Annotated in this window: 45 protein-coding genes, 3 tRNA genes, 3 rRNA genes and 1 riboswitch (1 of these 52 only partly in view); of the genes, 12 read left to right on the forward strand and 39 right to left on the reverse strand. The window is 64.0% G+C overall.

The features are described from left to right. The 4 genes from AzCIB_RS16755 to AzCIB_RS16770 all read right to left on the reverse strand — a co-directional run. Positions 1-559 carry the start of a PEP-CTERM sorting domain-containing protein gene (locus AzCIB_RS16755; protein WP_050416927.1) on the reverse strand. It extends 566 nt beyond the left edge of the window, so 559 of the gene's 1,125 nt are visible here — the first part of the coding sequence; it begins with the start codon at positions 557-559; its stop codon lies beyond the left edge, outside the window. 230 nt (positions 560-789) lie between these two features. Next, positions 790-1,446: a DapH/DapD/GlmU-related protein gene (locus AzCIB_RS16760; protein ID WP_050416928.1), complete on the reverse strand. Its 657-nt coding sequence runs from the start codon at positions 1,444-1,446 to the stop codon at positions 790-792. Positions 1,447-1,568: 122 nt separating this feature from the next. After that, positions 1,569-2,645, reverse strand: coding sequence for a nitroreductase family protein (locus AzCIB_RS16765; RefSeq protein ID WP_050416929.1), 1,077 nt, complete (start codon positions 2,643-2,645; stop codon positions 1,569-1,571). Beyond that, a complete protein-coding gene (locus tag AzCIB_RS16770) occupies positions 2,638-3,528 on the reverse strand; it encodes a ThiF family adenylyltransferase (protein WP_050416930.1) in 891 nt (296 codons plus the stop codon). The genes AzCIB_RS16765 and AzCIB_RS16770 overlap by 8 nt, the downstream gene beginning before the upstream one ends. A gap of 237 nt (positions 3,529-3,765) precedes the next feature. Between AzCIB_RS16770 and AzCIB_RS16775 the strand changes: the two genes are divergently transcribed. After that, positions 3,766-4,533 (forward strand): PEP-CTERM/exosortase system-associated acyltransferase, encoded by a 768-nt coding sequence (locus tag AzCIB_RS16775; protein WP_050418419.1) that lies wholly within the window; start codon positions 3,766-3,768, stop codon positions 4,531-4,533. A 104-nt stretch (positions 4,534-4,637) separates the two neighbouring features. Here AzCIB_RS16775 and AzCIB_RS16780 read toward each other — a convergent pair whose 3' ends face one another. The 3 genes from AzCIB_RS16780 to AzCIB_RS16790 all read right to left on the reverse strand — a co-directional run bounded on the left by AzCIB_RS16780 (position 4,638) and on the right by AzCIB_RS16790 (position 8,869). Then, positions 4,638-6,530: a propionate--CoA ligase gene (locus AzCIB_RS16780; protein WP_050416931.1), complete on the reverse strand. Its 1,893-nt coding sequence runs from the start codon at positions 6,528-6,530 to the stop codon at positions 4,638-4,640. A 135-nt stretch (positions 6,531-6,665) separates the two neighbouring features. Beyond that, positions 6,666-7,847, reverse strand: a complete 1,182-nt coding sequence (locus tag AzCIB_RS16785; protein ID WP_050416932.1) for a GGDEF domain-containing response regulator — start codon at positions 7,845-7,847, stop codon at positions 6,666-6,668. A 23-nt stretch (positions 7,848-7,870) separates the two neighbouring features. Continuing rightward, positions 7,871-8,869, reverse strand: a complete 999-nt coding sequence (locus AzCIB_RS16790) for an oxidoreductase (RefSeq protein WP_083447045.1) — start codon at positions 8,867-8,869, stop codon at positions 7,871-7,873. A 159-nt stretch (positions 8,870-9,028) separates the two neighbouring features. Here AzCIB_RS16790 and AzCIB_RS16795 point away from each other — a divergent pair, with 159 nt between their 5' ends. From AzCIB_RS16795 to AzCIB_RS16805, 3 genes are all read left to right on the forward strand, one after another. Continuing rightward, positions 9,029-9,883 (forward strand): HDOD domain-containing protein, encoded by an 855-nt coding sequence (locus AzCIB_RS16795; protein WP_050416933.1) that lies wholly within the window; start codon positions 9,029-9,031, stop codon positions 9,881-9,883. 79 nt (positions 9,884-9,962) lie between these two features. Then, on the forward strand, positions 9,963-10,538 hold the full coding sequence (locus AzCIB_RS16800; RefSeq protein WP_050416934.1) for a LemA family protein: 576 nt from the start codon (positions 9,963-9,965) through the stop codon (positions 10,536-10,538). Positions 10,539-10,557: 19 nt separating this feature from the next. Beyond that, complete coding sequence (locus AzCIB_RS16805; RefSeq protein ID WP_050416935.1) at positions 10,558-11,469, forward strand: hypothetical protein; 912 nt, start codon at positions 10,558-10,560, stop codon at positions 11,467-11,469. Between the two features lie 3 nt (positions 11,470-11,472). Here AzCIB_RS16805 and AzCIB_RS16810 read toward each other — a convergent pair whose 3' ends face one another. Next, a complete protein-coding gene (locus tag AzCIB_RS16810) occupies positions 11,473-13,380 on the reverse strand; it encodes an ATP-binding cassette domain-containing protein (protein WP_050416936.1) in 1,908 nt (635 codons plus the stop codon). 115 nt (positions 13,381-13,495) lie between these two features. Between AzCIB_RS16810 and AzCIB_RS16815 the strand changes: the two genes are divergently transcribed. Both AzCIB_RS16815 and AzCIB_RS16820 read left to right on the forward strand, forming a co-directional pair. After that, positions 13,496-15,550 (forward strand): site-specific recombinase, encoded by a 2,055-nt coding sequence (locus AzCIB_RS16815; RefSeq protein WP_050416937.1) that lies wholly within the window; start codon positions 13,496-13,498, stop codon positions 15,548-15,550. A gap of 64 nt (positions 15,551-15,614) precedes the next feature. After that, positions 15,615-15,689 (forward strand) — tRNA-Arg (locus AzCIB_RS16820). 3 nt (positions 15,690-15,692) lie between these two features. On the opposite strand, the gene AzCIB_RS16825 is transcribed toward AzCIB_RS16820, so the two are convergent. From AzCIB_RS16825 to AzCIB_RS16910, 18 genes are all read right to left on the reverse strand, one after another. Continuing rightward, positions 15,693-16,442 (reverse strand): S1 family peptidase, encoded by a 750-nt coding sequence (locus AzCIB_RS16825; RefSeq protein WP_050416938.1) that lies wholly within the window; start codon positions 16,440-16,442, stop codon positions 15,693-15,695. Positions 16,443-16,477: 35 nt separating this feature from the next. Beyond that, a complete protein-coding gene (locus tag AzCIB_RS16830; RefSeq protein ID WP_232299248.1) occupies positions 16,478-17,452 on the reverse strand; it encodes a lytic transglycosylase domain-containing protein in 975 nt (324 codons plus the stop codon). A 32-nt stretch (positions 17,453-17,484) separates the two neighbouring features. Beyond that, complete coding sequence (locus AzCIB_RS16835; protein ID WP_050416940.1) at positions 17,485-18,765, reverse strand: nucleotide sugar dehydrogenase; 1,281 nt, start codon at positions 18,763-18,765, stop codon at positions 17,485-17,487. 52 nt (positions 18,766-18,817) lie between these two features. Continuing rightward, positions 18,818-21,613 (reverse strand): XrtA/PEP-CTERM system TPR-repeat protein PrsT, encoded by a 2,796-nt coding sequence (prsT, locus tag AzCIB_RS16840; protein WP_050416941.1) that lies wholly within the window; start codon positions 21,611-21,613, stop codon positions 18,818-18,820. A gap of 1 nt (position 21,614) precedes the next feature. Further along, positions 21,615-22,973, reverse strand: coding sequence for a PEP-CTERM-box response regulator transcription factor (gene prsR / locus AzCIB_RS16845; protein WP_050416942.1), 1,359 nt, complete (start codon positions 22,971-22,973; stop codon positions 21,615-21,617). Next, on the reverse strand, positions 22,970-25,051 hold the full coding sequence (gene prsK, locus AzCIB_RS16850) for an XrtA/PEP-CTERM system histidine kinase PrsK (protein WP_050416943.1): 2,082 nt from the start codon (positions 25,049-25,051) through the stop codon (positions 22,970-22,972). Before prsK ends, prsR begins: the two co-directional genes overlap by 4 nt. A gap of 91 nt (positions 25,052-25,142) precedes the next feature. Then, on the reverse strand, positions 25,143-26,528 hold the full coding sequence (locus AzCIB_RS16855; RefSeq protein ID WP_050416944.1) for a TIGR03013 family XrtA/PEP-CTERM system glycosyltransferase: 1,386 nt from the start codon (positions 26,526-26,528) through the stop codon (positions 25,143-25,145). 185 nt (positions 26,529-26,713) lie between these two features. Next, the gene (locus AzCIB_RS16860) at positions 26,714-27,673 is read right to left on the reverse strand and encodes an alpha/beta hydrolase (protein WP_083447165.1); all 960 of its coding nucleotides are present in this window, start codon (positions 27,671-27,673) and stop codon (positions 26,714-26,716) included. 157 nt (positions 27,674-27,830) lie between these two features. Further along, a 5S ribosomal RNA gene (gene rrf, locus AzCIB_RS16865) occupies positions 27,831-27,944 on the reverse strand. Positions 27,945-28,028: 84 nt separating this feature from the next. After that, positions 28,029-30,912 (reverse strand): 23S ribosomal RNA (locus tag AzCIB_RS16870). 269 nt (positions 30,913-31,181) lie between these two features. Further along, positions 31,182-31,257, reverse strand: a tRNA-Ala gene (locus tag AzCIB_RS16875). Between the two features lie 8 nt (positions 31,258-31,265). Then, a tRNA-Ile gene (locus tag AzCIB_RS16880) sits at positions 31,266-31,342 on the reverse strand. 72 nt (positions 31,343-31,414) lie between these two features. Beyond that, positions 31,415-32,950: ribosomal RNA gene (locus tag AzCIB_RS16885) — 16S ribosomal RNA — on the reverse strand. The 16S, 23S and 5S rRNA genes sit together here with 2 tRNA genes alongside, the layout of an rRNA operon. 406 nt (positions 32,951-33,356) lie before the next feature. Next, positions 33,357-33,851 (reverse strand): hypothetical protein, encoded by a 495-nt coding sequence (locus tag AzCIB_RS16890; RefSeq protein ID WP_050416945.1) that lies wholly within the window; start codon positions 33,849-33,851, stop codon positions 33,357-33,359. Next, positions 33,848-34,348 carry an SRPBCC family protein gene (locus AzCIB_RS16895; protein WP_050416946.1) on the reverse strand — a complete coding sequence of 167 codons (501 nt, stop codon included), beginning with the start codon at positions 34,346-34,348 and terminating at the stop codon, positions 33,848-33,850. Before AzCIB_RS16895 ends, AzCIB_RS16890 begins: the two co-directional genes overlap by 4 nt. A 12-nt stretch (positions 34,349-34,360) precedes the next feature. Continuing rightward, positions 34,361-34,981 (reverse strand): LolA-like protein, encoded by a 621-nt coding sequence (locus AzCIB_RS16900; RefSeq protein WP_050416947.1) that lies wholly within the window; start codon positions 34,979-34,981, stop codon positions 34,361-34,363. Between the two features lie 109 nt (positions 34,982-35,090). Continuing rightward, positions 35,091-35,363, reverse strand: a complete 273-nt coding sequence (locus AzCIB_RS16905; protein WP_050416948.1) for a hypothetical protein — start codon at positions 35,361-35,363, stop codon at positions 35,091-35,093. A gap of 129 nt (positions 35,364-35,492) precedes the next feature. Then, complete coding sequence (locus AzCIB_RS16910) at positions 35,493-35,942, reverse strand: cupredoxin domain-containing protein (protein ID WP_232299250.1); 450 nt, start codon at positions 35,940-35,942, stop codon at positions 35,493-35,495. Positions 35,943-36,307: 365 nt separating this feature from the next. On the opposite strand from AzCIB_RS16910, the gene AzCIB_RS16915 reads away from it, so the two are divergent. The 5 genes from AzCIB_RS16915 to AzCIB_RS16935 all read left to right on the forward strand — a co-directional run bounded on the left by AzCIB_RS16915 (position 36,308) and on the right by AzCIB_RS16935 (position 42,156). Continuing rightward, positions 36,308-36,895, forward strand: coding sequence for a chromate transporter (locus AzCIB_RS16915; RefSeq protein ID WP_050416949.1), 588 nt, complete (start codon positions 36,308-36,310; stop codon positions 36,893-36,895). Beyond that, a complete protein-coding gene (locus AzCIB_RS16920; RefSeq protein WP_050418423.1) occupies positions 36,895-37,443 on the forward strand; it encodes a chromate transporter in 549 nt (182 codons plus the stop codon). The genes AzCIB_RS16915 and AzCIB_RS16920 overlap by 1 nt, the downstream gene beginning before the upstream one ends. Before the next feature lie 167 nt (positions 37,444-37,610). Next, positions 37,611-37,699, forward strand: a riboswitch (cyclic di-GMP riboswitch). A 376-nt stretch (positions 37,700-38,075) separates the two neighbouring features. Next, positions 38,076-40,571: a bifunctional diguanylate cyclase/phosphodiesterase gene (locus AzCIB_RS16925; RefSeq protein ID WP_232299252.1), complete on the forward strand. Its 2,496-nt coding sequence runs from the start codon at positions 38,076-38,078 to the stop codon at positions 40,569-40,571. A 1-nt stretch (position 40,572) separates the two neighbouring features. Beyond that, on the forward strand, positions 40,573-41,445 hold the full coding sequence (locus tag AzCIB_RS16930) for a hypothetical protein (RefSeq protein WP_050416950.1): 873 nt from the start codon (positions 40,573-40,575) through the stop codon (positions 41,443-41,445). 6 nt (positions 41,446-41,451) lie between these two features. Then, the gene (locus tag AzCIB_RS16935; protein WP_050416951.1) at positions 41,452-42,156 is read left to right on the forward strand and encodes a methylamine utilization protein; all 705 of its coding nucleotides are present in this window, start codon (positions 41,452-41,454) and stop codon (positions 42,154-42,156) included. 28 nt (positions 42,157-42,184) lie between these two features. Here AzCIB_RS16935 and AzCIB_RS16940 read toward each other — a convergent pair whose 3' ends face one another. From AzCIB_RS16940 to AzCIB_RS16980, 9 genes are all read right to left on the reverse strand, one after another. Continuing rightward, positions 42,185-43,615 (reverse strand): aldehyde dehydrogenase family protein, encoded by a 1,431-nt coding sequence (locus AzCIB_RS16940; RefSeq protein WP_050416952.1) that lies wholly within the window; start codon positions 43,613-43,615, stop codon positions 42,185-42,187. Positions 43,616-43,728: 113 nt separating this feature from the next. Continuing rightward, positions 43,729-45,084, reverse strand: coding sequence for a sigma-54-dependent transcriptional regulator (locus AzCIB_RS16945; protein WP_050416953.1), 1,356 nt, complete (start codon positions 45,082-45,084; stop codon positions 43,729-43,731). Then, positions 45,081-46,964, reverse strand: coding sequence for a sensor histidine kinase (locus tag AzCIB_RS16950; RefSeq protein ID WP_232299253.1), 1,884 nt, complete (start codon positions 46,962-46,964; stop codon positions 45,081-45,083). Before AzCIB_RS16950 ends, AzCIB_RS16945 begins: the two co-directional genes overlap by 4 nt. Positions 46,965-47,071: 107 nt before the next feature. Further along, positions 47,072-48,355, reverse strand: coding sequence for a Glu/Leu/Phe/Val family dehydrogenase (locus tag AzCIB_RS16955; protein ID WP_050416954.1), 1,284 nt, complete (start codon positions 48,353-48,355; stop codon positions 47,072-47,074). A gap of 45 nt (positions 48,356-48,400) precedes the next feature. Further along, positions 48,401-49,129, reverse strand: coding sequence for an amino acid ABC transporter ATP-binding protein (locus AzCIB_RS16960; RefSeq protein WP_050416955.1), 729 nt, complete (start codon positions 49,127-49,129; stop codon positions 48,401-48,403). 50 nt (positions 49,130-49,179) lie between these two features. Then, positions 49,180-49,869: a glutamate/aspartate ABC transporter permease GltK gene (gltK, locus tag AzCIB_RS16965; protein WP_050416956.1), complete on the reverse strand. Its 690-nt coding sequence runs from the start codon at positions 49,867-49,869 to the stop codon at positions 49,180-49,182. Between the two features lies 1 nt (position 49,870). After that, complete coding sequence (locus tag AzCIB_RS16970) at positions 49,871-50,608, reverse strand: amino acid ABC transporter permease (protein ID WP_050416957.1); 738 nt, start codon at positions 50,606-50,608, stop codon at positions 49,871-49,873. 152 nt (positions 50,609-50,760) lie between these two features. Continuing rightward, entirely contained in the window at positions 50,761-51,846 is a 1,086-nt protein-coding gene (locus tag AzCIB_RS16975; RefSeq protein ID WP_050416958.1) for a type II asparaginase, read from the reverse strand. A 70-nt stretch (positions 51,847-51,916) separates the two neighbouring features. Continuing rightward, positions 51,917-52,825 carry a glutamate/aspartate ABC transporter substrate-binding protein gene (locus AzCIB_RS16980; RefSeq protein ID WP_083447047.1) on the reverse strand — a complete coding sequence of 303 codons (909 nt, stop codon included), beginning with the start codon at positions 52,823-52,825 and terminating at the stop codon, positions 51,917-51,919. Positions 52,826-53,170: 345 nt separating this feature from the next. Here AzCIB_RS16980 and AzCIB_RS16985 point away from each other — a divergent pair, with 345 nt between their 5' ends. Beyond that, a complete protein-coding gene (locus tag AzCIB_RS16985) occupies positions 53,171-54,076 on the forward strand; it encodes an alpha/beta hydrolase (protein ID WP_502685639.1) in 906 nt (301 codons plus the stop codon). Positions 54,077-54,344: 268 nt separating this feature from the next. On the opposite strand, the gene AzCIB_RS16990 is transcribed toward AzCIB_RS16985, so the two are convergent. From AzCIB_RS16990 to AzCIB_RS17005, 4 genes are read right to left on the reverse strand one after another with little or no spacing between them, the layout of a single operon-like run. Continuing rightward, entirely contained in the window at positions 54,345-54,953 is a 609-nt protein-coding gene (locus tag AzCIB_RS16990; protein ID WP_050416960.1) for a hypothetical protein, read from the reverse strand. Then, a complete protein-coding gene (locus tag AzCIB_RS16995) occupies positions 54,950-55,564 on the reverse strand; it encodes an SCO family protein (RefSeq protein ID WP_050416961.1) in 615 nt (204 codons plus the stop codon). Before AzCIB_RS16995 ends, AzCIB_RS16990 begins: the two co-directional genes overlap by 4 nt. A 10-nt stretch (positions 55,565-55,574) precedes the next feature. Further along, positions 55,575-57,068: a cbb3-type cytochrome c oxidase subunit I gene (locus AzCIB_RS17000; protein WP_050416962.1), complete on the reverse strand. Its 1,494-nt coding sequence runs from the start codon at positions 57,066-57,068 to the stop codon at positions 55,575-55,577. Positions 57,069-57,076: 8 nt separating this feature from the next. Next, positions 57,077-57,607 carry a cupredoxin domain-containing protein gene (locus tag AzCIB_RS17005; RefSeq protein ID WP_198149551.1) on the reverse strand — a complete coding sequence of 177 codons (531 nt, stop codon included), beginning with the start codon at positions 57,605-57,607 and terminating at the stop codon, positions 57,077-57,079. Between the last annotated feature and the right edge of the window lie 64 nt (positions 57,608-57,671).

Below are 57,671 nucleotides of genomic sequence, written 5' to 3' on the forward strand. Positions count from 1 at the left end.
TCAGCGTGCCGTCATCGAAGCCGAGACCGGTGAGCGAGCTGGCCTTCGTCCCGTCGCCGATCACGTCGTCGTAATAGACCGCGAAGAAGTTCGTGGTGCCAGTCGTATCCAGGTTCAGGTTGATCGTGCTCGTGAACTGGTAGACGTCATCGGTGGCATCAGCCGGCGTTCCGCCGTCGCTGACCAGAGCGATCGTCGGCGCTCCCGCAAGCGTCGCAGTTTCCGCAAAGCCCGCGATCGCGGTGATCTCCCAGGTCGTGTTCATGTTCGCCGGATCGCCGACCGGGTCACCACCCACGTCTGTAAAACCATCCAGCACCGCATGGGTATACAGATTGAATGACGTACCAGTGGTGGGAATGCCCTGATCGATCAACGCGGACGATACTGCCCAGTCGAACGAGCCATAGGTCTGCGTGTTCGTGTTGGCGTCGGTCCCATCGGCGTCGAACAGGACGGGATCCGACTGAGCGAAGGCGGGCATCCCCCACCCCAGAGCCAGGGCAAGGCCTGCCGCAATCGCGCTGGAACGGATGCGGCGCGGAAGTTTTTTGGTCATGGCGAGACTCCTTTTTTGAGGGGTTGCCGATTCGGCACAGGGGCGATTCAACGCCCGACGCCCAAATAGGAGCAAATTCCACGCCAGATCTTTTTTTTCTTTTACATCAACGCCTTATAAATCACGCTCACGAACACGCCGATCCACTGTAAAAGAATCCGACAGGAAAATCAGGAGCGTGCGCGAACCTTCGGGCAATACGGTCGCAGCCGACGAACGCCACCGATCCTTCACCGGAGGCGACGCGCCGGGTTACCCCCCCAAACCTCGCCGGCATGGACATGGATGCCCTTTGTGAGGACGGAACCGGCAGCAATGATTGCGCCGTCCTCGATGGTCACACCCGACATCACAATCGACTTCGCTCCGACGGTAACCTTGGAGCCGATGCGAATTTTTGCGTGAGCCAGGCGCTCCCCTTCCATGGCATGAGAGAAGAGCACCGCATCGTGTCCGATGATCGTATTCGAGCCGACCTCGGTCAGGATCGGATCGAGGATCACCCCCGCACTGTACGTGTCCTTGCCCAACCGAGCGCCTAGAGCCAGATAGATGACACGCATGAGCGGCACCGGAAGAACATGGTTGCGGGTGATCGGATAGAACAGCAGCAGAAAGAACAGCACATATACGTTGTAGGTGAACTCGTCGCGCGACCCCGGTGTGATGTCCCCCTCGCGCAGCGGCATCACGGAGAGGAAAAGCCGATACACGACAATCGCGAACGCATAGAACGTGATCACGAAAATGCCGCACAGCACGACACCACGAAAATCGCCCAGCGGCAGCTTGCCGGCCAGCGTCGATGTGGTGAGGGCGGCACCGGCGGCGGCAACGGCGACAAGAATCAGAAAGATGAGGATCTCCGACACTCCGATCTTGCGCATTCAGGATGCCTCCTAGAGAGAAAGCCCGCAGGCTCCGGTTTCCCACTTGCTCGCGCAAGAATCGGACGCCGTTCGCATTCCCGAGCATTACAGGGGAAGCGGCGAGGTCCTGCCGGTCGCAGTCACGGCTTCGTCATCAGCTCGTCGAGGCTCCGCCGAATCGAGCGCGAGACAGGTTGGCTCGCGCTCCCCACTCGACAGAAAAAGGCGAACGGATCCGTCGCTCCACTGCCACTCAGCGCATCGAAGCGGCCGGCAAGCAGGCGCACGGCGTCATCAATTCCAGGCTTGGCGGATAGCGGACGAGCCGCTTGGGCATACCAGCGAAAAATCACCGGTGTCATCTGTGGCTGAAGGTACAAGCCGAGCGCCGCAACGGTCAGCCAGAGCCTCTGCATCGCAACCCCGGCTGCAACGTAGTCGCCGTGCGTAGTCAACGGCCTCCGCGGACGAAGAAGCACGTGGGCCGCACATGCCATTGCCGGAATGAAATCGAGCTGGATGCGAGGGGCAACCGTTCCCAAAAGGTAGCGATTGAAGAACTCTACACGCGCCCAGCTCTGCATCACCCATCGCATCAGCCTCGCCGTCATCGGATCGACGCCGACAGCCTCCTCAGGGATACGATCCGTGCTGAAGCGGGCTCCCCACTCGATGATCTCTTTGTGCACGGCGTAAGCTTCCGGGCAGGTCAAGCGGACTTGAGCGCTTCCCCAAAGCAGCCTGGCCACTTCGAACCGTTCGGCCAACGACTCGAAGAACTGCACCTGAAAGCCGGGACCGGTTGCAGCAACCAGGCGCTCGCGCTGCGCCGCGCTGAGTGGCGTGGTATGCATCGGTCGGCGCTGGACCACTCGCGTCTCGATGTGTGACAGCAACGGATCGGCTGCCAATCCGGGGGCCTCGTGCAATTTGACGTCGTAGACCGGCGCCGTGGCGGCGCAGCCGGCACGAATGGTCCAGCGCGCATCGAGGCCGAAACCCGTTGCAGCGATGCGTAAAGTCTCAAGCAACGCGCCGTGTGCCATGTGGCTAGGCCGACCGTCGAAGTCATACAGGCACCAATCGCGCGTATCAAAGCCGCGAACCACGATGTGGTCGCCCGAGACGACTTCGAAGCGCCACGGTTGCGTGTTGTCCCCGCTCGGAGCCCAGCGCGCGAGGTCAAGGATATTGAACAAGATGTCCCGTTCAGCCACGTTGCGCCCCCTGCTCGCGCATTCGCCGCAACTGCCTGCGTCCAATCCACAGCCCCAGGCGTTGAAGAGGGTTCCGATTGCCACCCGGGCGCCATGTGCGGACCATCCGGTTCCGGTACGCGTCGAACTGGTAGCCCCACGGCGCAGCGCGCACCTTGCCCCGGTCTAGAAGAATCTTCAGCGACTCGGCCGCCGTCACTCCCGCGCAAAGCTGGCAAGCAATGATCGTCGAGGGGCCCCGCCGCTCGCGCAGATTGACGCGCGACGGGTCCGCAAGATACGAACGCTGGAGCATGCCCGGCGACAAACCCAGCAGAAAGCGGATCGACATTTCCTCCTCATCGCAGCCTTCGAGACAGAAATACTCCTCGAAACTCATTTGCCCCGGGAGGAAGACAAGCACGGCCGTTCCCATCCCGAGTGGCGCCGCGGTCACAGCCGGAATGCCGAGGCGGTGGCAGGCAGCGAAAGTTGCGCGGCGGATGCCGAACGAGAAGAAATCGAGGCCGTCCACGTAAAGATCGACATCCTTCAGGAATTCGTCGAGGTTCGCATCCGAAAGGCCTGTTGGGAAGCGATGCAAAGCGATTTCCGGGTTGATGTCGAGCGCCATCTCACCCAGGACGTCCACCTTGGGCCGCCCAACCGAAGACATCATCGCCCCCGCTTGGCGATTGAAATTGACAAGATCAAAGGTGTCGAAATCGGCGATGTTGAAGGCACCGATCCCAAGGCGCGCGAGGGTCAGCAGATGCACGCCACCAACGCCCCCCATCCCCGCAATGGCGATGCGCTTTCCGCGCAGTGCTGCCTGCTCCTCCGCGGTCACCCAACCTAGGTTGCGGGCAAACGCAGCGTCGTAATCGAATAATGTATCCACCATACCCCCTGATCGCTCCCCGAATCCATCATAGAGAATTCGGCCCGCGAGAGAAACCACGACGCAACTTGCGTACGGAGTCTTCCAGCGCGGAATTTGGCACACACCGGGAAACGTGAAGATGGACTATGATTAGGCACGAAGAATAGCTGCACCGAAGGCCCCCCGGGCGGATTGAACAAGCGAATCCCTGCTGGCCTGGCGGCCCGACTCATCACCTTCCCCGACAAGGAGATCGCGTTGCTCCTGTTCGACCGATTCAATCTCGGCCACGGATTCAGGAAGTACTTCGAGATCCATCCGGCAACCGACGACGCGCTGCGCGACTCCGTGTACCGCATTCGGCACGAGGTGTATTGCGAGGAACTCGGCTTCGAGCCGGTACGTCCGGATCGACGTGAAACCGACGAATACGACGCACACAGCGTGCATTGCCTGTTGCGCACGAGTTCGGAGCCCGCTAGACCGGTCGGGTGCACGCGCGTCGTGCTGACAAGGACTGACGATCCGGACTCCCCCCTGCCCTTCGAGCGTACCTGCGCCGCAACGCTCGACCGCTCGATCATCGACCCGTCCCGCCTGCCTCGCGAGCGGATCGCCGAGGTCTCCCGACTGGCCGTGCGCTCGACCTATAGGCGCCGACGCGGCGAGTCTTCGGCCGACGCGCCGATCCACGCCGAGGACTTCGGCACGACAGTCCACCCCCGCTTCCCGTACATTCCGATCGGCCTGTATCTGGGCGCAATCGCGCTTGCCGAGCGCGCCGGAATCGAAACGCTCTTCATCCTGACCGAGCCTCGTCTGGCCTCGCATTTTGCGAAGCTGGGGGTCGATGTCCGGCAGATCGGCGGGCCTGTCGAACATCGAGGCACCCGTATTCCGTCGATGATGGACGTTCAAGGCATCATCAAGGGCATGCGTTTTCTGCTGAAACCGATGTGGCGGACGATTCACGAAGAGATCGAAACCGCTTACGAACGCGTAGCCCAGGCGGGACGCCCCACCTGAGGTTAGTTGAAGGGGCGGCACCAGCCGTCACGGAAGAATCCTTCCCCTTGCTGCGTGCAAAAAAAACGCGCCTCGCGGCGCGTTTTTTCTCCCGAAGCCAAGACTCAACCCGCGAGAGCGACCTTGATCTGATCCAGCATGCTCGGATCGTCGATCGTGGTCAGGTCGCCGGCATCACGGCCTTCTGCCAGCGCCTGGATGGAGCGGCGCAGCATCTTGCCGGAACGCGTCTTCGGCAGACCGGAGATGAAATGCACGCGGGCCGGACGGGCGATGGCACCGAGGAGGTTGTCGACGGTCTTCATGACCTCCTTCTCGAGCACGGCACGCTTCTCGGCACTGTCGACACGCGAGGCGTCCTTGACCACCGCAAAGGCCATCGGCATCTGCCCCTTGAGCTGGTCGGCCACACCGACGACCGCGACCTCGGCGATCGCCGAATGGGCCTGGATGGCTTCCTCGATCTCGCGGGTGCCGAGACGATGACCCGCGACGTTGATCACGTCGTCCATGCGCCCGAGGATGGTGTGATAGCCGTCGGCGTCCTTGATGCCCCAGTCGGACGACGAGAAGATCACCGGATCCTTGAACAAGGTGAAGTAGGTGCTGACGAAACGGTCATCCTGCCCCCACACGGTCGACAGGCAACCTGGCGGCAGCGGCGGCACGACACCGACGATGCCCTTCTCATCGGCCCCACACTCGGTCCCGTCTTCACGGAAGATGCGCAGGTCGTAGCCATAGACCGGGAAGCTCGGCGAGCCGTACTTGATCGGCGTCTTCTCGATGCCACGGATCGCCGAGAGCATCGGCCAGCCGGTCTCGGTCTGCCAGTAGTTGTCGATGACCGGAATGCCCAGCTCGTCCATGATCCACTTGTGCGTGGTTTCGTCGAGCGGCTCGCCGGCCAGGAACAGATGCTTGAGCGAGGACAGGTCGTACTTCTTGAGGAAGGCCGGATCCTGCTTCTTCAGCACGCGCACGGCGGTCGGCGCCGAGAACATCACCGTGACCTTGTACTTTTCGACGATCTGCCACCAGATGCCGGCATCCGGGCGCAGCGGCGTGCCTTCGTACATGATCGTGGCCATGCCGGCGAGCAGCGGGCCGTAGATGATGTAGCTGTGGCCGACGACCCAACCGATGTCGGAGGTCGAGAACATCGTCTCGCCCGCATCGCCGGTGAAGATGTGCTTCATTGACGCGGCGAGAGCGACGGCGTAGCCGCCGGTGTCACGCTGCACGCCCTTCGGCTTGCCGGTCGTACCCGACGTGTAGAGGATGTAGCTCGGCTCGGACGATTCGAGCCAGGTCACCGGAACCTTGGCGTCCATGTGCTTCGCGCGCAGTTCGCCGTAGTCGACATCACGACCGGCAACCTTCGGAAAGCCCTTGTCCAGGCCGCGATCGACGATCAGGACCTTCTGCGGCGGGAACTCGGCCAGTTTGCAGGCCTCGTCGACGAGGTGCTTGTACGGCACCGGCTTACCGTTGCGCATGCCGGCGTCGGAGCTCACCATCAGTACGGGCTTGGCGTCGTCGATGCGGGTCGCCAGCGAACCGGCGGCAAAACCGCCGAACACCACCGAGTGGATCGCGCCGATGCGCGCGCAGGCGAGCATCGCGAAGGCCGCCTCGGCGATCATCGGCATGTAGATCAGGACGCGATCGCCTTTCTTGACGCCGAGGTCCTGGTAGATCGCCGCCATGCGCTCGACTTCGCGCTGCAGTTCGGCGAACGAATAGACCTTCTCTTCGTCGGTTTCGGTCGAAATGTAGACCAGCGCGCGGTCATTCGGGCGCTTTGCGGCGTGACGGTCCACGGCATTGAAGCAAAGGTTGGTTTCCCCCCCCTTGTACCACTTCACGAAAGGCGGATTGGAAAAGTCGCAGATCTGCGCTGCGGGCTTGTTCCAGTCGATGAGTCCGGCCTGCTCGGCCCAGAACTCGTCGCGCTTTTCGATGGAACGGCGGTGGAACTCCTTGTACGTAGTCATAAGCTTCCTCTCCCTACTTTGATCCCTGCACTTCTTGCTTTAGATATGCTTTCCGGCGCCGCCGGCCCCTTTCCTCCAAGGGACAGCGGCGCCACCTTTCACAGCTTTATTGTTATTGTTTCCGGGGGCAGCGGCTCAGGCCTTCTGCGTGCCTTGCGCGCCGGCCCCAGAGCCGGAATTGTAGTTACTAAGGCGGTCCAGCGGAATCCCGCAGCCGAGGCGGGCCTCGATCAGTTGCAGCAGCGGCATCAGCGCGGCGACCGCCGCCGGCAGCTGCGCGTCGATCTCCGCAGCGTCGCCGGCGCGGATCTGGCCGAGCAGCTGGTCGATGCTCACGACCTGCCTGAGCAGTCGATCGACCGCGTCCTGGGTGACCTCGCCCTGGTCGCCCACCACGCGGTTTCCGCCCGCCTGCCGTCCCGCCTGGGCACGCTTCACGGCCATGCCGATCAGCTCGCTGACACTTTGCGCTTCGTCCACCGACGAGCTTGCAACGCCTATCGTCACGCTGATGCGGATACGATCCTCGCGGTAGGTCATCACCAGCTTTTCCACCGCCTGCTGCATGCGCAGCGCGAAGGCGCAGATGCCCGCGAGATCGGTGCTGGGTGACAGCACGACGAACTGCGAGGGCGCGATCTGGGTGACGGTATCCTCCTTGCGCACCCGCGTTGCCAGGATGCCCGACAGCTTACGCCCGACGAGCTGGGCGACGTGGGCGCCGTAGGTCGTGATCAGCTGGTCGTAGCGATCGATCTCCACGAGCATCGCGCTGAGGTCGGCCTGATGCCGGCGGGCCAGCGCCAGCTCCTGTTCGCCGCGCCAGGTCATGTAGGACTCGGTGACGAGTCCCGACACGGGGTCGACCGGGCTCTGCTTAGCCAATGCGGCCCTGCTCTCCTCCAGTTCGCGCCGTGTCTGGGCAAGACGCGTCAGCGAATCGAGGCGCGCCAGAAGCTCCGTCGCTCCGATGCCCTTGGTGATGAAATCGTTGGCCCCCAGCTGGCGGGCGCGTTCGCGCACGGCATCGTCTTCCTCACCGGAAATGACGATCACCGGGAGCTCCTGGATACGCGACACCTTGGAGGCCCGGATGCGCTGGAGCAGCCCATAACCGTCGAGCTGGGGCATCCCGATGTCGCTGAGGACGAGCTGGATGGACGGGTCGACGAGCAATGCCTGCCAGCCGGCTTCGCCGTCGGCCTCCTCGCGGAATTCGAACCGCCCGCGGATGAGTTTGACGATGGAGGCCCGCACCATGCGCGAGTCGTCGACGATCAGCACCTTGGGTAGCGGCTGATTTTCCTGTTCGCTCATGGCCGGAATCTCCCCTTGCCGCTTCAGACGCCGATCCGCACGACCGTACGCCCCTTGATCGCACCCTTGATATACGCGTCGAAGGCGTCCGGCAGCTCGTCGAGCGTGATGGTGCGCGTCACGGCCGCAAGATGGCGCGGCTTGAGGTCGGTCGCGAGACGATCCCACACGCGCTGACGGATCGGGAAGCCGATGTAGCCCGAATCGATGCCGAGCAGGCTCACGCCGCGCAGGATGAAGGGGAACACCGTGGTGTTCAGGTTGAAGCTCGCCGCATTGCCGATGCTCGCTACGGTGCCGGCTTGCTTCATCGTCGCCAGCACCCAGTGCAGGATCTGGCCGCCGACATTATCGACCGCGCCGGCCCACTGGGCGGCCTCGAGCGGACGCACCTTGTCGAGGTCGATCGTGCTGCGCAGCTTCACCTCCGCCGCGCCGAGCATCTTCAGATAGTCGCTTTCGACTTCCTTCCCGGTGAGCGCGACGACGTGGTAGCCGAGCCGCGCAAGCATGTCGATGGCAAGGCCGCCGACGCCGCCGGTGGCGCCGGTCACGATGACCGGCCCGTTAGCCGGCGCGAGACCGTTGTCCTCCATGCGCACGACGCCCAGCGCCGCCGTGAACCCGGCGGTGCCCAGCGCCATCGCCTCGAACAGGTCCAGCCCCTGCGGCAGGGGCACGACCCAGCCCGCCGGTACGCGGGCGTACTCGGCATAGCCGCCGTGATGCGCTACGCCGATATCGAAACTGGTAGCGATGACCTTGTCGCCTGCCTTGAAGCGCGCGTCGGCACTCTCGACGACCTCGCCGCTCATGTCGATGCCGCCGACGCACGGAAAGCGGCGGATGATCTTGCCGGCACCGGTCGCGGCGAGGGCATCCTTGTAGTTGATGCTGGAGTAATGGACCCGGATCAGGACTTCGCCTGCATCCAGATTCGCCGCGTCGAGAGTCGCCATACCGCTGACGATCTTCTTGTTTTCGTCCTGATCGATCAGAAAAGCCTTGAAGGGTGTATTCACTTGCGCTCTACTCCTCTCTCGTCGGGACGCGACACCGTGCCGCGCTTTTTGCGCCGATTATAGCCAAATAGCCGCACGCCACCCCGGCAAATGGCATCCGCTCTTCATTTCGTCCGATCCGCTGCCGATAATTCCGACATCAGCCTGGTCCCGACCCTCATGGCCTTCATCGACACCCCGCTCGCATCGGTCGACGCCTATGTCGAATTCGTATCGGCACAGGATGTGCCCGTGCTGCGCCGGACCGTCCGGGAATTCGAAGCCCTCGCGGCGCACGACTCGACCGGCGCCAGGCACGTGGCGGCCGCCGTGCTCGCGGATCCGTTGATGACGATGAAGCTGCTGACGACGCTGCAAGCCCGACGCGGCGCGAGGCAGAATCACGACATCACGACCGTCGAGCGGGCGATCATGATGATGGGGCTGACGCCGTTCTTCGAAACCTTTTCCGGCATGAGCACGGTGGAGGAGCGCCTGGCAGCGCATCCGCAGGCACTGGTCGGCGTGCTCAAGTCCATCGGCCGCGCACGCCGCGCGGCGCACTTCGCGCGCGACTGGGCCATTCTCCGCCACGACCTCGATGTCGACGAGATCATGGTAGCGGCGCTGCTGACCGACGCCGTCGAGATCATGTGCTGGACCTTCGCGCCGGCGATGACCCTGCGGGTATTCGAAATGCAGCGCGCAAACCGCTGGTTGCGGCGGAGCGAGGCGCAACGCACCGTCTTCGGCGCCACCGCGCTGGAGATACAGGAAGCGCTGGTGCGCGCCTGGAATCTGCCCGAACTGCTCATCACCCTGATGGATGCGGACCAGGCGGACAATCCGCGCGTGCGCAACGTGCGGCTGGCGGCGGACCTTGCACGGCACCTGCAGACGGGCTGGGACAACGACGCCCTGCCCGACGACATCGCGGAAGTGGGCAAGCTCGTCCACATGAGCCCGGAACAGCTGCTCACGCGCCTTGGGACCCCGGCCGAAGAACTCCACCGCTTTTTCCCGCCGGCGACCTGAGCCGCCCGCGTGCCGTCACCACAGCCGGCTTGCCGCAAATTGCGTATATCATGCTGCGGCAACAAGGGGAGATATAACTATGAGCATATCCGCTGCCGTCGCGCTGGGCGCATTGGTCATCGCCCTGCTGTATGCGATCGTCGTCTATAACGGCCTCGTCCGGCTCAAGCACAATATTGCCAAGGCATGGGCCAACATCGACGTGCTGCTGAAGCAACGGCACGACGAATTGCCCAAACTCGTCGAGGTCTGCAAGCAATACAAGCAGTTCGAGCAGGAAACGCTGCAGCGGGTCACCGAAGCGCGCGCGCGCGTCGCCAGCGCGCGCGAACATCAGGACGTCGCAGCGCTCGGCAAGGCGGAAGGGATGCTGCGAGCCGGACTGGGGCAGATCTTCGCCGTCGCCGAAGCCTACCCCGAGCTGCGCGCCAATGAGCACTTCATGCAATTGCAGACGCGCATCACCGCCCTCGAGAACGGCATCGCCGACCGCCGCGAGTGGTACAACGAGGCGGTCAATCTGCTCAATGTACGCATCGAGCAATTCCCCGACGTCTTCGTCGCCCGCATGTTCCAGTTCGAACCCAGGCCTCTGCTCGAATTCGCGAGCGCCGAAAAGTCGGACGTCGACCTGAAGACCCTGTTCAGCACCTGACCGGACGGCCAACCGCCGTATGCTGACCCGCCTGCGCCGCGACATCGCGAACGTCACGCTGCCGACGCTGCATTTCCTCACCGTCGTGATCATGCTCAAGACCGCACCCGGCAAAGGTTGGGGTCTCGGCATCGGCGTTCTCGTCGCAAGCGGACTCGTCGGCTGGCTGCGCTCGCTCAGGGCGGCACGCATGATCTCCGACACGCCGACATCGCGCATTGCATCCGCCGCCCAAGGCTACGTCGAGCTGACCGGCCGCGGCCGCCCCTTTGACGGAACACCGCTGCTGTCGCCGGTAAACGGACTCCCCGTGCTCTGGTATCGCGTGGAAACCGAGCGCCGGCAGAGCGACGGCAAATGGCGCCATGTCTCCACCGACGAGAGCGACGCGTCCTTCCTGCTCGATGACGGCAGCGGCGTATGTGCCGTCGATCCCGAAGGCGCCGACATGATGGTCAGCCGGAAGGAAACCTACACGCAGGGCGATACGCGGCACACGCAATGGTGCCTGATCGACCGGGACCGCATCTATGTGCTCGGAGAATTCGCCACGCTCGGCAGCGTCGCGCCCGATTTCGACATCGGGTGCCAGACGCGCGAGCTACTGGATCACTGGAAATCGGACCGCAAGCGCCTGCTCGAACGTTTCGACCTCGACGGCGACGGCGAAATCGATCTCCGCGAATGGGAGCTGGCGCGAAGCCAGGCTCGCCGCGAAGTGACTAAACTGCGCGACGAGACCCTCTCCGCCCCGGAAGCGCACGTCGTACGAAAACCCGCATCGAAGTCGCTGTTCCTCGTTTCCGACCTCGACCCGAACCGGCTCGCCACGCGCTATCGCTGGTGGTCGGTGTATCACATCGCCGTATTCTTCGCGTCCGCTGCCGCTGCGGCGGCCTGGTTCAACAATGTCGGCGGCCTTGCGCGGTAGACTTCAGCCGGCGCGGCCCTCAAGCGCCTCCCAGCGCACCAGCGCATTCTCGATCTCCGCCTCGAGCTCGTCCAGACGCCCCTTGATGCGCGCCACCTCCTGCGGCGCCTGCTGATACAGCGCCGGGTCGGCCATCCTTGCATGCAATGCTGTTTGCTCCGCCTCCAGCGCGGCAATGCGGTCGGGCAAGGTGTCAAGTTCGCGCTTTTCGTTGAACGACAACTTCCCGCCCTTCGCAGCCGGCGCCTTCGGCGCGGACGGCGCTGCAGGTTTCGGGGTCGCAGCCCTCGTCTCCTCGGCCTCGCGCTCCGCCGCGGCCTGCTTCACCCGCTGCCAGTCTGCATACCCGCCGGCGTACTCGCCCCAGCGCCCGTCGCCCTCGGCAGCGATCACCTGGGTCACGACGTTGTCCAGGAACGCCCGATCGTGGCTGACGAGGAAAAGCGTGCCGTCGTAGTCCGCGAGCAGTTCCTCGAGCAGGTCGAGCGTCTCGATATCGAGGTCGTTGGTCGGCTCGTCCAGCACCAGCACGTTCGCGGGCCGTGCGAACAACCGCGCGAGGAGCAGCCGGTTGCGTTCGCCGCCCGACAGCGATTTCACCGGCGAGCGCGCGCGCTGCGGCGCGAACAGGAAATCGCCGAGGTAACCGATCACATGCTTGCGCTCGCCCCCGATCTCAACGAAGTCCGATCCCGGGCTGATCACCTCGGTCAGTGGCAGTTCCGGGTCGAGCTGGGCGCGCAGCTGGTCGAAATAAGCGACCGTCTGGCGCGTTCCGCGGCGCACAGTCCCCGAATCCGGACCAATCTCGCCGAGGATGAGTTTGAGCAGCGTGGTTTTCCCCGCTCCGTTCGGACCGATCAGGCCGACGCGGTCGCCGCGCATGATGCGCGTCGAAAAGTCGCGCACCACCACGCGATCGCCGAAACGCTTGGTGACGTCGGTCAGTTCCGCAACCATCTGGCCGCTCTGCTCGCCCTTGTCCACCGCGAGCTTGACGTTCCCCAGACCGTCGCGCCGGGCAGCGCGGTCGCGCCGCAAGGCCTCGAGCCGTCGCACGCGCCCTTCATTGCGAGTGCGACGGGCCTCGACACCCTTGCGTATCCACACCTCCTCCTGCGCCAAGACCTTGTCGAAGCGAGCGCTGGCTTTCGCCTCAGCCTCCAGCTCCTCGACCTTGCGCCGTTGGTAGTCGCCGAACTTGCCCGGGTAGCTGCTCAGCTTTCCGCGATCGAGCTCGACGATGCGCGTTGCAACGTTGTCGAGGAACACCCGGTCGTGGGTGATCACGACAACCGCGCCGCGGAACTCCCGGATCAGCGATTCGAGCCAGACGATGCCGTCGAGGTCAAGATGGTTGGTCGGTTCGTCGAGCAACAACAGATCCGGCTCCAAAACCAACGCCCGGGCCAAGGCCACGCGCTTGACTCCGCCCCCCGAAAGGCTGGACACCAGCGCATCGCCCGGAAGCGCGAGACGGACGATGATCTCGTCGACACGCTGGTTCAGCCGCCACGCGTCGGCCGCATCCACTTCGTGCTGCAGGGCATCGAGTCGCGCCAGGGCCTCTGCGCTCGCGAACTCAGCGACGGCATGCATCGCATCGTGATACTCGACGAGCAGGCGCGCTGCGTCGCCCAGTCCGTCCGCGATCGTCGCAAACACGTCGCGATCGAGGGCGAATTCCGCCTCCTGCGGCACATAGGCGACCTTGAGGCCGGACTGGCGCCACACCGTGCCGTCATCCAGCATTGCCTGGCCGGCCAGGGCCTTCAGCAGACTGGACTTGCCCGAACCGTTGCGGCCGATCAGCGCAACCCTTTCCCCCGCATCGAGCTGAAACTCGGCGCGGTCGAGTAGATCGACGTGACCATAGGCAAGGCAAGCGTTGTCGACGGAAAGAAGCGGCATGGGATGTTACTCGCGGTAAAGGATTCGCATTTTAGCGGTCTGTTAAGATGCAAGGCTCGCCCGATTTTTGCGCACTGCAACATCACATGACCGCGACCACACGAATGGAGACCGGATGGATCGACTGCTGGAACGCCTGGATACCCCCGAATGCGACGAACTCGCACAGTGGAAGGACCTGATCGGCCAGCTGCGCCCACCCAGTGCCGGCGATGCCGCGGGTGCGGAATCCAGGCTACGGCAGCTCATCGATACGCTCAAGGCGCGTCCGGAGCTGCGCCGGCGCCTGAACGCGGCGTTCCGCCGGCTGTTCCGCGAGCACAAGCAGGTGTCGCTCTACGCTTCGTCCGGACTGCTTCCGTCGACCGGTTTCTTCTCCGAAACGGCACGCCGCCTCTCCGGGCGGCTGCTTCCCGACTACCTCGACACTGCCTACATGAAGGACGTGCTCGCCCTGCTGTTCTGGCGCGGCGACGACGAAGTGTGGGTCAACGCCGTCGCCGACCAACTGTGGTGCGAGCTGATCTGCACCGTCCTCGGGGACGAGGCGCCCGCATCGGAAACCGACAGCCGCACCCTGCCCGAAGGAATCGCCGAAATTCTCGAGGCGCTTCGTGTGCTGTCCTATCACGTCAGCGCGATCGGCCTGGACCCCGAGTTCATCCGTATCGATCCTGAACTCGAAGAACACGAATCGGCCTTTCTCGCGCAGAACGCCGAGCTGATCGCCTACATCCGCAATTACGCGCAGTGGTGGGAAACACCGGCGACACTCGTGGAGGACGAGAGGCACGTCCAGGTCATGCTCGACCAGTGCGAGGAAGCCCTGCTGCGCATTCGCCGGCGCGCCACCAAGCTCGGCACCAGCCTCACCCTGACCTTCAAGCTCGAACGCCTGCGCCAGCACCTCCGACGCATAGCACGCCTGCTGCGCCTGCTTGCAGGACTGCGACAACGCCGCATGCTCGCGGACGTGGCGCCCGAGATCGTCGATCTCTTCAAGGAGCTTGTCCGCTCCGAATGCCGCAAACACCGCCTCTCCGACTATCTCGGCAAGAACATCGAATTGCTTTCGCTACGCATGACCGAGAGCGCGGGCAAGACTGGCGAACGCTACATCACGACCTCCCGCCGCGAATACTTCGGCATGCTGCAGTCCGCCGCATTGGGCGGACTGATCATCGCCTGCATGGCCGCCTTCAAGCTCGTGCTCGCAAAGCTCGGCCACGCGCCGCTCACGTCCGCCCTGAGTTTCTGCCTCAATTACGGCATCGGCTTCGTCATCATCCACATCATCGGCGGCACCGTTGCCACCAAACAGCCGGCCATGACGGCCAACGCGATCGCCGCGTCGATCGGCGAGACCCAAGGGAAGGGTCGGGATCTTGACAACCTGGTCGACCTGATTGCCCGGACGGTGCGCAGCCAGCTCGCTGCAATCATCGGCAACGTCGGTGTGGCAATCCCCGCCGCGATGGTGATCGCACTTGTCGTTCACGCCACTACCGGCGCCAATTTCGTGTCGCCGGAAAAAGCGCTTACGCTGCTGGACGAGATCGATCCAGCCGGGGGCGCTGTGTTCTTTGCCGCAATCGCCGGCGTCTGTCTCTTCCTCTCCGGTCTCATCGCCGGCTATTACGACAACCTGTGCGCCTATGCACGCATTCCGGAGCGTCTCCTGCAGCTGCGCTGGCCGCGTCGCCTCCTCGGCGCACACCGCATGGAGCGCATCGCCCGCTACGTCGAGAACAACCTCGGGGCGCTCGCTGGCAACTTCTTTTTCGGCTTCCTGCTCGGTGGCGTCACCGCAGTGGGCGTGCTGTTCGGTCTCCCCCTCGACATCCGCCACATCGCCTTCTCCTCCGCCTATGTCGGGTACGCCAGCGCAGGCCTCGATTTCGCCCTGGGTTGGCAAGCCGCCGCCCTCGCCGCCTGCGGCATTGTGCTGATCGGCCTCACCAATCTGGGCGTCAGCTTCTCCCTGACGCTATACGTGGCGATGCGTGCGCGCCGGATCACCTTCGCCCAGGGCCGCACCCTGGTCTGGATGACCCTTAGGCGCTTCCTCTCGCGCCCTCGGGACTTTCTGTTTCCACCGCGCAACGAGCGTACCGAGATGACGCCCGAACGCGACGCCGAACCGAAGCCGCACGCTGCGATCGACCCCTGAGCGCCCATACCGGTTACGCGCCGCACTTGGTGCGCGGCGCGCAACCGGATAGAATTGCGCGCCCCTCCCTGTAGTTCAATGGATAGAACGAGCGCCTCCTAAGCGCTAGATGTGAGTTCGATTCTCGCCGGGGGGACCAGGATCACTGGACATCCGTCAGCAAAGCACGAAGGTGCGAGACGGGAATCGCGTAGGTGATTCCAGACGGCGCACTCAACGCGTTCTCCTTCGTACCTTTCACAAAAACCATATTCACGATGCCGAGCACCTCACCAGTGTCCGGGTCGAACACCGGGCTGCCGCTATTGCCCGGATATGCCGTTGCATCGAGCTGATAGACACGGAACGTGTCCCCTGCGAGTCGCCGGATCAACGCCGGATTGAGTTGGCGGGAATTCGCCTGCGGAATGCCGATCGGCGTCACTGCGGCGATGATGCCCCGGTGCGTGACCGGAGTGAGTCCCAGTGCGCTGCCGATCGGGAACCCCATGAATGCAATCGGCTGGCCTTCGGCAACGAAACTTGCATCGGCGAGCGGCAAGGCGGGCAGGGGCTGGCCGTCGAGCCGCAGGACAGCAAGATCGGTATTCGGGTCGACCGCCGCCTTCGCAACCTTGCGGATGGCGCTTTGTGAGGCACCCGGCACGACGACGACCAGGGACTCCAACTGATCATCTGAAACCGGCAACGACACGACATGTGCATTGGTCGCGACAAGGCGACCACTTCCGACTGCGAATCCCGTGCCCAGGAATCGGAATTGCGGGGAACGCGTCCGCTGAAACGTTCCCACGGCAACCACCGAGGGCTTCAGTCGCGGCAGCACTTCGACGAGACCTGCGACCGCCAGGCGCGGAACGGGGATGGCAGTACAAAGCACGACAAGCGACATCCACGCACCACACAACGCGGGATACCAGGCTCTTTTCACGAACCTCCCCCGCGGTCGCTGACGAGTTGCAAAGCAGGCGCGGCCGGGCTCGGCTCCGTGATACGGCTGTCGTATGCATGCTTGCGCCGCTGCATGAAGGCCAGGATACGCGCAACGTAGGCCTGCGTTTCGGCGTACGGCGGCACCCCCCGATAGCGATCGACGGCACGCTCGCCGGCGTTGTATCCGGCCGCAGCCATGGCAATGTCCCCGCGGAAATAGGCAAGGAGCCAACGCAGATACGCTAGACCGCCCCGGATATTCTCCTCGGGGTCGAAGGGTTTTCGCACGTTGAAGCGCGCCGCGGTATCCGGGATCAGCTGCATCACCCCCATCGCATTCTTCGGCGAAACTGCTTCCGCGTTGAGGTTCGACTCGGTCAGTGCAATCGCGAGCGCGAGTCTCGGGCTGATCGCGTATTCGGCGGAGAGATCGACCACGAGTCGCGCCAGTTGCTTGCGCTGCGCCGACAGTGCGGCGATGTGCGCTTCGGCACTCCAGCCCGGATCCAGCGACTCATCGGGGGGAGGCTGCAGACAGTCAGGCACGGCCCCAACATATTCGCCGGTGAATCGGCGCATCTGATCGGCCTGCGGATGCCCGAAAAATGCGGCCATCGCAAACAGCGTTCCCGCATAGGCGTCATTGCGGTCCAAGCCCCGCCCGTTGGCGTACATCCAGCCGAGCGAATACATCGCCTCGACATTGCCCAGACGCGCAGACTCGCAATACAGCGCGGCAGCCCTTGCAGGTTCGCGTTCCACCCCCTCACCGTGCTCATGGGCCACCGCAAGCTCCGCCAGGTAGCGCGCGTGATCTACGAAAACTGCCTCAACGGCGGGCCCCGCCAACTCGACAGGATCGCCCTTCGCAGCAATCGACGCGTGCGATCCGGCGGCAAGCAATGCGGCCCCCAGCAAATGAAGGCTTCGGCTTACATACAATCCACGCCTCATCATGGCCTCCCGCATGGCACACCGCTAGCGAAATGCGACCGCTCCCGCTACAGCCGCCAGACAGATACCCCGGACGCCGCCATCGCGTCGCGGTCATACGCCGACTTCACATCGACGAAAATACCGTTCGGCAACAATCTTTCGGTGATCTTCGTGAGCGGCATTTCCAGGTACGCCTTGTGCGAGACCGCTGCAACCACGGCCGTCGCGCGCGGCAGCTCCTCCCAGGACACAAGGGCCTCGCCATACTCATGCTCGGCCTCCGACGATGTGGCAACGGCATCATGGACATGCACCCTGCAGCCGAAACTGCGCAGCTCCCGGATCACGTCGATGACCTTGCTGTTGCGCAGATCGGGACAATTTTCCTTGAAGGTGAGCCCCAGTACGATGACGTCGCAGCCTCGAACCGGATGCCCCGCCTGAATCATCTGCTTGACGGTCTGTTCGGCAACGTACTTGCCCATCCCGTCATTGATACGCCGTCCAGCCAGGATCACGTCCGAGTGGTAACCCAGCATTTCCGCCTTGTGCGTCAGGTAGTAGGGATCGACGCCGATGCAGTGTCCCCCGACGAGGCCCGGACGGAACGGCAGGAAGTTCCACTTCGTCCCTGCGGCTTCGAGCACCTCGAGCGTGTCGATTCCAATCTTGTGAAAGATCACCGCCAGTTCGTTCATCAATGCGATGTTGAGGTCCCGCTGCGTGTTCTCGATGACCTTCGCCGCCTCTGCGACCTTGATCGAGCTTGCAGCATAGACCCCTGCGGTAATGATCGCCCCGTAGACCTCGCGAACCTTCGCCAGTGTCGCGGGCGTATCCCCCGATACCACTTTCGCGATCTTCGTGACCGTGCGCTCCTTATCGCCCGGATTGATGCGCTCCGGAGAGTAGCCGACGAAAAAGCCGTCCTTCCACTTCAGGCCGGATTCACGCTCGATGATCGGGATGCAGACTTCCTCGGTTGCACCGGGATACACCGTCGACTCGAATACGACGATCGCCCCTCGCTTCAGGTTCTGTCCGACAGTCCGCGATGCCCCGACCAGTGGCGAAAAATCGGGCTGGTGTGCCTCACCCACCGGTGTCGGTACTGCGACGACGACGAAATCCGCTTCGGCGATCACACCCGCATCCGCATGGCACGAGAGCATCGTCGCAGCGCGCAAATCCTCGCCTGAAACCTCACCGGTCGGATCGTAATACTCGCGATATGCTGCTACCTTGCTGGCCGAAAGATCAAACCCCAAGGTCTTGAACTTCTTCCCGAATTCAACGGCAAGCGGCAGGCCGACATAGCCCAGACCGATAACGGCGACCGTAGTCATGATTTGCACCCCAGACATAACCCAAAAAACATAATTCGGACAACTGACGCAATCATAGCTTCTCCTTCAGCGCCATGATCTCTGCACGCAGGGGACTGTTCTGCGGTAGCGACTGCAAAAGAGAATCCGCCTCTTTCGCCGCATCCTGCTTGCGACCAGCTTTCACATATGCTTTCGCGAGATTGAGACGCAGAGCCGGTGCAGTAGGCGCCAGAGTCACCGCCTTTCGGAGGTTCTCAATCCCGTTTTCCGGCTGGCCGCTATCGATTTGCAGTACACCTAAGGTCCCGAGGATATTGGGATCTTCCGGAGCCAACTTTACCGCCCGCTCAGCCAGCCCCATCGCTTTCGGATCCCTACGTTGGCCGGCGATCCACGCCAGATTGTTGAGGACTCGGGGCGTGTCCGGTTTAAGCTCATCGAGCTTTCTATAAAACTGTTCGGCCTCATCGAATCGCCGGGCAGCAAAAGCCCGCTCGGCAAGATAAGAACGCACCCGTACATCCTTCGGCTCCTGCCGCAACCATTCGGAAACCGATTTCTCAGCCTCTTTTTGCTTACCGGATTGAATCTGAACGGCATAGAGTTTGATCACCGTCTCTGCCGTCGGCCTGACACTGAACGATTTCCTGTAAGCGACGATCGCAGATGGGTAGTCCTTTGCGACAAGGTACAGATCGCCTTCCAGATTCCAACCAACGGGTGTCTTAGGCCTTTGCTTCTGTACCGTATGGGCAACCGCAATCGCCTCCTTGAGTCGCTGCGTTCCTGCAAGCAATGCGGCGAGTCGCTGCTGCGCATCGATCAAATCCGGCTTCAACCCGAGCGCCCGTCGCAAGGATTGCTCCGCGGCAGCGGAATCCTTGGCCAGTTGTTGTGCATCCGCGAGCCGGATCAACGGTGCCGGCAGTTTCGGCTGCAGACTCACCTGCTTGTTGAACGCAGTGATCGCCTGCTGGAGGTCACCCGCCAGCAACTGGCCTCGGCCCATCATCTCGTGCGCACGCGGATCATCCGGATGGGCGGCGATGACTTCCTGAGCGATCGAAATCGCCTTCTTCGCATCCCTCTGCCCCAAAGCCTCCGCGGCCAAGGCAAGTTTCGGCGTCGCTTCCGTGGGGTTCGCACGGCTGACGCGCTCGAGGGTTCCACGCACCTTGTCCGGGGCGGCACCGGTCGCCTTCTGCAGGTTCGCCAACAGGAGAGAAGCTGCGATGTTATCAGGATGCTTGGCGACGATTGCCTCGACACGCTCCAGCGCATCCTCAGGCTTCCTTTCCGCCAGATCCATGCGAGCGAGATTCACTGCAGCCGGCAGGTAATCGCTCTTGAGCGTAAGCGCTTTTTCAAACGAGAGCCTTGCGCTGGCGAGATCCCGCTTCGCAAGTGCGATTCCGCCTTGCAGCATGTAAGTACGGGGGTCATCCGGACGTCTTTCCTCGAGCCTGCGTTGCGCAGCAGCCGCCTTGTCGAGTTCGCCCTGTCGCAAATGCACCATCACCAACGCAAAATCGGCCGCTCCGGAACTCCCTTCGAGCGTCGAAGCGGTCTCGAGATCGCTCAAACCGGCCGCAGCGTCGCCCTCGAGCAGACGGGCCACCCCCAGCTGCGTGCGTGCCAGCTCGTCGGAAGGCCGCACGGCAACAAGCTTTTCATACGTTTCCGAGGCCGCATCCAGCTTGCCCTGGGCCAGCTGAATGCGCGCAGCCAGTTGCAGGCTTTCGGGATCTGGAGTCTTTACGGAAAGGAGGGGCTTGAGCGTTTCCATTGCCTTCTCGGGGTCACCTGCAGCAAGCTCCAATCGCGCAAGCCCCAACCGGGCGCTCCTGTTCTGAGGAACACGACCGACCACCATCGCCAGATGTTCGCGCGCAACGACATGCTCGTTCAGGCTGGCGTGAATCAAACCTGCCAGCAGACGTCCGGGCAGGTACTCGGGCGCCAATCGAATGGTCTCCGCAATGTGATCGCGAGCCGAAGCCGCCTTACTGCTTCGAAGGTCATGCAGCGCGAACAGATAGTGCGTGAGCGGGTGCTTCGGCGCGACCTTCTCCATCGCCGCAAGTCGCTCCGCAGCCGCACTCATGTCGCCGCGCTCAAGCAGCAACGAGATCAGTGCAAAGTGATATGCAACCGATGACGGGCGAAACTTCACCGCCTCGTGTAGCGCTGCGAGAGCGTCGTCGACCTGCTTCCGAGCAAGCAACACGTCAGCACGCAATGCGTGGGCATCGCCTGCCTCCGCCCCCCCCACGCCCCGGGCCAGCACGGCCTCAGCCTCCGCCAACGCACCGTCAACGTCTCCCGTCAGGTATTTCATACGGCCAAGGCCGATTCGAGCGGGAACGTCGTCCGCATTCGACGTCAACGCTGCTTCGAACGCCTCACGTGCCTTGGAAAAATCCTTACGTTCGAGATAGGCATCTCCGACGCTCGCCATGAGTTGGGCGTTCGCCACCGGATCCTGGAACTTGGTATCCCCAAATTCCTTGATGACCTGCTCGAACTGTCCCATCTGCACCATCGCACGCGCCAGAAGCGGGCTCACCTGTTCGACGGAACTGCCCAACTCCAACGCGCGACGAAAATCTTTCTCGGCGGCAGTCGAATTCCCCTGCCTGAGGTTCACGGCTCCGAGCAGGTATCGTGCTTCGGCGAGCTTCGGGTTTTCCTGCAACGCATTCTTGAGTTGAATGCTCGCTGCCTGGAGATCGTTATTTGCAAGATAATCGCGAGCCGAAGCCACCATGGAATCGGGGCTCGCGCCGCAGCCGGCAATCAAACCCGAAAACAGGAAGGCCAGCGCAACCTGCCGTCTGGACTGCGGGAAAAGCGTCGGACGGGACACGTCAACTCTCCTTCTTGAATCCAAAGCGGTTCATCAAGTCGTACAAGGACGGCCTGCTGATGCCAAGCGCATCGGACGCGCGCGCTATATTGCCGTTGGTTCGCGCCAGAGCCCTGATCACTGCCCGTCGCTCGGCCTCGTCCCTGACGTGACGCAGATTGAGCTCCATCAGATCCGTTTCCGCCGCATCGAGCCCGAGATCCTCCGCGGTGATCCGGCTGGATTCCGCCATGATTACCGCACGCTTGAGGCAGTTCTCCAGCTCGCGCACATTTCCTGGCCAGGGATGCGCCTCGATTGCGGCGAGCGCATCCTCGCCGAGATGCATGGCCCCGCGCCCGTTGTCCTTCGCGAAGCGCTGGACGAACGCATGCGCCAGTAACACGGCATCGCCGTCTCGCTCCCGCAGGGGTGGGATATCGATGACAATCTCGGCGAGCCGATAGTAAAGATCCTCCCGAAAAAGCCCGGCCTGGATTTGCGCTTTCAGGTCCCTGTGCGTCGCACATACGACCCGAACATCGACCGGAATCTCCTCGCGCCCCCCAATACGTTCGACGACTCTCTCCTGCAGAAAACGGAGCAGCTTCGCCTGCAAGGACATCGGCAAGTCACCGATCTCGTCGAGAAAGAAGGTCCCCTTGTGTGCCGTTTCGATCTTTCCCAGCGTCTGCTTGGCTGCCCCGGTGAAGGCGCCTTTCTCGTAACCGAACAACTCGCTTTCCAGCAGATTCTCAGGAATCGCCGCACAGTTGATCGCAAGGAATCGTTCCTTGGATCGCGACGACAATGCGTGCAACGCGCGCGCCAGAATCTCCTTGCCCGTCCCGCTCGCGCCAAGCAATGCCACAGTGACATTTGCCGACGCAACCCTTTCAACGGTCCGACACACCTTCAACATCCCGGGATCCCGAGTGATGACTCCGGAAAGAGGACTGGTCTGCTGGGCCATGAGACGATGATTCTCCGCCTGCAGGTCATGCAGGCGAAATGCACGGTCGATCGTCAGCGCGAGCAGTTCCGGCTCAAAGGGCTTGCCGAAGAAATCATAGGCGCCCATTGCGACCGCCCTCACCGCGTTCTCGCGATCATGCTGACCTGTGAGGACGATTACCTTCGTTTCCGGGGCCAGCACCAACATCTCCCCCAAGAGCCGGAAACCTTCGCTCACGTCATCCGGATTTGGCGGCAAGCCGAGGTCCATCGTGACGACAGCGGGCTCATGGCGGCGCAACTGGGCGAGCGCGCTCTCCCTGTCATCCGCGACAACGGTTTCGAACGAATCGAACGCCCATCGCATCTGCTTCTGCAGCGCAGGATCGTCCTCCACAACCAGAAGCGTACGTCTCTTGTCGTTCATAATCCCTGCGTCATCACCACGGTCTTTATTTCATCCCGCACGTCGCGGACAACTACCGGCAGTGTGATCGCTACGCGAGTCCCCTCCCCGGGTTCGCTATCCACTGCGATGCTGCCCCCGATCTCCCGGATGTACTGCTGAGCCTCAAATGCACCGATGCCCATTCCTCCCGTTTTGCTGGTCTGGAATGGCCGGAACAATCGCTCCCGAGCGAATTCCTTCGTCATGCCGCATCCGTTGTCGGCAACGCTCAAGACCACCGAACCTTCGCCCATCGGCTTGATGCTTACTACCACCCTACCATCGTCTGGTGTCGCTTCCAGCGCATTCTGCAACACATGGCCGATGACGCGTTCAAGTCGCTCCGGGTGCGCAATGACCTCGACGGCCCCTGCCTCCCCCGCCTCAAACTCGATCGGAGGGCGTTGGTGACGCTTCGCCAGCCTCAGACGTTCGACCAGACCGTTGATTTCCACGCGCCGCGGCGGATCGATCGACCGTTTCTCCTGCAACTGCCCCATCAGGCCGCGCATGCGCGACTCCACATTCGCAACGGTCTCCAGCATGTCTTCCTGAAACGCCGGGTTATGCTTGTGCCGCTCCGCGTTCTTCAACATCAGGGAAAGCTGCGCAACAAGATTCTTCAGGTCGTGAACAACGAATGCAGACATGCGATTGAACGAGTCGAACTTCCTGGACTCGATCAAGGCCTCCATCGCCTGCATGCGTGACAGATAACTCGCTGCCTGCGCCTGCGCTGTTTTCAGCAGGTCGAGAACCTCCCAGTTCACGTCGACCGGCGTCCTTGGCGCACTAAGCAGCACGAAACCCACGAGAACGCCCCCGGATTTCAGGGGAAGAACCAGCCAGGCGCTCGAGATCTCGGACAACCACAGAGGGAGCTCCAACATCGCGTAGTTAGTCGAGCCTGACCGGTACTCCTCGAGATTGATCACCCATTCGCGTTCCGCGAGAAATCGACAGAACGAACTGCCCTCGTCCTCCGTCACCGCGATCGCCGGGTGGTTGAGCCGCGACTGGACGCAATAGCGGTGTCCCCCCGACTCCCGAAGCCAAAGCACTCCCCCGGGGCTCTCCACGAGGTCGGACAGCCCCTTGATCACCGACTCACCCAGGTCGAGCGCACCGTCAGCCGAGGACAGGGCCTGCGTGAACCGCAACCACTCGCTCCGATAGTCGTAACGGTACGGGAACAGGTGCTTGTTCAGGAACACACGCAACCTTGCTCGTTGCGCCCCCGATACCACGAACACGCTCAAAAGCAGGAGGCCTGCAAAAAGCAAGGTCAACTGGAGCGCACGCCCCCAATCGCCCCCGACGAAGCGCACGTAATACCCGGCCGCCGCGATCACCAGAAGGTAGGCCCCTGAGAGCGCCAAGGCTGTCGAATGGAACACTGCGTCTCGCGAAACCGTAATGCGGAGAGCCCAATCGGGATTGCGCCCCGCCGACACCGCGACGAGCGGAAGCGTCAACGCATGAGCGATGCCGCGCACCGCCCATACATCCGCATCCAACAGACCAAACAGGAACCCATCCGCGAAAAGGTACAGTTCGAAGACATAACTGGCCGCGAGCGCCAGGCATAGCGGCTTCAAGGCCCATCGCGACTCCGCGGGCACGGACCGGAACAGCTGCTCGATCAGTACCAACCCCAGCACCGCTCCTGCCAGAAAACTACCCAGGTGCAAGTTAGTCTGCGACAAGAACCCAGCCTCGACTCCGAACACACCGAGCAACTGTGCGATTGCCACGATTGCCGTGGCAACGATCGGCCAACGCACCACGCGTGCATTGACGGCGTGCAGAAGAATGATCACAAACGCCAACCAGCTGACCTGACGAACTGTGTCACTCATCCACGCCAGCGTAAGAGCCGTCGATGAAGGGTTACGGACGACAAAGACGTTTGCAAGCGTCCACAGGGCACTCGCCCCGACAGCCAGCAGGAGGGCTCCGCCACGCGGCCGCTTGCGCCAGCCAAGAAGCAGGTAAATCCAGAACAGCGTGTACGCACCGCAAGCGATGCCGTATGCCACACCAGCCGACTCTGACAAATCAGTCCCCTGACCTTAGCGTCGCAAAGCTACGCAGCTGACGGAGATCTCCCGATGCACACAGCAAGGCGGCAACCGCTTCGGCAGCGGCTTAGTGTGCACCTTCGCCCGTCAGCACAACCCGGACCGTTTCGAAAAGCACGAGGATATCGAGGGCCAGATTGTGGTTCTTCACGTAGTACAGGTCGTATTGCAGTTTCTGCATCGCGTCGTCCACCGAAGCACCGTACTGGTATCGAACCTGGGCCCATCCTGTAACCCCCGGCTTGACGCTGTGACGCACCGAGTAGAACGGTATCTCGCGCGTCAGCTGATCCACGAAATACGGACGCTCAGGCCGCGGACCGACCAGACTCATCTCGCCCGACAGCACGTTCAACAGTTGGGGCAGCTCGTCGATGCGTAGACGCCGGATGACACGTCCTACACGCGTGACCCGGTCATCGCCCGATTGCGCCCACCGTGGCGTTCCATCGCCTTCTGCGTCCTGCCTCATGCTCCGGAACTTGATCACCTTGAATACGCGCCCGCCCCGCCCCACGCGCTCTTGCCGGTACAGCACCGCCCCCCCATCCTCCAGCAGGATAAGACACGCCGTCACGAACATCACGGGAAGCGAAAGTATCAACAGCATCGAAGCGGCGACCAGATCGAAGCACCGCTTGACGGTCCTTCGCGCCGCCCCCTGGCGAAAACCGTCACCATAGATGAGCCAGCTCGCCTTCAATGAGCCAATCGGTACCTGCCCGTGAGCACGTTCGAAGAATGACGACAGGTCAAGAACCTTCACCCCCCTGAGCTTGCAATCGAGCAACTCCCGGATCGGAAGTACCCCTCCCCTGCGCTCCCGGACGGCCACGATGACTTCGCTTACATGGAGCCGCCTGACCGTATCAAGAAGATCGCTCCCTTCCGAAACAATCCGGCCCGGGTCCACGGTGGGCAAATCCTCCCCGACCGAACGATAAAATCCGACAAGATCCCCGCCCGCCCCTCGTTCCCCCAACGAACTGGCCACAGCCTCTGCTTCGGCCCCCGTTCCAATGATCAGCACTCGCGGGTCGAACGCGGATGACGCACCACGACGGTTCGTCAAGCCCCGCATGACGAGCAACGCCCCCAACAGCAGAACAATGGAAATCTGCACCGCCTCGGACACGAAGTACCCCCAAGGCAGTATGGCAAAAACGGCGAAGGCTACAACGACGCTGACAACGACCGACACCAGGATACGGGAGGCCGTGGTCCGACCCGCCCCATTCAATGCACCCGCGCGGTAGAGGCCAAGAGCACCGTTGAGCATGATCATCACCACGGCGAAGAGCAATGCGGACGGAACGACCACCCTCCAGTCGACAGCACTCCCACGCGACGGAAGGGCAGTCGCAAGCAGAACCGCGAGAAACAAGATCGACGCGTCGAAAACTATCTGCTGCAACGCGTGCAACGGTACGTACTGTTTCAACACCTTTAACATCGCGCATCCCCTCGCCACACGACGACCGCGGATCGTGCGCGATTACACGACGCATCAGGCCGCCCGCATCCCGTGGTACGTAGGGAAACTCTAGTGCTTTACGCTTGCCGCCGTTGTTAAACAGGTCACGCCGTTCCGAACTCCCCTCTCGTGAAACACGAAACTCCCGCGACAGGACCGTCACGCTACACGGCGTCGACAGCCTCGTTGAGCCGCTGGCGAATCTGCATCGAGATCAGATCGACCACCTCATGCGCTTCGGGGAACCACTTTCCCAAGGTAACGAAGCCATGCACCATGCCCTGAACACCAAGATGCTCAACCGCGCCCCCCTCGGAGCGCACACGCTCGACGAACGCGATGCAATCATCACTCAGCGGGTCGCACTCCGCCGTAACGACTAGCATGGGCGGGAGATCCGCGAGCGACTTCGCCTTCATGGGCGAAGCTCGCCAGTCATCTGATTCCCCCCCAGGAAGATAACGCTCGAAGAACCAGGCCAGGCTTTCCCGATCAAGAAAATATCCCGAGGCGAAGGCGTCCCGCGACGGGCGGCTGCTTTCAATCTCGGTGCAGGGATAAATCAGGCCCAGGAAGCGCAGGGCGGCAGTTCCTCGATCGCGAAGCATCAACGCTGTCACCAGCGACAGAGTGCCTCCTGCGCTGTCGCCGCCCAATCCGAACCGCTCGGGATCCACCGTCAGTTGATCGGCGTTCGCCCGCGCCCACTCGACGGCGAACAGCGCATCCTCCACCGCGGCGGGGAAAGGATGCTCCGGCGCCAGCCTGTAATCCACCGACAGCAACGCACACCCGGCCCGATTCGCAAGCTGTCGACACAGTGCGTCATGACTTTGCACGCTGCCGACACACCACCCGCCGCCGTGGAAGTAGATCAATAACGGCAACGCCTCGGCCGGACATGCCTCAAGGGGCCGATAAAGGCGCCCAAGCAATGCACTGCCGTCAGGACGCGCCATTGGAACTTCCAGCGTCGAAGCAACCGCCTCCGGCTCACCACCGAACACGAATTGCAGCTTTTCGAATGAATGCCGCGCCTGAGCGACCGTAAGCTCATGAAATCGCGGAGCACCGACCCGATACACCATGTCCAGCAAAGACCGGGCCTGATCTGTGAGAGCCATTGTGAGATACCTGACAGCGGAAGCGATCGCGGCCCCCATATTGCGGGGCGTCGCGAGATCCTAGCAGAATGAAATGGGATGCCCGATAACGGGCACTTCGTAGACGTAAAAAAGCCGCTGCCCTGGAGTAGGGAAGCGGCTTTTTTGGAGTGGGGTAGTCTGACGATGACCTACTTTCGCACTCACGAAGAGCACTATCATCGGCGCGGTCCTGTTTCACTGTCCTGTTCGGGATGGGAAGGAGTGGTTCCGGGACGCTATGGTCGTCAGACTGTAAGGGGTCACAAAGTGGAGAAGTAGAGTGTGTGGGAGTGTGATTGTTTAGCGTGTTGAGTTCGCTGTGATCCAGGGTTATAGGATCAAGCCTCACGGGCAATTAGTATCGGTTAGCTTAACGCATTACTGCGCTTCCACACCCGACCTATCAACGTTGTAGTCTTCAACGACCCTTCAGGGGGCTCGAGGCCCCGGGGAAGTCTCATCTTGAGGCGAGTTTCCCGCTTAGATGCTTTCAGCGGTTATCTCTTCCGTACTTAGCTACCCGGCGATGCGACTGGCGTCACAACCGGTACACCAGGGGTACGTCCACTCCGGTCCTCTCGTACTAGGAGCAGGTCCTCTCAAACTTCCAGCGCCCACGGCAGATAGGGACCAAACTGTCTCACGACGTTTTAAACCCAGCTCACGTACCACTTTAAATGGCGAACAGCCATACCCTTGGGACCGGCTACAGCCCCAGGATGTGATGAGCCGACATCGAGGTGCCAAACTCCGCCGTCGATGTGAACTCTTGGGCGGAATCAGCCTGTTATCCCCAGAGTACCTTTTATCCGTTGAGCGATGGCCCTTCCATACAGAACCACCGGATCACTATGACCTGCTTTCGCACCTGCTCGACTTGTCGGTCTCGCAGTCAAGCCGCCTTTTGCCATTGCACTATCAGTACGATGTCCGACCGTACCTAGGCGACCTTCGTACTCCTCCGTTACCTTTTGGGAGGAGACCGCCCCAGTCAAACTGCCTGCCATGCACGGTCCCCGACCCGGATTCACGGGCCAAGGTTAGAACCTCAACGACACCAGGGTGGTATTTCAAGGTTGGCTCCACGAGAACTAGCGTCCCCGCTTCAAAGCCTCCCACCTATCCTACACAAGTCCCGTCAAAGTCCAATGCAAAGCTACAGTAAAGGTTCATGGGGTCTTTCCGTCTAGCCGCGGGTAGATTGCATCTTCACAAACATTTCAACTTCGCTGAGTCTCAGGAGGAGACAGTGTGGCCATCGTTACGCCATTCGTGCAGGTCGGAACTTACCCGACAAGGAATTTCGCTACCTTAGGACCGTTATAGTTACGGCCGCCGTTTACCGGGGCTTCGATCAAGAGCTTGCACCCCATCACTTAACCTTCCGGCACCGGGCAGGCGTCACACCCTATACGTCCACTTTCGTGTTTGCAGAGTGCTGTGTTTTTAATAAACAGTCGCAGCCACCGATTCTCTGCGGCCCCTTCGCCCTTCGGATGTACTCCTACAAGCTAGTGGGGCATACCTTCTCCCGAAGTTACGGTATCAATTTGCCGAGTTCCTTCTCCTGAGTTCTCTCAAGCGCCTTAGAATTTTCTTCCTGCCCACCTGTGTCGGTTTGCGGTACGGTCGATTTTAGACTGAAGCTTAGAGGCTTTTCCTGGAAGCATGGTATTAGTCACTTCGGTCTCAAAGAGACCTCGTCATCACGCCTCAGCTTAGCTCCGCGGATTTGCCTACGGTGCACGCCTACACGCTTAAACCGGGACGTCCAACACCCGGCTGACCTAACCTTCTCCGTCCCCCCATCGCATCTAAAATCGGTACAGGAATATTGACCTGTTTCCCATCGACTACGCATTTCTGCCTCGCCTTAGGGGCCGACTCACCCTGCGTCGATGAACGTTGCGCAGGAAACCTTGGGCTTTCGGCGAGGGTGCTTTTCACACCCTTTATCGCTACTCATGTCAGCATTCGCACTTCCGATACCTCCAGCATCCCTCTCGAGACACCTTCGCAGGCTTACGGAACGCTCCCCTACCATCTCTTTCGAGATCCGCAGCTTCGGTTCATGGCTTGAGCCCCGTTACATCTTCCGCGCAGGACGACTCGACTAGTGAGCTATTACGCTTTCTTTAAAGGGTGGCTGCTTCTAAGCCAACCTCCTAGCTGTCTATGCCTTCCCACTTCGTTTCCCACTTAGCCATGTATTTGGGACCTTAGCTGGCGGTCTGGGTTGTTTCCCTCTTGTCCCAGGACGTTAGCACCCCAGGACTGTCTGCCGTATATCACTTTGCGGTATTCGGAGTTTGCTATCGCGGGGTAGATCGCAGTGACCCCCCCAACGATTACAGTGCTCTACCCCCGCAAGTGTCCGTACGACGCACTACCTAAATAGTTTTCGGGGAGAACCAGCTATTTCCGGATTTGTTTAGCCTTTCACCCCTATCCACAGCTCATCCCCTAATTTTTCAACATTAGTGGGTTCGGACCTCCAGTACCTGTTACGGCACCTTCATCCTGGCCATGGATAGATCATCCGGTTTCGGGTCTACGCCCAGCAACTATGTCGCCCTTATCAGACTCGGTTTCCCTACGCCTCCCCTATTCGGTTAAGCTCGCTACTGAACGTAAGTCGCTGACCCATTATACAAAAGGTACGCAGTCACCCCACAAGGAGGCTCCCACTGTTTGTATGCATGCGGTTTCAGGATCTATTTCACTCCCCTCCCGGGGTTCTTTTCGCCTTTCCCTCACGGTACTGGTTCACTATCGGTCGATCACGAGTATTTAGCCTTGGAGGATGGTCCCCCCATCTTCAGACAGGATTTCTCGTGTCCCGCCCTACTTGTCGCACGCTCAGACCCGCCACCTACTTTTCGCATACGGGACTATCACCCTGTATTGTCGGACTTTCCAGACCGTTCTGCTAAATAGATGGTTTAGTCGTGCAGGCTACTCCCCGTTCGCTCGCCACTACTTGGGGAATCTCGGTTGATTTCTGTTCCTGCGGCTACTTAGATGTTTCAGTTCGCCGCGTTCGCCTCCTCTGGCCTATGTATTCAGCCAGGGATACTCCCGAAGGAGTGGGTTTCCCCATTCGGACATCGGGGGATCAAAGCTCCATTGCCAGCTCCCCCCCGCTTTTCGCAGGCTTGCACGTCCTTCATCGCCTGTGATCGCCAAGGCATCCACCACATGCACTTAGTCGCTTGATCCTATAACCCTGGACCCTGTCGCCAGGGACCCAGTCATAGGCGAACTCACGCTTGTGCGCAACCGCCTGCTGCTGGTTCAAAGCGCAGACGATTGCAATGCAATCACACAACCCATGTTCAACCCCTGTCTTCACGCGCCGCTGACACAGCGCAACAGAGATTGCACACTTTACTTCTTCCACTTTGTTAAAGAACACTGGCACCAAGGCCTAAGCACTGCACACGACCGTGCACACTGCTTAGCCCTACAGTCGAGCCCACCGAAGCGTTGGTGGAGGATGACGGGATCGAACCGACGACCCCCTGCTTGCAAAGCAGGTGCTCTCCCAGCTGAGCTAATCCCCCTCGTTCGGTGGTGGGTCTGGTTGGGTTCGAACCAACGACCCCCGCCTTATCAAGACGGTGCTCTAACCAGCTGAGCTACAGACCCTCGTCATCTCGAGGCTCGTGCCTGAACAACCGATAAGTTGTGGATACTTGGTCAGATGCGACCTGTCTCTTGAAAGGAGGTGATCCAGCCGCACCTTCCGATACGGCTACCTTGTTACGACTTCACCCCAGTCATGAATCTCACCGTGGTAAGCGCCCCCCCGAAGGTTAAGCTACCTACTTCTGGTGAAACCCACTCCCATGGTGTGACGGGCGGTGTGTACAAGACCCGGGAACGTATTCACCGCAGCATGCTGATCTGCGATTACTAGCGATTCCGACTTCACGTAGTCGAGTTGCAGACTACGATCCGGACTACGATCGGCTTTAAGGGATTGGCTCCAGCTCGCGCTTTGGCAGCCCTCTGTACCGACCATTGTATGACGTGTGAAGCCCTACCCATAAGGGCCATGAGGACTTGACGTCATCCCCACCTTCCTCCGGTTTGTCACCGGCAGTCTCGCTAAAGTGCCCAACTAAATGATGGCAATTAACGACAAGGGTTGCGCTCGTTGCGGGACTTAACCCAACATCTCACGACACGAGCTGACGACAGCCATGCAGCACCTGTGTCCTGGTTCCCGAAGGCACTCCCTGATCTCTCAAGGATTCCAGGCATGTCAAGGGTAGGTAAGGTTTTTCGCGTTGCATCGAATTAATCCACATCATCCACCGCTTGTGCGGGTCCCCGTCAATTCCTTTGAGTTTTAACCTTGCGGCCGTACTCCCCAGGCGGTCGACTTCACGCGTTAGCTGCGTCACTCAGTGAGTTACCTCTCCGAACGACTAGTCGACATCGTTTAGGGCGTGGACTACCAGGGTATCTAATCCTGTTTGCTCCCCACGCTTTCGTGCATGAGCGTCAGTATCGGCCCAGGGGGCTGCCTTCGCCATCGGTGTTCCTCCACATATCTACGCATTTCACTGCTACACGTGGAATTCCACCCCCCTCTGCCGTACTCTAGCCGTGCAGTCACAAGCGCAGTTCCCAGGTTAAGCCCGGGGATTTCACACCTGTCTTACACAACCGCCTGCGCACGCTTTACGCCCAGTAATTCCGATTAACGCTCGCACCCTACGTATTACCGCGGCTGCTGGCACGTAGTTAGCCGGTGCTTCTTCTGACAGTACCGTCATCCACCCCCCGTATTAGGAGGGGCGTTTTCTTTCCGTCTGAAAGAGCTTTACAACCCGAAGGCCTTCTTCACTCACGCGGCATGGCTGGATCAGGGTTGCCCCCATTGTCCAAAATTCCCCACTGCTGCCTCCCGTAGGAGTCTGGGCCGTGTCTCAGTCCCAGTGTGGCGGATCATCCTCTCAGACCCGCTACGGATCGTCGCCTTGGTAGGCCTTTACCCCACCAACTAGCTAATCCGACATCGGCCGCTCCAATCACGCGAGGTCTTGCGATCCCCCGCTTTCCCCCTCAGGGCGTATGCGGTATTAGCTACGCTTTCGCGTAGTTATCCCCCATGACTGGGCACGTTCCGATGCATTACTCACCCGTTCGCCACTCGCCGGCAGGCCGAAGCCCCCGCTGCCGTTCGACTTGCATGTGTAAAGCATGCCGCCAGCGTTCAATCTGAGCCAGGATCAAACTCTTAAGTTCAATCCAACAAAGTACTCAAAGAATCATTACTGACATCTGTGAGCACTCAATCTTTGCAACATTAAAACTGCCGAAGCAGTTCGGTCGCGCCAACCAAGCACCCACACTTATCGGTTGTCCAATTTTTTAAAGAACCGCTGCCGAAGCAGCGAGAAAGAGATTCTGACAAACTTCACTACTTTCGTCAAGCACCGCAGCAAACTTTTTTAAATCCGCTGCCGCACCACCCTCTCTTTCCTACCCTCCACCGCCGCCGCACTTTCCGCCGCAGCGCTGAAGAGGCGCGAATTATATAGACCTCAAACTAGCCGTCAAGCGCTTTGTTGCGGCTACCAAGAATTAATTCATTTCGGCGCGCACCGGGGGGCGACGGGTTCGCCTGTGGCGGGAAATGCCGGTCGGAGCGTTAGCGATTCGGCGAGCCGGATCGGTGCGGGTGAGGCATTTGCTGAGCGAGGAAGGCGCAGCTCGCGAACAGTGCGGCGCCGAAGACCAGATGGGCAAGGATGGTCACCCATCCGCGGGAGACGTCGAACCATGGAAAGACGTGGGTGAAGCCGTGGAGGTTGATCACGTAGATTGCCGCACCGTAGACGGCGCCGAGGCTGATGGAGGACGGGACGTTGAGGGTGCGCGCGAGGGGCCAGGCGATCAGCGCGTAGATGTACGACAGCGCGAAGTGGACGGCGGTCGCGCAAGCCATGACGTCCCAGCGCCAGACGGGCCCCTGCCCCAGCACGCCAGCGCCCATGACGATGGCTGCAGTCAGGCGGGCGTCGCGCAGGAGCGTGTCGATGACGGGCGTGCCGTCGAGCCACCACAGCAACATCTGGGCGAAGGTGGCGACGGTGCCGGCAATTATGCCGGCGCAGGCGGCGGCGAGCGCACTCGGGCGGATCATGAGGACCGGGTCTCGTGACAGTGCAGCCGGGCGCAGATGTGGCGGGCGAGGCCGAGGCCGCCCGCGCGCATGAGGGAATCGTGGTTCCAGCGGAACACGGGACGGGCCAGGGGGGCGAGCAGGTTCATCCACAGGGGCCTGGTGCAGACGAGCCATTCGTAGCGGAGGATCGTCATTCCGTCGCTGAAGGTGAAGTGCCAGCGGCCGATGCCTTCGACTTCACCGACGACCTGCGCTTCAAGGAGACGGTGGCGCTCGACCCGGGTGACGCAGCTGGTGAAGCGCAGGCGGTAGGGCAGGCGCCCTTTCCAGGTGTAGTGCTGGCGCGCGCCGATGCCGTCGGTGTCGCCGGGGTCCAGAGCGACCACGGATTCGACGCCGGCCCACCAGTCGGGCCAGCGTTCGGGGTGCGTAATGACGTCCCAGACGGTTTCGAGCGGAGCGTCGAGTTGCCAGAGCGTTGTGAGGTGATATTGATTGCTGGCCGACGGCCGCATGCTTGTTCCCTGTCAGGGGGTGAAGAAACGCTCCGGAAAGGCTGGTTCGAGTTCGGCGTCGCTCATGTCGACCGTTTCGATGACATCCAGTGCCACGTCGTAGCTTTGCACTTTCAGGGGAAAGAGGGTCCCCTTCTCGAACCAGACCCGGTAGCGGTGCACGCCGTCGACGTGGGCATTGTCGGCTCCGGTGATTTCGACGAGGTGCGCAGGGCGTCCGGCAAGCTCGGCATCGACCGGCGTGCCGGCCCCGCCCCTGGCGCGAAGTTCGACAAGTCTTGCGAGCAGTGAGCCGACGTCGGAGCGGTCGACGCTGTGGCCCCCGGCGCTGCGGATCAGGGGGTTATCGGGAGCGAGGTTGAGGGCGGGGAAGTGCCCGGCGCCGAAAGGCCAGAGGTGAACGCGGCGTGCGGCGGGATCATAGACAAGCACCGCACCGCTGTGGGGTTCGACGAAGTCGAGGCGTATCCAGCCCGGCTTGCGGTAGGCGCATGCGATGATCTGTCGCTGGCCGTCGGCGGCGAGCGAACGGAGCGTGACGCGGTAGCCTTCGAGCGCACGAAAGCGCTCCTGTGCGTTGTGCAGGAGATCCGCGGCAACCGGAGCGGCCGCACTCAGGGCCAGGGCAAGCATCAGCCACCGCACGTCGGGCCCCCGCGGGTCATGACGGCGCTGACGCGAAACGCGGGCGTGGTCGGTGGCTTATCGGCGGGATCGCGCACCGGCGGCTCCAGGTCCGGGTTCAGAACGTCGAACAATGGAAGAAACCGCGATGGCCGATACAGGTGGTGGACGTGGGCATCCGGCTGTAACGCTCATGGCGCTCCTGCGCATTGAGCCGCAGGATGCAGTCGCGCCACTGGTCGGAGTCCTGCTTGTAGCCAAGCCTTTCGCAGGCCGGTCCATATATGGTGATCATCTGTTCGACCTCGCGTTCGACCTGGGCGGCACGCTCGGCGGGGGTGGCGCAGGACACAAGCAGCGCGGCGAGCGCGAGAGGGAGGGCTGTATGCATCGCTGGCTCCGGATCTGTCGAGGAGGTGATCAATGCTAGTTCGCAAGCTTCATTATTAGAGCAAATCCGGGACGTGGTGGTTTCTGGATCACCCTTGCGAACGCTATCCGACGCGGGAAGTGGCACCCGCTAGTTGCGGATTTCGAGCGTGCCGGACATGCCGCGTTCGCGGTGGCTCTTGAACATGAGGAGGCGACTCGGGCAGTGGAATGAATACTGCCCCGGCGGCAGGTCGATCTGCACCGTCTTCGGCGTCGTGGCGAGTTCGATATCGGCGACCGGTTTGCCGTCCGGGCCGTCGAGCACGAAACGGTGCGGGACGATGCCCTCCTCCATCCTGACGATGAGGTGAAGCGGCTTACCGGCCCTGGCGAGGATGCGATCAGGCCTGAAGAAGTAGCTCCCGCCGACGATGGTGATGCGCTGGACGCCGTCGCTGTCGATGGTGGCGGGGACGGTCTGGTCCTGAGCGGGAAGATTCGGCGCCCAGGCGACGGACGACGCGAGGCAGCCCGCGGCGACGAGGCGCCGGGCAAGAGGACGGGAAGAGGTGGTAGAGACGGGCCGCACGCGGATCATTCCAGGGGCGCGGGGTTCTTCTTTGGGCGGAGGTTGTTCTTCGGCGCGCTGCACGAACAACCGGTGCAGGCGGGTTGCCGGGGCCGCGTGGGGAGAACCGCTTCAGCAGGCGGACCATGCCGCTTCTGCGTATTCCCGGCTGCTTTCGCGACTGCGACGTGCGCGGCACGCAACCTCGGCCGCACGGCACCGGCACTTCAGTAGACTGCAGCGGGAAGAAAAATATCCCGGCACGCAACGGCGCGACGGCAAATGAAGGGCAAGGTACCGCCGGGGAGCACGCCGTTCTTGCCTCTTTGCGCTAAGCTCTCGCGTTCGATCGCGGCCGATGCCCGGCCCGCACCCACCGCAAGAACAATCCGCCCGTGACACCCGCTGCGCCAGACCACCCCCGCCCGCGCTCGCCGCTGCATCTGTTCATCGCCTTCACCGTGCTTGCGCTGCAAGGTTTCGGCGGGGTGCTCGCCGTCGCACAGCGCGAGCTCGTCGACCGCCGCCGCTGGATGACGCGGGAGGAGTTCGTCGATGCCTATTCCGTCGCGCAGCTGCTGCCCGGCCCCAACGTCGTCAATCTGTCGTTGATGCTCGGCGACCGCTTCTTCGGCTGGCGCGGCGCGTTCGCGGCGATCAGCGGGATGCTGTTCGCGCCGCTGGTGCTGGTGATCGTGCTCGCCGCGAGCTACAACCAGCTCGCGAGCTTCCCTGCGGTGGCCGGCGCCCTGCGCGGGATGGGGGCCGTGGCGGCGGGGCTGATCCTCGCGATGGCACTGAAGATGCTCGGCACGCTGCGACGCAATCCGCTCGGGCCGGTGCTGTGCGCGCTGCTCGGGCTGACGACCCTGGTCGCGGTGACCGTGTTCCGGGCGCCGCTCGCGTGGGTCGTGATCGGGCTGGGCACGGCCGGCTGGTGCATCGCGCGCTGGTGCATCGTACGCCGGGAGAACGGCCGATGATGGGCAGCCTGCCGCTGGCCGACCTCGTCGACCTCTTCCTGCGCTTCCTGATGCTGTCGCTGCTGTCGATCGGCGGCGCGATGTCGACGGCGCCCGAGATGCATCGCTTCCTCGTCGCCGAGCGCGGCTGGCTCGACGATGCGGAATTCACGACCGCGATCGCGCTGGCGCAGGCCGCACCGGGGCCGAACGTGCTGTTTGTACCCGTGCTGGGCTTCCAGGTCGCCGGTGTGGTCGGCGCCGCCGCTGCGCTGCTCGGCATCCTGCTGCCTTCCACGCTGCTGTCGCTGGGCGTGAGCCGCTGGGGGGCGCAGCGCCGCGATGCGCCGGCGGTGCGCGCCTTTACTGCAGGCCTCGCTCCGGTGTCGGTCGGACTGGTGTTCGCGACCGGCTGGCTGCTGAGCCTGCCCTTCATCGCGGCGCCGGATCACCGGCTTGGCGCGCTGGCGCTGATCGCGGCGACCATGGCCGTGACCTTGAAGACGCGGTTTGCACCAATCTGGATGATCGTCGTCGGCGCAACGGTCGGCGCACTGGGCGGAGTCTGAGACGATCCGACCGCGGGGCACGATCCGACGGGGCGGCACCACCGGCCGACGCATATTCCTTTCGATGTATCGCGAAGCGGACAAGTCTCTGACTTGAAATCGCAATTCGTGCCGCCGCAAATTGACACGCGTCAAAGCTTCCGCGTATCTTGGGCGCAACAATCCGTAACATAAATCGGCACTCCCGCACGAAAGGCGGGGTCGCAAAGCTTCCGGTCTACAACCTTTTCGAGGTCACGATAGCGGGGTTGCCGGGCCCGGTTCGCGCGCTGCAGTGCGGCGCGGACGAGGGCTCGTGATGGCGTCGCGGGCGACAGTCTCCCTCCCTGCCCCACGCATTCGCATGCATGGGGAACAATTTCGCAGGCGAGGCCGGTGCGCTCCGACACAATTCGAATGGCGAGGCTCAATCGCGCGGCCACTAGACAGGCCGCGATCGGGCAGGCGCCGCACGAATCATCGTCACGGCGTGCAGCCGCCTCACTCCGAGCTCATCAGACCGGTCGCGCCACGACGAGAGCGTTAGCATGCAAACGGCAATCCCGAGCGACGACGACAATCCCCGTACGGCGAGGCTGCGGCGCGCGGCTGCCCGTGCGTCGGTACGCCCGCGGATGAAGGCGCGCTGAGCGATGGCAGCGCAACTACCCGGTTCCTGTTGTTCGTCCCGCCCCCTGCAGGCCGCCGGGGCTTTGCTGAAGCGGGCGCGCAGCGCGCTGCCGCAGCTGTTCGCCGGCCGCGTGAGCATGACGCGCTTCGTCGCGCATCAGGTCATCGTCTTCGTCGCGCTCCTGCTGGTGGCGATCCAGCTCGTGACCCTGGTTGCGCTGAACTGGGCGGTGTCGGAGAACGCACGGGAGTCGGTGCGCAAGGAAGTCGAAGTCGGTCGGCGGATCTTCGTGCGCATGATGGAGGATCGTACGCAGCAGCTGACCACGGCCGCGAGCGTGCTGGCCTCGGATTTCGGCCTGCGTCAGGCGCTGATGAGCAGCGACCAGGCGACCATCGTATCCGCGCTGAACAACCACGGCGCGCGCATCGGCGCCGCGAAGATGATGTTGATCGGGCTCGACCGGCGGGTGCTGGGTGAGACCGCGGCACGGGGCAGTAGCGGCGAGCGAGCGGCATTTCCGTTTCCGCACCTGATCGAGGACGCCGAACGCAAGGGTGCGGCTTCCACGATCGCGTTGATCGAACATGCGCCCTTCCAGCTCGTTGTCGTGCCGGTGCTGGCGCCGGTTCCGGTCGCGTGGGTGATGGTGGCGTTCAGCGTCGACAACAAGCTCGCGCAGGATCTCGGCCTGCTCACCGGCCTCGACGTCTCTTTCTCCACCTGGACGCGGGAGCGCGGCTGGAACGTTGCCGCGACGACGCTGCGGCCGGCAGGGACCCGCGCCCTGCTGGGCGCGCTCGGCCCGCCGGCGGGAACCGCCGTGCCGGCGATTGCTCCCGACCTGCTCGGCGCCGATTTCCTGCTTTCCGGTTCGGTCCTCGGCCGCGAGAACGAAGCTGCGGTCGTCGCCATCCTGCAGAGCTCGCTGCGCGACGCGATCTCGCGGTTCGACGGACTGCGCGTGATCCTGCTCGCACTCGCGGCCTTCAGCCTGTGCGCGACGGTGGCGGGCAGCCTGTGGATCGCGCGCAGCATTTCGCGGCCGGTGTCGGCACTGGCCGAATTCGCACGCCGCATGGAGCGCGGGGAGTACGACCAGGGACCGCCGGAAACGCGCTCCGACGAACTCGGCGAGCTCGCCGCCAGCTTCAACCGCATGCGGCTGGCGATCGCTGCGCGCGAGCAGCAGATCAAGTCGATGGCCCTGCAGGATGCGCTGACCGGCCTGCCCAACCGCGCGCTGTTCAACGAGCGCCTGCAGCAGGCGCTCGGACTCGCCCGCCGGCTCGCGCAACCGGTGAGCGTGCTGCTCATCGACCTGAACCGCTTCAAGGAGGTCAACGACACGCTCGGCCATCATGTTGGCGACCGCCTGCTGTGCGAAGTCGCCGAGCGCCTGCGTACGGTTCTCGTGCGCGCGTCCGATACGCCCGCCCGCCTTGGCGGCGACGAATTCGCGGTGCTGCTGCCCACGGCCAGCGAGGCGATGGCCGAGGCGACCGCGCGCAAGATCCTGCTGGCCTTCGAAGCGCCGGTATTCGTCGAAGGCCGGCAGCTCGACGTCGGCGGCAGCATCGGCATCGCGACCTTCCCCGAGCACGGCGACGACCCCATCGTGCTGATGAGCCGGGCCGACGCGGCGATGTACGTGGCGAAACGCAAGCGCACGGGCTGCGCGGTGTACGACGTCAGCTTCGACACGGAAGCCGAGAATCACGGCCGCCTGTCGCTCACCGGCGAACTGCGCCAGGCGGTCGAGGAAGACCAGTTCGTGCTGTATTACCAGCCACGCCTCGATCTCGCCAGCGGCGCGATCACCGGCGTCGAAGCGCTGGTGCGCTGGCAGCATCCGGTGCGCGGCTTCGTGCCGCCGGACCAGTTCATCCCCTTCGCCGAACAGACCGGCTGTATCCGCGAGATCACCCAGTGGGTGATCGGCCGCGCCTTCGAGCAGTGCGCCCGTTGGCGCGCAGCAGGGCTGGCGCTGCAGGTGTCGATCAACCTTTCCGCGCGCGACCTGCTCGGGCCCGAATTGCCGCAGCGCTGCGCAGAATTGCTCGCGAGCCATGGCGCCTCGCCGCAATGGTTCCTGCTCGAAATCACCGAGAGCGCGATCGTCGATGACCCGACGCGCGCGCTCGACACGGTGACGCGGCTGCACGAGATGGGATTCAGCCTGTCGATCGACGACTTCGGCACGGGCTACTCCTCGCTCGCACAGCTCAAGCGCCTGCCGGTGGCCGAACTGAAGATCGACAAGAGCTTCGTCATGGACATGGCGCGCGATCCCGACGACATGACGATCGTGCGCTCGGTGATCGATCTCGCCCACAACATGGGGCTGAGCGTGGTGGCCGAGGGCGTCGAGACGGACGAGGTGCGCCAACTGCTGTACGACATGGGCTGCGACTACCTGCAGGGCTATCACATCTGCAAGCCGCTGCCGACCGAGCAGCTCGAACCCTGGCTCGCGCGCGATATGGCGCTGCACAGCACGACGGCAAAGGAGACATGACATGAAGTTCGATGAGGGACTGGCCTGCCTCGCGTTGGTTCTGTGCGCGCCCCAGGCTTGGGCGGCGCCGTTCGACGACCTGGGCGTCGAGCTCGTCTATGACGACAACCTCACGCGCGCGCAACTCGGGCGGGACATCAAGGGCGACCTCGCGCTCTCCGTCTCCACGTCGGGCGGCCCGCGCTTCCAGCTCACCGACCATGACAGCCTGTCGCTGAAGGGCACCCTGGCCGCCACCAAGTACCGCCATTACGACGGCCTCGACAACATCAACGCCGGCCTGGCGCTGGGCTATCGGCGGAAGTTCGGTCTCGGCCCCTACGTGCCGCAGCTCGCGCTGACCGGATCGGCGACGCGGCTGGAGTACGACAGCCGCCTGCGCGACGGATGGCTGTATGCGGCCGACGCCGAGGCGAGCAAGCGGGTGACGGAGCGCCTCGCGCTGCGTGCCTTCGTGCGCAGCGAGCGGCGCGAATCGGACGACGTGCCCGCGCGCGTGGTCCCCTTCATCCGCGCCAACGTCTTCGACCTGAGCAGCCGCAGCGCAGGCATCGGCGCCGACTTCGCGTACGCGCCGCGCTACCTCGTTTCGGTCGCCTACACCTGGCATCGCGGCGACATCGTGTCGACGACGCAGCGCAACCTGCCGGTCTTCCTCGCATCGAGCGCGATCGCGCCGGATCCGGTGTTCGGCGACAATACTTATGCATATACGATGCCGGCACGGACGCGGGTGTTCAGCATCGGCGTGAGCCGCGAAGTGGGCCGCCAGTCCTCGGTCAGCCTCGGCTACGAATACCGCGACAGCCGCGCCGACGGCGGCATCGAATACAGCGGGAACCTGTTCCGCGCGACCTATCTTTACGGATTCTGAACAGCGATGAATACACGCGCACGCTTACCTGCTGCACCACGCGTCGGCGGATCAAAGGCCGCTTTCGGCGGCCTGCTTGCGCTGCTGGTGCTCGCATTGCCGGCAGCCCCCACCGCCGCGGGGGACATCCGCGCCACGGTGCGCGACCGCGACGGCAAACCCGTCGCCGATGCTGTGGTGGTCGCGGTTCCAGCCGGCGGCGCTGCGGGCGCTGGCTCCCCTCCGGGCGTCGCCGAGGAGGACCAGCGCAACAAGGAATTCGTGCCGTACGTGCTGCCGGTACAGGCCGGCACGCGGGTGCATTTCCCGAACAACGACAACATCCGGCACCACGTCTATTCGTTCTCGCCGGCCAAGACCTTCGAGCTGCCGCTCTACAGCGGCACGCCGACTTCGCCGGTGCTCTTCGACAAGCCGGGCGTCGTCATCCTGGGGTGCAACATCCACGACTGGATGGTCGGCTACATCTACGTGTCCGAAAGCCCGCATTTCGCGAAGACCGGGGCCGACGGCAAGGCGACGCTCGGCGGCCTGCCGGGCGGCGACTACACGCTGCGGGTGTGGCACCCGCGGCTCGAAGGCAGCGAGCAGGCGACCGCGCGGCCGCTCGCGGTGCCGGCGACCGGGGCGGTCGACGCGGCCACGACGATAGTGCTGACACCGGACTTCCGCGCCCGGCGCGCACCGTCGCCGGGCCGCGGCGGCTACTGAAGCGCACCGGCCCGCACCGGCACGGCGCTCACGCCTTCTGCGGCAGCTGGATTGCCTTGTATTCGAGGAATTCTTCCAGCCCGTAGACGCCGTTCTCGCGGCCGAGGCCGGACTGGCGGAAGCCGCCGAAAGGCGCACGCGGATTCCACGGCGCGCCGTTGATGTCGATCTGGCCGCTGCGGATGCGCCGCGCGACCGCCAGCGCATGGTCGTCGCTGCCCGCCCACACGCCGCCACCCAGGCCGTAGATCGAATCGTTCGCCAGGGCGATCGCGTCTTCGTCGCCGTCGTGCGGCAGGATCACCAGCACCGGGCCGAAGATTTCTTCCTGCGCGACGGTGGCATTGCGGTCCTCGACGACGAGCACGGTCGGCGCGACGAAGAAACCGCTGCCTGCAGGTGCCGCGTCGGGGCCGCCGGCGACGAGCTTCGCGCCCTCGGCGATGCCGCGGCGAATGTAGCCGACCACGCGCTCGCGCTGCACGTCGGAAACGAGCGGGCCGAGCTTGCTGTCTTCCGCGAAGGCCGGTCCGACCTTGAACGATGCCGCCGCCGCAGCCGCGAGTTCGGCGGCCTGCGCGAGCTTCGCGCGCGGCACCAGCATGCGCGTGTGCGCCGAGCAGGTCTGGCCGGAGTTCAGCAGGCAGTTCGACACCGTGCCCTTCACCGCGGCGGCGAGATCGGCGTCGTCGAGGATCACCGCGGCCGACTTGCCGCCGAGTTCCAGCGCGACCTTCTTCACCGTCGCCGCGGCGAGTTCGGCGACACGGCGGCCGGCGCGCGTCGAGCCGGTGAAGGACACCATGTCGACGCGCGGATCGGACGCGAGGACTTCGCCGACGACCGGGCCATAGCCGGTGACGAGGTTGAACACGCCCGGGGGCAGGCCTGCCTCGGCGATGACGTCGGCGAGGATGAAGGCGTTGATCGGCGCGACTTCGGAGGGTTTCAGCACGACCGTGCAGCCGGCCGCGAGCGCCGGGGCGACTTTCAGCGAGATCTGGTTGAGGGGGAAGTTCCACGGCGTGATCGCGCCGACGACGCCAATCGGCTCGCGCACAACGAGCGAGTTGCCGACGCGCTCTTCCCACTGGAACTCGCGCGCGAGCTTCGCGTAGTGCTTCCAGCTGCCGACCGGCCCGGCGACCTGGAAGCGCCCCGCCATCTTCAACGGCATGCCGACTTCGTGGGCGATCGCGGCGGCGAGCTCGTCGCGGCGCGCTTCCAGTCCGGCGGCGATGCGCTCTATATATATGGCGCGTTCGGCCGCGGACAGGCGCGACCACGCATCGAAGGCGACATGGGCCGCGGCGATGGCGGCTTCGGCGTCGGCGGGGGCACCCTCGGGGATGCGGGCGTAGACCGAGGCGTCGCTCGGGTCGATCACGTCGATGAGGCCGGAACCGGCCGGGGCGACCCAGCGGCCGCCGATGTAGAGTTTGTCGCGCAGGATGGTCATGGGGCTGTCCTGATGGAAAGGGTACCCGCCGATTCTAGCCCCGATCGATTCGGGTACCGATTGCCGCATAGGCCGTCGTTGCCATGCGGCGGAAGGCGCTGCGCTTTTCCGCCCTACGCCAGGCCGTACTTGCGGATCTTGTCGTGCAGGGTGGTCTTAGCGATCTGCAGCGCCTCGCTGCTGCGCGCGAGGTTGCCGTTCTGCCGGCGCAGCTCCGCGGCGATCAGCGAGCGCTCGAAGTTCTCGACCGCTTCGGCCAGCGACGCCCCGCGCGCTTCGGGCGACGGCGTCGAGCCGAAGTCGCGGCTCAGGCCCAACACCAGGCATTCGGCTGCGTTGCGCAGTTCGCGCACGTTGCCGGGCCAGTCGTGCGCCATCAGCTGCTGCATCTGGTCGCGCGCGACCTCGGGGATGGCGCGCTGGTGCACTTGCGCGGCGTGCAGCATGAAGTGTTCGAGCAACAGCGGAATGTCCTCGCGACGTTCGCGCAGTGGCGGCAGTTCGACGCGCGCGACGTTGAGGCGGTAGTACAGGTCGGCGCGGAATTTCTGGCGGTCGGCGAGTTCGCGCAGGTCTTCCTTGGTCGCGGCGACGACGCGGCACGCGACCGGGATCAGCGCGTTGGAGCCGAGGCGCTCGACCATCCTCTCCTGCAGCACGCGCAGGAGCTTGATCTGCACCGCCATCGGCATCGACTCGACCTCGTCGAGGAAGAGCGTGCCGCCGTTGGCATGCTCGATCTTGCCGATGCGGCGCTTCTGCGCGCCGGTGAAGGCGCCGGCCTCGTGACCGAATAGCTCGCTGTCGATGAGGCTGTCGGGCAGGCCGCCGCAGTTGAGCGCGACGTAGTTTGCCGCGTGGCGGCTGCTGAGGTCGTGCAGGCAGCGCGCGACCATCTCCTTGCCGGTGCCGGTCTCGCCCACGATCAGCACATCGACGCTGGTGCCGGCAAGCTCCAGCAGCAGACGCCGGACCTTCTCGATCTGCGGCGAGCGCCCGATCAGGCGGCCTTCGATCGCGTCGCGGTGAACGAGGCGACGCCGCAGGCTCTCGACTTCCATCGTCAGCGCGCGCTTTTCCAACGCGCGGCGCACGACCTCCACGAGGTGCTCGGGCGAGAAGGGCTTGGGGATGAAGTCGTAGGCGCCGCTCCTCATCGCCTCGACGGCAAGCGTCACGTCGCCGTGGCCGGTGATCATGATGACCGGCAGCGCCGCATCCTGTGCGATCAGCGCGCGCAGCAGCTGCATGCCGTCCATGCCCGGCAGGCGCATGTCGGTAACGACGACGCCGGGGAAATCCGGGCCGACGAGGCGCTGCCCCGCTTCGGCCGAGGCGACCGCCTGCACCGGGATACCGGCGAGCTGCATCGCCTGCTCGCAGCCGAGCCGCACGTTCGGGTCGTCCTCGACGATGAGGACCTGCAGCGCCTGGCGCTGATTCGGTGGGGACGCGAGGGTGGGAGTCATGCCTGTTGTTCTCCGGCCGTCGGCAGGTCGAGCGTGAAGACGGCACCGCCGTCGGGATGGTTGGCCGCGGCCAGGTCGCCGCCGAAGTCGCGGACGATGTCCTGCGAGATCGCGAGGCCCAGCCCGAGGCCGACGCCGACCGGCTTGGTGGTGAAGAAGGGCTCGAAGACGTGCGCAATCGCATCTTCCGACAGGCCGGGTCCGCTGTCGATGACGCGCACGAGGAGCCGACCGGATGGCACTGCCTCGGCCTCCAGGCGCAGCGTGCGCACCGGACTCTCGCTCATCGCGTCGACCGCGTTGCCGATCAGGTTCACGAGCACCTGTTCGAGACGGTTCTGGTCGCACCATGCGAGCGCCCTGCCCGGCTCGCAGCGGTTGTCGACCGCGACGCCGGCGCGGCGCAGCTTCTGGTCGAGCAGGAACAGCGCATTGCGCAGCGCGTGCGCGACGTCGACGGACGCGGGCCGCGCGGGCGACTTGCGCGCGTACGTCTTGAGCGGGTCGATGATCTCGCCCATGCGATCGACCAGCGTCGCCATGATTTCCAGGTTGCCCTGCGCAGTCGCGAGGTCGCCGCGGCGCATGAACTCGATCGCGTTTCCGCCGAGGGTGCGCAGCGCGCCCAGCGGCTGGGTGAGCTCGTGCGTGATGCCGGTCGCGAGCTGGCCCAGCACGGCAAGCTTGGCTGCCTGCACGAGTTCGTCCTGCGCCGCGCGCAAGGTCTGCTCGGCGCGCTCGCGCTCGGCGACCTCGGCGCGCAGGCGCTCGTTGGCGGCGGTCAGGTCGGCGGTGCGCAGGCCGACCTTCTGCTCCAGTTCAGCGTTCGCCTTCTGCAGCAGGGCCTGCGCTTCGGCGCGGCTCTTCAGCGTGCGGCGGCGCTGGTGCAGGAAGAGGCCGAGGAGCAACACGCAGCCCGTCGCCGCGGCGCCCAGCGCGGCGTCGGTCAGAGAATCGGCGCGGCGCCCGCGCAGGTCGGCGAAGGTCACGAGCTGCCAGCCGGTGCCCGACAGCAGGCGCGTCTCGACAAGGAAATCGCGTGCCTTCAGGCGGCGCTCGCCGGCGAGCACCGGCGCTTCGGGGAAAGCGACGAGCGTGGCGTCGGCTGGGCCCGTTGTGCCGAGCGCGACCGGGAACGGACGGATCACGTTGTCGGCAAAGCGGCGCGTCGCACCGATCTCGGCGGCGACTTCGCCGCTCAGCGGGCGCAGCGCGGTGTATTTCCAGTCCGGCACCGATGCGACGATCACCACGCCGTTCGCGTCGGCAAGCAGCACCGGCTCGTTGCGCGGCATCCAGCGGCGTTCGAGTTCTGCAAGGCCGATCTTCACGACCGCCACACCGACGACGCGCCAGTCCTGGCCTTCGTCGCGGATCGGCTGGGCGAAGAAGTAGCCCGCTTCGTTGCGCGTCTCGTCGATCGCGTAGTAGCGGTCCGGCGCGCCGCGCACGGCGGCCTGGAAATAGGAGCGCAGCTTCTGGTTCTGGCCGAGCAGGTTGTCGGAGTAGATCCAGTCGCTGGATGCGACCACGGTGCCTTCGGTGTCGAGGACGAAGATCGCGAGGCCGCCGAAGAAGCTGTTGAGCCGTTCGAGGTAATGATTCGCCGCCGGCTGCAGCGGCTCAAACTCGTCCTTACCCGCGCGCAGCAGGCGGATAACCTCGCTGCTCAGCGCGACGGCACTGGGCAGATGCTCGTAGCGCGTGACCGAACCATCGACGGCGGTCGCCAGCAGGTCGAGGTCGTGGCGCGCGTCGGCGCGCAGGGCCGCCAGCCCGACACGGGCGCTGAATTGATAGGCCGCGACGCCCGCCAGCAGCATGCAGGCGGCGACCAGGGCAAGGCGGACAGCGACGTGGAGGCGTGGGCGCGGGGGCATCGATGGGGATCGAGGGACTGTGCGGGGATTCTAGTGCAGTCCGCTCGATGAATCGCGGCGGGCGTGGGGCGGAGGCGCTTCAACGCATCCGCCCCACCCTTGCCGTATCAGGGATACAGGCCCCGCACCGCGCGCGCTTCGAGCACGCGACGGCAAGCGACGACGAAGGCTGCGGTACGCAACGTGAGCTTGCGCTCCTCGGCGATGTGCCACACGGCACCGAAGGCCTCGGTCATGATGCGCTCAAGACGGGCGTTGATCTCCGCCTCGGTCCAGAAGAAGCTCGAGAAGTCCTGCACCCACTCGAAATAGCTCACCGTCACGCCGCCCGCGTTGGCGAGCACGTCCGGCACGACCAGCACGTTGCGGTCATGGAGGATCGCGTCGGCTTCCGGCGTCGTCGGGCCGTTGGCGCCCTCGACGATCATCCTGGCGCGGATGCGCGGCGCGTTCGCGGCCGTGATCTGCCCTTCGACGGCCGCCGGCACGAGGATCTCGCAGTCGAGCTCCCAGAAATCCGCCGGGGCAATCTCGGTCGCGCCAGGATAGTCGGTGAGTTTGCCGCCCTCGGCGAGATGCTTGCGCAGCTGGTACGGGTCGATGCCCGCGGGGTTGTGCAAGGTCGCGGCGACGTCCTGGATCGCGACGAGCTTCGCGCCGGCGTCGTGGAAGATGCGGGCCGCGGCCTCGCCGACGTTGCCGAAGCCCTGCACGGCGATGCGCGCCCCGGTAACCGGTAGACCGATCTTCTCGGCGGCCGCGCGGGCGCTCACGAACACGCCGCGGCCCGTCGCATCATGCCGACCGAGGCTGCCGCCGAGCGCGATCGGCTTGCCGGTGACGACGCCGGTCGCGGTGCGGCCCTGGTTCATCGAGTAGGTGTCCATCATCCACGCCATCACCTGCTCGTTGGTGTTCACGTCGGGCGCGGGAATGTCCTTGTCCGGCCCGAGCAGGATGTTGATCTCGCTGGTGTAGCGGCGCGTCAGGCGCTCGAGCTCGGCCCGCGACATCGGCTTGGGATCGACGCGGATGCCGCCCTTGGCGCCGCCGTAGGGCACGTTCACCACTGCGTTCTTGATCGTCATCCACGCCGACAGCGCCATCACTTCCGAGAGCGTCACGTCCGGATGGAAGCGCACGCCGCCCTTGCCGGGGCCGCGCGACACGTTGTGCTGCACGCGGTAGCCCTCGTAGTGCGCGATCTCGCCGTTGTCGAGGCGGATCGGCACGTCGACGACGAGGATGCGCTTCGGGCGGCGCAGGGTCTCGATCCACGGACGCAGCGGCGCATCGATATAGGGGGCGACCGCCTCGATCTGGCTGAGGTAGGTCTCCCACGGGCCGAGGTGGTCGGCGGACAGGTAGGACGGAAGGTTCTCGTGATGCATGCTGTCTCCGGTGTTTATGGTCTTTGGCGTGGGTGCTGCGGAAAATCAGTGCTGCAGGATCTTCGCGAGAAACTGCTGCGCGCGCTCCGAGCGCGGGTTGGCGAAGAAGGCTTCCTTGCTGTCGTCCTCGACGATCTTGCCGTGGTCCATGAAGATCACGCGGTGCGCGACGCGCTTGGCGAAGCCCATCTCGTGCGTGACGCACATCATCGTCATGCCCTCCTGCGCCAGCTCGGTCATGACGTCGAGGACCTCGTTGATCATCTCGGGGTCGAGCGCCGAGGTCGGCTCGTCGAAGAGCATGCAGATCGGGTCCATCGCGAGCGCGCGGGCGATCGCGACGCGCTGCTGCTGGCCGCCGGACAGTTGCCCGGGGAACTTGTGCGCGTGCGCCTTGAGGCCGACGCGGTCGAGGAAGTAGATGCCCTTCTCCGCGGCCTCGTCCTTGTCGCGCTTCAGGACCTTGATCTGCGCGAGGCTCAGGTTGTCGCGGATCGTCATGTGCGGGAACAGCTCGAAGTGCTGGAACACCATGCCGACGTGGGCGCGCAGCTTCGAGAGGTTGGTCTTGGCCGCACCGACCGAGGTGCCATTCACGTGGATGTCGCCCTGCTGGAACGGCTCCAGCCCGTTCACGCACTTGATGAGGGTGGACTTGCCGGAACCCGAGGGACCGCAGACGACGACCACCTCGCCCTTGTTCACGTGGGTGGAGCAGTCGGTGAGGACCTGGAAATTGCCGTAATGCTTGCTGACCTTGTCGATGGTGATCATGACGATGCCTTTTCGCTGAGGTGTGTATCGGGAACGCAGACGCCGCGGGCTCAGGCGGTCTGCAGACGTTTCTGGTAGTGGCGCACGGCTTGCGAGGCGGCGAAGCACAGCACGAAGTAGACGGCGCCGGCGAAGAGCACCAGCTCCACGAGCCGCCCGTCGCGGTCGCCGACCTTGTAGGCCGCGCCGAAGAAGTCGGCGAGCGCCGACACATAGACCAGCGAGGTGTCCTGGAACAGGATGATTGCCTGCGTCAGCAGCAGCGGCACCATGTTGCGGAAGGCCTGCGGCAGCACGACGTGCAGCATCGCCTGCGGGTAGCTCATGCCCAACGCGTGGGCGGCGGCGAGCTGGCCCTTGGGCACGGACTGGATGCCGGCGCGGATGATCTCGGCGTAGTAGGCCGACTCGAACAGCGCGAAGCCGATCATCGCGGAGGCGAGGCGCACGTCGGAGCCCGGCGGCAGGCCGAGGAAGCTCTCGAGGAACTTCGGCACGATCAGGAAGAACCACAGCAGCACCATCACCAGCGGGATCGCGCGGAAGAGGTTCACATAGGCCGCGGCGGCCCACGCCAGCGGCTTGATCGACGACAGGCGCGCCATCGCCAGCAGCGTGCCCCACACGATGCCGGAGACGATCGCCAGCGCCGTGATCTCGAGCGACACCATCAGGCCCTGGCCGAGGAAGGTCAGCGAGCCGGGGATCGACGACCAGTCGAATTCGTAGGAACCGAACATTTCACTTGCCTCCGAGGTAACCGGGGACGCGCACGAGGACTTCCACCTTGCGCATCAGGAGCATCACGACGACGTTGATCATCAGGTAGGCCACCGTCACCGCGACGAAGGACTCGTAGGGCTGCGCGGTGTAATCGACCAGCTGGCGCCCCTGTGCGGCGAGCTCGAGGAGCCCGATCGTCGAGCACACCGCCGAGTTCTTGAAGACGTTGAGGAATTCGGACGTCAGCGGCGGCACGACGAGGCGGAAGGCCATCGGCAGCATCACGTGGCGGTAGGTCTGCGGCAGCGTGAGGCCCAGCGCGAGTCCGGCGTTCTTCTGCCCGTGCGGCAGCGCGTTGATGCCCGAGCGCACCTGTTCCGCGACCCGCGCGCTGGTGAAGAAGCCCAGGCACACCATCGCGGCGACGAACTGCTGCGCGATCGGGTTCAGCGCCTTGAAGGCGTCGCCGGCTGCCGTGGGCAGCATTTCCGGCAGCACGAAATACCAGAAGAACAGCTGCACCAGCAGCGGGATGTTGCGGAACATCTCGACATAGGCCGTCGCCACGCCGGAGAGCCCGCGATGCGGCACCGTGCGCAGCACGCCGACGACTGCACCCAGCAGCAGCGCGATCACCCAGGCCGACAGCGACAGCAACAGCGTCGTCTGCAGACCGGCGATCATCCAGTCGAGGTAGGTGCCGTCATTGACGGCGCTGGGGAGCAGAAACACGCCCCAATTCCATTGGTATTCCATGCAAGACTCCAGAAACGTCGGAGAAAAAGGCCCCTGCGGCTGCGGCGGGCGCAGCCGTCCCCTGCCCCCGGCGCGCGCAGCGCCGGCGGTACGGGATGCTTCAGGGGCGGGAGCCCGGAACGAGCGTTCCGGGCGTTCGGCTCAAGCCGGGTTTAGTACTCCCAGAAGATGCGCTGCAATTCCTTACTGTCCTGCGTCCGGGTCAGAGCGACCGCGGCGAGGATGCGCGCCTTCTGCGGGTTGAGGTCGTGGGCGACGACCCAGTCGTACTTGTCGTCGGGCTGTTCGGCGTTGCGCAGCACGAAGCCGCCGCCGGTCACGCGCGCCGAGCGGATCACCTGCACGCCCTTGGCGCGCAGTTCCTGCAGCACCGGCACGATGTGCTTCGCGACCGAACCGTTGCCGGTGCCGGCGTGGATCACCGCCTTCACGCCGGCCTTGTCGAAGGCGCGGTAGGCGGCGTCGCTCATATTGCCGTAGCCGTAGGCGACCTCGACCGGGGCGAGCTTCTCGATCGTGTCGATGTCGAACTCGGAGTTGGTCGTATGGCGCTTCACCGGGGCACGGAACCAGTAGTTCTTGCCCTCGACGACCATGCCCAGCGCGCCCCACGGGCTCTTGAAGGCCTCGGTGCGGATGTTGATCGCCTTCGTGACGTCGCGACCGCTCTGGATCTCGTCGTTCATCGTCACCAGCACGCCCTTGCCGCGCGCGTCCTTGGCTGCCGCGACGGCGACCGCGTCATACAGGTTGAGCATGCCGTCGGCCGACAGCGCCGAACCCGGGCGCATCGATCCGACGACGACAACCGGCTTCTCGCTGCGCACGACGAGGTTCAGGAAGAAGGCCGTCTCCTCCAGCGTGTCGGTGCCGTGCGTGATCACGATGCCGTCGACGTCGTCCTGCTTCGCCAGCGCCGAGACGCGCTTGCCCAGCGTCATCAGCTGCTCGTTGGTGAAGCTCTCCGAGGCGATCTGGAACACCTGCTCGCCGCGCACGTCGGCGAGGTTGGCCAGTTCCGGCACGCCGGCGATGAGCTTGTCGACCGGCACCTTGGCAGCCTGGTAGGTCGCGCTGTTGGCGGCGGTGGCCCCCGCTCCGGCGATCGTGCCGCCGGTGGCGAGGATGACGACTTTGCTCTTGGCATCGGCGAAAGCGGTGCTGCTGGACAGCGCCAGCGCGGCGATCAGCGCCAGCGTGCGGCCGGCGGTCCAGCCCTTGTGGTTGCGAACCTGCATCTCGAGTCTCCTGAAGCGGCCCCATTCCGGGGCCTTTTGTATTTTTGAGGTGGGGTCGGGGTCCGGGCGATTACTCGAAGGGGCGGTCGTTCGGCGCCTTGAAGAGCGTCTTCATCGCGTCCGAGATCGGGAAGCCGAGGTTGATGTTCTTCGGCGGGATCGCCGCGAGGAACCATTTGTTATAGATCGCCTCGGCCTCGCCGGAGGTCATCGTCTTCGCGATCGCGGCATCGACCACCTTCTTGAAGGCCGGATCGTCCTTGGCCATCATGCAGCCGTAGGCTTCATACGATTGCGGCGTGCCGGTGATGGTCCAGTCGGCCGGACGCTTGGCCTTCGCGAGTTCGCCGTAGAGCAGCGCGTCGTCCATCATGAAGGCCACCGCGCGGCCGGTTTCCAGCGTCAGGAAGGATTCGCCATGATCCTTCGCGCTGATGATGTTCATGCCGAGCTTCTTTTCCTCGTTCATCCTGCGCAGCAGGCGCTCCGAGGTCGTGCCGGCGGTCGTCACGACGTTCTTGCCCGCGAGTTGCTCGAAGTCCTGCACGCCGGACGCCTTCTTCGTCATCAGGCGCGTGCCGACGACGAAGATGGTGTTCGAGAAGGCGACCTGCTTGGCGCGCTCGGAGTTGTTGGTGGTCGAACCGCACTCGATCGACACGGTGCCGTTCTGCACGAGGGGAATGCGGTTCTGCGAGGTCACCGGCATCATGCGCACCTGCAGGGTCGGCATCTTCAACTCGGCTTTGATCGCCTCGACGACCTTCAGCATCATCTCCTGCGAGTAGCCCACCACCTGCTGGTTCTGGTCGTAGTACGAGAACGGGATCGAGGACTCGCGGTGGCCCAGCGTGATGCTGCCGGTGTCCTTGATCTTCTGCAGCGTATTGGCCTGCGCGACGGCGGGCACGAGGGCAACGGCGCCGGCGGTGATCAGGGCGGCGAGGGTGGCATTGAGGGGCTTGCGCGGCAGCATCATGTCTCCTTTGGTATGACGGGATAAATAATCCCGATGACCATATCCATTGCAGACGCCGTGCCAGCTTTTTTGCTGCGCTGCGCAAGGCGCGCAGCCCTTGAAATCCGCGAAGTGCCGGTAGCCACGTTGTGCGGCGTCGTTCGGAAATCCGAACCAAGCCCCTTCGGAGCGTTCGGTTTTCCGAACACTCGCCCGCGTTCGACGACGCCTTCCGCTGAACGTCCCCGCGCTCCCCTGCGCCGCACGCCCCGGCGTCATCCCTCTCGCCGCCAGATTGTGCGGGATCCCACAACCATGAGACCGTGAACCGATTGCCGAGGCTTCGGGGAGCCAGCCATTACGCTCGTGACCGCCCTCTTTATTTTCGCCGGTGCCGCAGCCGTACTCGTCACGGCGCGCGCCGCCGTGCATCACGCGATAGGCGCGAGCCTCGCCGCGCCGCGCATCCGCGAGACCGAAACACCCGCTGCCCGTGGCCTCGCCTTCGAGACGGTGCGCATCCCGACGGCGAACGACAGGCAGCTTCACGCCTGGCTGATCCCTGCCGCGACGGCAGGCCGCGCACCCGCCGTCGTGATCGTGCACGGTTGGGGCGGCAACGCGCAGATGATGCTGCCGCTGGCCGCCCCGCTGCATCGCGCCGGCTTCGCCACGCTGCTCATCGATTCACGTTGCCACGGACTCTCGGACGCCGACAGCTTCGCCTCGCTGCCGCGCTTCGCCGAAGACGCGAGCCACGCCTGCGACTGGCTCGCCGGTCGCGCGGAGATCGACCCGCGGCGCATCGCGCTGCTGGGCCACTCCGTCGGCGCCGGTGCGGTGCTTCTCGCCGCCGCACGCCGCGGCGACATTGCGGCAGTCGTCAGCGTCGCCGCCTTCGCACACCCGCAGGAGATGATGGGCCGCTGGCTCGCCGGCAGGCGCCTGCCGGCGATCGTGACGCGCTACATCCTCCGCCACGTGGAGCGCACCATCGCGCACCGGTTCGACGACATTGCCCCGCTGCGCAGCATCGCCCGCCTGAACTGCCCCGTGCTGCTGGTGCACGGCGAACAGGATACGGTCGTCCCCCCGGCCGACGCCCATCGCATCCACGCCGCCGCGCGCCCGGGCACGGTCGAGCTCCTGACCCTGCCCGGCGATCACGAATCCTTCGTCGACCTGGAACGCGAGATCGCGGGTGTCGTGGCCTTCCTTCAGCGCGCCGGGCTGCAGGTGAGTTCGCGGAAGGCAGCGACGAGTCAGGGGTGACGCTCGAGCGCCATCGACACGCCCACGGCCGCATCCACGAAAGCGGCTCCGTTCAACAGGATGCAACGTCCATCTGCTAAGCCTCCGGGTCGTTCTTCCTCGCCCCGCTCGCGTCGATGATCGCGACGTGCTCGTCCATCGCCGGCAAGATGCGATCGCGCGGGCCCCGGCCACAACTGCGACGAGATCACGCTCGACGAAGCCGTCCTGATCGAGCCCCCCCGCTAAACGGCGCGCCCGGCACGTGCCGACGCCGGGCCATGCATTGTCACGGCCCGCGGACGGCGCGCGGATTCCCCCCGGGGTGAGCGCCGACGAACAGGTGGCCGAGCCACGCGGCAAACAGCAGCAGGGCAAGCTTGATCATGAGCCATCCGGCACTTTCCTGCTGATCGACGAGGTAGCTGTTGCACAACCGCTGCGGCGCGGCGATGTACAGCCAGCCGAGCACGGCCAGCATGCTGATGAAGTTGGTCCACACGAATCCGCGGCCGATGGTGCCGAGCCTGCGCCACGCGAGCGCCAGCGGCAGGCCGACGAGGGTCGGGAGACTGACGAACTTCGCCACCTCGACGAGCGGATGCGCGAGCGCGTCGTCGAGCGCACGCGGCAGCATCCACCAGCTCGACGCAAAGATCGCCACCACGACCAGCGGTATCGGGCCGCCGGCGATGGCGAGGAGCCGCTCCTGGTGGTGCGCCGCGAGCAGGCGACAGGCGGCGAAGCCAATCGCGGCGAGAAGTGGAATCTGCACCAGCATGTGGCCGCTCATCGTCGCTTCGAGCCAGACCCGTACGGGCGTGGCGGCGAGCAACAGGTACAGCGCGCCGAGAACGCCGAAGCCGATACGGCCGCGATTGGGCGCGATGGCAGTCACAGTGCCTCCACGAGCTTCGCGACAAATTGCAGCGGCGCATCGAGATCGCTGATCTCGACGAGCCGGCCGTCGCGGCCGACGAGGTGGATCGCGGCGTTGTGCTCGAAGCCGCCGAAGCGGTCGGCGATGACGACGACACCGAACGCCTCCAGCAGCGCCCGCAGCTGCGCCGCATCGCGCACCCGCGCGAGCCGCCAGTGCTCGCCGTCGGCGCCATGGGCGATGCCGTAGTCCTTGAGACTCGGGGAATCGTCGCGCTCGGGGTCGAAGCTGATACTCAGCAACGCGACATCGCGCCCAAGGGCTTCGGCCGGCACACGGTCGCGAATCTGCCGGAACGCCATGCCGAGGCTGTTGCAGATCGTGGTGCAGCGGGTGTAGATGAACTCCACCGCGAGCAGGCGTCCGCGGTAGTCGTCGAGGCCGAAGACGCGGCCGTCCTGGTCTTCGAGGACGGCCGCGGGCAAGGGGCGCGGCGCGCGCAGGATGTCCGCCCGGCGCGCGGTCTCCGCAGTGAAGGCGGTGAAGCCGTCGGTGCCCCACCAGAAGGCACCGCTGCCGAGGACGGTCACCAGCGCCGTGACGGCGACGCTGCGCGCGACGCTACTCATGTGCCGGGACTCATGCGGTGGCGGCGCGTGCGACCGGAGCGCGCTGGTAGTCGTGCCGCGCCAGCCCGATGCGGGAGAAGAAGCGGACGATGAACAGCAGCGACGAGGCGATCACCAGCATCGCAAACACCGCCCCGACGCGGTCGTACGGCACCCATTCGGGGAGATGGGCGGCGTAGCGGCGGGCGACGCTTTCCTTGCCGGAATACAGGAAGCTCAGCGTGAAGCCGAGCACCGACGAGGTGAAGAGCCAGAACGCGATGCGGTCGATCAGCCGATCGTCGGCCTCGTGGTCGGGCTTGCCGAGGTAGTACATGAAGCCGAACACCATCGTCACCATGCCGAGCAGCAGGTAGGTGTGGAAATGGCCCGGCACCCACAGCGTGTTGTGCATCACGTAGTTGACCGTGATCGTGCCGTCGATGAAGGCCGGCATCGCGCCCGCGGCCCAGCCGAACAGCGACAGGAACAGCAGCTTCGACGCCATGTCCCAGCGGATGCCCGAGCGATAGACGATCATCAGCGCGCCGTAGCCGGTGACGACCAGGATAGGCACGGTGTTGAGGTAGCCGATGATGTGGCCCATCACCAGCATCCATTTCGGGAACGCGAAGTCCATCAGCAGGTGGTGCGGGAAGATGAACATCACCATCAGCGTCGAGGCGGTCCACGATGCGAGGAACACCTTGTTCGACTTCCACGGCCGCTGCGTGTAGCGCGGCAGGATTTCGTAGACCGCAATCACCGCCATGTAGATCGTTGCGTTGATGAAGATGTGGCCGAAGAAATAGATCATGCCCTTCGCCAGCAGCGGATCGATGTCGAATCCCGGCACGTTGAGGTTCACCAGCATCATGGTCAGGATGCTGGCGCCGACGACCAGACCGATGACATTGACGACCGTGACCATCGCGCTGGCGACGACCGTCGGCGGCGGCGCCTTGCCGTCGTCGTGGCCGAAGAGCTGCGGCCAGCCCAGCGCGCGGGCGAAGTTGCCGTAGCGCGCGACGATCGCGCGGGCGATGTCCAGATGCAGCAGCAGGAATCCCACGCCGATGACGAGCAGCCCACCCATGAATAGCGCCGCCGCCCCGGGGCTCCACATACCCATCGACTTGCCCGGCAGCGGGAACAGGAAAGTCCACGCGCCATGGAAGTGTCCGATCAGCACGCTGCCGAGGATCATCACAACGCCGGCAAGGAACAGCACGAGGTTGGCGATGAAGATGCGCGACGACAGGTCGACGTACTGGCGCAGGAAGTGCCACATCACCGACGCGCCGGCGATCGCGGCGATGCCGACCATGCCGGCGCCGTGCAGCGTCATCAGTTCGTAGAAGCGGTCCGCTCCGATCGAGATCCACTGCGCCTGCTCCAGCCGCATCAGCAGGCCGAAGACCATCATCAGCAGCAGCACTGCGGCGGAGGTCGCGAGATAGGCCAGCACGCCGGCCTTTGCCCCGTGATCCGGGGTGTGTTCGTAGGTGTAGGTCGCCACGTTCATGTCCTCCGTTACTGCGCGACGACCCGGATCTCGGTCATCATGTTGTGGTGGGCGACGCCGCAGTACTCCATGCACAGGACCTTGTAGGTTCCGGCCTCGGTGAAGGTGTGACGCAGCGTATTCGTGTAGCCCGGCATCGCCTGCGTCTGCGCGATCAGATGCAGATTGGCGTCGTAGATGCCGAAGCCGTGATTGACGTCCGCGCTGGTCACGCGGAACTCGACCGGCTGGCCCGCGGCGACGTGATCCCGGCTCAGTTCCCAGCGCCACTGGTAACCGGTCGCCTCGACCACCTGCACCGCTCCCGAACCGGTGCGTGCGCGTGCCGCGTCGTAAGGCAGATCCAGCAGCGTGTAGAGCATGGCCGGACCGAAGACCAGAACCAGCCCCCAGAACAGCCGCGTACGCAGGCGATAGGCGCTCTGCTGCAGCGGTGCGTAGTCTTCCTGGCGCCGGCCGGAATTGATGGCGACAAAGGCAAAGCCGAACGCGACGAGCGTCATCAGCACTAGCGATAATTGCCAAGCGATTGGTTGCACGGTGGATTCTCCTGTCATGCGATCGTCTTCGGGACGGAACGTCCCCCGTGCATTCACATAGCCA

Source organism: Azoarcus sp. CIB, from assembly GCF_001190925.1.
Classification (GTDB): Bacteria; Pseudomonadota; Gammaproteobacteria; order Burkholderiales; family Rhodocyclaceae; genus Aromatoleum.

Excerpts from the sequence above, each read along its gene's own strand:
- AzCIB_RS16895 (WP_050416946.1), bottom strand. The coding sequence starts at position 34,348 with ATGCGGCCGTCGGCCAGCAATCAATATCACCTCACAACGCTCTGGCAA.
- AzCIB_RS16910 (WP_232299250.1), bottom strand. The coding sequence starts at position 35,942 with ATGATCCGCGTGCGGCCCGTCTCTACCACCTCTTCCCGTCCTCTTGCC.
- AzCIB_RS16805 (WP_050416935.1), top strand. The coding sequence starts at position 10,558 with ATGCTGACCCGCCTGCGCCGCGACATCGCGAACGTCACGCTGCCGACG.
- AzCIB_RS16795 (WP_050416933.1), top strand. The coding sequence starts at position 9,029 with ATGGCCTTCATCGACACCCCGCTCGCATCGGTCGACGCCTATGTCGAA.
- AzCIB_RS16780 (WP_050416931.1), bottom strand. The coding sequence starts at position 6,530 with ATGACTACGTACAAGGAGTTCCACCGCCGTTCCATCGAAAAGCGCGAC.
- AzCIB_RS16975 (WP_050416958.1), bottom strand. The coding sequence starts at position 51,846 with ATGCAGGTTCGCAACCACAAGGGCTGGACCGCCGGCCGCACGCTGGCG.
- AzCIB_RS16810 (WP_050416936.1), bottom strand. The coding sequence starts at position 13,380 with ATGCCGCTTCTTTCCGTCGACAACGCTTGCCTTGCCTATGGTCACGTC.
- AzCIB_RS16815 (WP_050416937.1), top strand. The coding sequence starts at position 13,496 with ATGGATCGACTGCTGGAACGCCTGGATACCCCCGAATGCGACGAACTC.
- AzCIB_RS16785 (WP_050416932.1), bottom strand. The coding sequence starts at position 7,847 with ATGAGCGAACAGGAAAATCAGCCGCTACCCAAGGTGCTGATCGTCGAC.
- AzCIB_RS16900 (WP_050416947.1), bottom strand. The coding sequence starts at position 34,981 with ATGCTTGCCCTGGCCCTGAGTGCGGCCGCTCCGGTTGCCGCGGATCTC.
- AzCIB_RS16940 (WP_050416952.1), bottom strand. The coding sequence starts at position 43,615 with ATGACCATCCTGCGCGACAAACTCTACATCGGCGGCCGCTGGGTCGCC.
- AzCIB_RS16950 (WP_232299253.1), bottom strand. The coding sequence starts at position 46,964 with ATGCCCCCGCGCCCACGCCTCCACGTCGCTGTCCGCCTTGCCCTGGTC.
- AzCIB_RS16960 (WP_050416955.1), bottom strand. The coding sequence starts at position 49,129 with ATGATCACCATCGACAAGGTCAGCAAGCATTACGGCAATTTCCAGGTC.
- AzCIB_RS16760 (WP_050416928.1), bottom strand. The coding sequence starts at position 1,446 with ATGCGCAAGATCGGAGTGTCGGAGATCCTCATCTTTCTGATTCTTGTC.
- AzCIB_RS16830 (WP_232299248.1), bottom strand. The coding sequence starts at position 17,452 with ATGCGGGAGGCCATGATGAGGCGTGGATTGTATGTAAGCCGAAGCCTT.
- AzCIB_RS16860 (WP_083447165.1), bottom strand. The coding sequence starts at position 27,673 with ATGGCTCTCACAGATCAGGCCCGGTCTTTGCTGGACATGGTGTATCGG.
- AzCIB_RS16835 (WP_050416940.1), bottom strand. The coding sequence starts at position 18,765 with ATGACTACGGTCGCCGTTATCGGTCTGGGCTATGTCGGCCTGCCGCTT.
- AzCIB_RS16970 (WP_050416957.1), bottom strand. The coding sequence starts at position 50,608 with ATGGAATACCAATGGAATTGGGGCGTGTTTCTGCTCCCCAGCGCCGTC.
- AzCIB_RS16945 (WP_050416953.1), bottom strand. The coding sequence starts at position 45,084 with ATGACTCCCACCCTCGCGTCCCCACCGAATCAGCGCCAGGCGCTGCAG.
- AzCIB_RS16995 (WP_050416961.1), bottom strand. The coding sequence starts at position 55,564 with ATGAGTAGCGTCGCGCGCAGCGTCGCCGTCACGGCGCTGGTGACCGTC.
- AzCIB_RS16855 (WP_050416944.1), bottom strand. The coding sequence starts at position 26,528 with ATGTTAAAGGTGTTGAAACAGTACGTACCGTTGCACGCGTTGCAGCAG.
- prsR (WP_050416942.1), bottom strand. The coding sequence starts at position 22,973 with ATGAACGACAAGAGACGTACGCTTCTGGTTGTGGAGGACGATCCTGCG.
- AzCIB_RS16825 (WP_050416938.1), bottom strand. The coding sequence starts at position 16,442 with ATGTCGCTTGTCGTGCTTTGTACTGCCATCCCCGTTCCGCGCCTGGCG.
- AzCIB_RS16935 (WP_050416951.1), top strand. The coding sequence starts at position 41,452 with ATGAATACACGCGCACGCTTACCTGCTGCACCACGCGTCGGCGGATCA.
- AzCIB_RS16890 (WP_050416945.1), bottom strand. The coding sequence starts at position 33,851 with ATGATCCGCCCGAGTGCGCTCGCCGCCGCCTGCGCCGGCATAATTGCC.
- gltK (WP_050416956.1), bottom strand. The coding sequence starts at position 49,869 with ATGTTCGGTTCCTACGAATTCGACTGGTCGTCGATCCCCGGCTCGCTG.
- AzCIB_RS16920 (WP_050418423.1), top strand. The coding sequence starts at position 36,895 with ATGGGCAGCCTGCCGCTGGCCGACCTCGTCGACCTCTTCCTGCGCTTC.
- AzCIB_RS16800 (WP_050416934.1), top strand. The coding sequence starts at position 9,963 with ATGAGCATATCCGCTGCCGTCGCGCTGGGCGCATTGGTCATCGCCCTG.
- AzCIB_RS16770 (WP_050416930.1), bottom strand. The coding sequence starts at position 3,528 with ATGGTGGATACATTATTCGATTACGACGCTGCGTTTGCCCGCAACCTA.
- AzCIB_RS16905 (WP_050416948.1), bottom strand. The coding sequence starts at position 35,363 with ATGCATACAGCCCTCCCTCTCGCGCTCGCCGCGCTGCTTGTGTCCTGC.
- AzCIB_RS16930 (WP_050416950.1), top strand. The coding sequence starts at position 40,573 with ATGAAGTTCGATGAGGGACTGGCCTGCCTCGCGTTGGTTCTGTGCGCG.
- AzCIB_RS16980 (WP_083447047.1), bottom strand. The coding sequence starts at position 52,825 with ATGATGCTGCCGCGCAAGCCCCTCAATGCCACCCTCGCCGCCCTGATC.
- AzCIB_RS16925 (WP_232299252.1), top strand. The coding sequence starts at position 38,076 with ATGGCAGCGCAACTACCCGGTTCCTGTTGTTCGTCCCGCCCCCTGCAG.
- AzCIB_RS16955 (WP_050416954.1), bottom strand. The coding sequence starts at position 48,355 with ATGCATCACGAGAACCTTCCGTCCTACCTGTCCGCCGACCACCTCGGC.
- AzCIB_RS17000 (WP_050416962.1), bottom strand. The coding sequence starts at position 57,068 with ATGAACGTGGCGACCTACACCTACGAACACACCCCGGATCACGGGGCA.